Source organism: Eubacteriaceae bacterium ES3, assembly GCA_030586155.1.
Classification (GTDB): Bacteria; Bacillota; Clostridia; order Eubacteriales; family Eubacteriaceae; genus Acetobacterium.
Genome location: CP130741.1, coordinates 634,388 through 692,058, shown reverse-complemented (window position 1 = coordinate 692,058; position 57,671 = coordinate 634,388). Strand labels below are relative to the sequence as shown.

The 57,671-nt window shown below is 38.4% G+C and carries 46 protein-coding genes, 1 tRNA gene, 5 pseudogenes and 1 riboswitch (2 of these 53 running past the window's edge); of the genes and pseudogenes, 7 read left to right on the top strand and 45 right to left on the bottom strand.

What is annotated here, in order from left to right; all coding sequences use genetic code 11:
- The 11 genes and pseudogenes from Q5O24_03090 to Q5O24_03040 form a co-directional block, all read right to left on the bottom strand.
- Positions 1 to 1,694: the 5' portion of a hypothetical protein gene (locus tag Q5O24_03090; protein WKY48326.1), read on the bottom strand. The gene continues 517 nt to the left of window position 1, outside the view; 1,694 of the gene's 2,211 nt are visible here — the first part of the coding sequence; it begins with the start codon at positions 1,692 to 1,694; the stop codon falls past the left edge of the window.
- Between the two features lie 136 nt (positions 1,695 to 1,830).
- Positions 1,831 to 3,255 carry a HAMP domain-containing sensor histidine kinase gene (locus Q5O24_03085; GenBank protein ID WKY48325.1) on the bottom strand — a complete coding sequence of 475 codons (1,425 nt, stop codon included), beginning with the start codon at positions 3,253 to 3,255 and terminating at the stop codon, positions 1,831 to 1,833.
- Positions 3,252 to 3,952: pseudogene (locus Q5O24_03080) on the bottom strand (response regulator transcription factor). The gene Q5O24_03085 and the pseudogene Q5O24_03080 overlap by 4 nt, the downstream one beginning before the upstream one ends.
- An 84-nt stretch (positions 3,953 to 4,036) precedes the next feature.
- Positions 4,037 to 5,380, bottom strand: a complete 1,344-nt coding sequence (locus Q5O24_03075; protein ID WKY49202.1) for an MATE family efflux transporter — start codon at positions 5,378 to 5,380, stop codon at positions 4,037 to 4,039.
- 310 nt (positions 5,381 to 5,690) lie between these two features.
- Positions 5,691 to 7,121 (bottom strand): trimethylamine methyltransferase family protein, encoded by a 1,431-nt coding sequence (locus Q5O24_03070; protein WKY48324.1) that lies wholly within the window; start codon positions 7,119 to 7,121, stop codon positions 5,691 to 5,693.
- Between the two features lie 176 nt (positions 7,122 to 7,297).
- Complete coding sequence (locus tag Q5O24_03065; protein WKY48323.1) at positions 7,298 to 8,845, bottom strand: ASKHA domain-containing protein; 1,548 nt, start codon at positions 8,843 to 8,845, stop codon at positions 7,298 to 7,300.
- A gap of 48 nt (positions 8,846 to 8,893) precedes the next feature.
- Positions 8,894 to 12,028: an SMC family ATPase gene (locus Q5O24_03060; GenBank protein WKY48322.1), complete on the bottom strand. Its 3,135-nt coding sequence runs from the start codon at positions 12,026 to 12,028 to the stop codon at positions 8,894 to 8,896.
- Positions 12,025 to 13,176, bottom strand: coding sequence for an exonuclease SbcCD subunit D (locus tag Q5O24_03055; GenBank protein WKY48321.1), 1,152 nt, complete (start codon positions 13,174 to 13,176; stop codon positions 12,025 to 12,027). The genes Q5O24_03060 and Q5O24_03055 overlap by 4 nt, the downstream gene beginning before the upstream one ends.
- Before the next feature lie 267 nt (positions 13,177 to 13,443).
- Positions 13,444 to 13,770, bottom strand: coding sequence for a thioredoxin family protein (locus Q5O24_03050; GenBank protein ID WKY48320.1), 327 nt, complete (start codon positions 13,768 to 13,770; stop codon positions 13,444 to 13,446).
- A 444-nt stretch (positions 13,771 to 14,214) separates the two neighbouring features.
- Positions 14,215 to 14,430: a hypothetical protein gene (locus Q5O24_03045; protein WKY48319.1), complete on the bottom strand. Its 216-nt coding sequence runs from the start codon at positions 14,428 to 14,430 to the stop codon at positions 14,215 to 14,217.
- A gap of 3 nt (positions 14,431 to 14,433) precedes the next feature.
- Positions 14,434 to 14,514 (bottom strand): annotated as a pseudogene (locus tag Q5O24_03040) (hypothetical protein).
- A gap of 117 nt (positions 14,515 to 14,631) precedes the next feature.
- Between Q5O24_03040 and Q5O24_03035 the strand changes: the two are divergent.
- Positions 14,632 to 15,129 (top strand): transposase, encoded by a 498-nt coding sequence (locus tag Q5O24_03035; protein WKY48318.1) that lies wholly within the window; start codon positions 14,632 to 14,634, stop codon positions 15,127 to 15,129.
- Between the two features lie 107 nt (positions 15,130 to 15,236).
- On the opposite strand, the pseudogene Q5O24_03030 reads toward Q5O24_03035, so the two are convergent.
- From Q5O24_03030 to Q5O24_03000, 7 genes and pseudogenes are all read right to left on the bottom strand, one after another.
- Positions 15,237 to 15,455 (bottom strand): annotated as a pseudogene (locus Q5O24_03030) (transposase domain-containing protein).
- Between the two features lie 116 nt (positions 15,456 to 15,571).
- On the bottom strand, positions 15,572 to 16,582 hold the full coding sequence (locus Q5O24_03025; protein WKY48317.1) for a tyrosine-type recombinase/integrase: 1,011 nt from the start codon (positions 16,580 to 16,582) through the stop codon (positions 15,572 to 15,574).
- Positions 16,569 to 17,531, bottom strand: coding sequence for a tyrosine-type recombinase/integrase (locus Q5O24_03020; GenBank protein ID WKY48316.1), 963 nt, complete (start codon positions 17,529 to 17,531; stop codon positions 16,569 to 16,571). The genes Q5O24_03025 and Q5O24_03020 overlap by 14 nt, the downstream gene beginning before the upstream one ends.
- Entirely contained in the window at positions 17,528 to 18,739 is a 1,212-nt protein-coding gene (locus Q5O24_03015; GenBank protein WKY48315.1) for a site-specific integrase, read from the bottom strand. The genes Q5O24_03020 and Q5O24_03015 overlap by 4 nt, the downstream gene beginning before the upstream one ends.
- 112 nt (positions 18,740 to 18,851) lie before the next feature.
- On the bottom strand, positions 18,852 to 20,243 hold the full coding sequence (locus tag Q5O24_03010; protein ID WKY48314.1) for an IS66 family transposase: 1,392 nt from the start codon (positions 20,241 to 20,243) through the stop codon (positions 18,852 to 18,854).
- A gap of 108 nt (positions 20,244 to 20,351) precedes the next feature.
- Positions 20,352 to 20,708: an IS66 family insertion sequence element accessory protein TnpB gene (tnpB, locus tag Q5O24_03005; GenBank protein WKY48313.1), complete on the bottom strand. Its 357-nt coding sequence runs from the start codon at positions 20,706 to 20,708 to the stop codon at positions 20,352 to 20,354.
- Positions 20,702 to 21,064: a hypothetical protein gene (locus Q5O24_03000; protein ID WKY48312.1), complete on the bottom strand. Its 363-nt coding sequence runs from the start codon at positions 21,062 to 21,064 to the stop codon at positions 20,702 to 20,704. The genes tnpB and Q5O24_03000 overlap by 7 nt, the downstream gene beginning before the upstream one ends.
- Before the next feature lie 114 nt (positions 21,065 to 21,178).
- Here Q5O24_03000 and Q5O24_02995 point away from each other — a divergent pair, with 114 nt between their 5' ends.
- A complete protein-coding gene (locus Q5O24_02995; protein WKY48311.1) occupies positions 21,179 to 21,898 on the top strand; it encodes a DDE-type integrase/transposase/recombinase in 720 nt (239 codons plus the stop codon).
- Between the two features lie 96 nt (positions 21,899 to 21,994).
- Here Q5O24_02995 and istB read toward each other — a convergent pair whose 3' ends face one another.
- Positions 21,995 to 22,756, bottom strand: coding sequence for an IS21-like element helper ATPase IstB (gene istB / locus Q5O24_02990; GenBank protein WKY48310.1), 762 nt, complete (start codon positions 22,754 to 22,756; stop codon positions 21,995 to 21,997).
- On the bottom strand, positions 22,749 to 24,272 hold the full coding sequence (gene istA, locus Q5O24_02985; GenBank protein WKY48309.1) for an IS21 family transposase: 1,524 nt from the start codon (positions 24,270 to 24,272) through the stop codon (positions 22,749 to 22,751). The genes istB and istA overlap by 8 nt, the downstream gene beginning before the upstream one ends.
- A gap of 160 nt (positions 24,273 to 24,432) precedes the next feature.
- Between istA and Q5O24_02980 the strand changes: the two genes are divergently transcribed.
- Positions 24,433 to 24,810, top strand: a complete 378-nt coding sequence (locus Q5O24_02980) for an integrase core domain-containing protein (GenBank protein ID WKY49201.1) — start codon at positions 24,433 to 24,435, stop codon at positions 24,808 to 24,810.
- 115 nt (positions 24,811 to 24,925) lie between these two features.
- On the opposite strand, the gene Q5O24_02975 is transcribed toward Q5O24_02980, so the two are convergent.
- The 15 genes and pseudogenes from Q5O24_02975 to Q5O24_02905 all read right to left on the bottom strand — a co-directional run bounded on the left by Q5O24_02975 (position 24,926) and on the right by Q5O24_02905 (position 45,013).
- The gene (locus tag Q5O24_02975) at positions 24,926 to 26,446 is read right to left on the bottom strand and encodes a hypothetical protein (GenBank protein ID WKY48308.1); all 1,521 of its coding nucleotides are present in this window, start codon (positions 26,444 to 26,446) and stop codon (positions 24,926 to 24,928) included.
- 19 nt (positions 26,447 to 26,465) lie between these two features.
- On the bottom strand, positions 26,466 to 27,506 hold the full coding sequence (locus tag Q5O24_02970) for a hypothetical protein (GenBank protein ID WKY48307.1): 1,041 nt from the start codon (positions 27,504 to 27,506) through the stop codon (positions 26,466 to 26,468).
- Positions 27,507 to 27,652: 146 nt separating this feature from the next.
- On the bottom strand, positions 27,653 to 28,678 hold the full coding sequence (galE, locus tag Q5O24_02965; GenBank protein WKY48306.1) for a UDP-glucose 4-epimerase GalE: 1,026 nt from the start codon (positions 28,676 to 28,678) through the stop codon (positions 27,653 to 27,655).
- An 83-nt stretch (positions 28,679 to 28,761) separates the two neighbouring features.
- Positions 28,762 to 30,273 (bottom strand): DUF6273 domain-containing protein, encoded by a 1,512-nt coding sequence (locus Q5O24_02960; protein WKY48305.1) that lies wholly within the window; start codon positions 30,271 to 30,273, stop codon positions 28,762 to 28,764.
- 21 nt (positions 30,274 to 30,294) lie between these two features.
- Positions 30,295 to 31,362, bottom strand: coding sequence for a glycosyltransferase family 2 protein (locus Q5O24_02955; protein WKY48304.1), 1,068 nt, complete (start codon positions 31,360 to 31,362; stop codon positions 30,295 to 30,297).
- Between the two features lie 37 nt (positions 31,363 to 31,399).
- Positions 31,400 to 32,467, bottom strand: a complete 1,068-nt coding sequence (locus Q5O24_02950; protein WKY48303.1) for a glycosyltransferase family 2 protein — start codon at positions 32,465 to 32,467, stop codon at positions 31,400 to 31,402.
- Positions 32,457 to 33,938, bottom strand: coding sequence for an exopolysaccharide Pel transporter PelG (gene pelG / locus Q5O24_02945; protein ID WKY48302.1), 1,482 nt, complete (start codon positions 33,936 to 33,938; stop codon positions 32,457 to 32,459). The genes Q5O24_02950 and pelG overlap by 11 nt, the downstream gene beginning before the upstream one ends.
- Positions 33,919 to 35,355, bottom strand: a complete 1,437-nt coding sequence (gene pelF, locus Q5O24_02940) for a GT4 family glycosyltransferase PelF (protein WKY48301.1) — start codon at positions 35,353 to 35,355, stop codon at positions 33,919 to 33,921. Before pelF ends, pelG begins: the two co-directional genes overlap by 20 nt.
- Before the next feature lie 32 nt (positions 35,356 to 35,387).
- Complete coding sequence (locus Q5O24_02935; protein ID WKY48300.1) at positions 35,388 to 37,061, bottom strand: DUF2194 domain-containing protein; 1,674 nt, start codon at positions 37,059 to 37,061, stop codon at positions 35,388 to 35,390.
- Between the two features lie 57 nt (positions 37,062 to 37,118).
- Positions 37,119 to 37,859 carry a glycosyltransferase family 2 protein gene (locus Q5O24_02930; protein WKY48299.1) on the bottom strand — a complete coding sequence of 247 codons (741 nt, stop codon included), beginning with the start codon at positions 37,857 to 37,859 and terminating at the stop codon, positions 37,119 to 37,121.
- Positions 37,852 to 39,993, bottom strand: coding sequence for a hypothetical protein (locus tag Q5O24_02925; protein WKY48298.1), 2,142 nt, complete (start codon positions 39,991 to 39,993; stop codon positions 37,852 to 37,854). The genes Q5O24_02930 and Q5O24_02925 overlap by 8 nt, the downstream gene beginning before the upstream one ends.
- A gap of 59 nt (positions 39,994 to 40,052) precedes the next feature.
- On the bottom strand, positions 40,053 to 40,970 hold the full coding sequence (locus tag Q5O24_02920; GenBank protein ID WKY48297.1) for a hypothetical protein: 918 nt from the start codon (positions 40,968 to 40,970) through the stop codon (positions 40,053 to 40,055).
- Between the two features lie 18 nt (positions 40,971 to 40,988).
- A complete protein-coding gene (locus Q5O24_02915; protein WKY49200.1) occupies positions 40,989 to 43,235 on the bottom strand; it encodes an NAD(P)-dependent oxidoreductase in 2,247 nt (748 codons plus the stop codon).
- 43 nt (positions 43,236 to 43,278) lie between these two features.
- The gene (locus tag Q5O24_02910) at positions 43,279 to 43,665 is read right to left on the bottom strand and encodes a DUF2304 domain-containing protein (GenBank protein WKY48296.1); all 387 of its coding nucleotides are present in this window, start codon (positions 43,663 to 43,665) and stop codon (positions 43,279 to 43,281) included.
- Between the two features lie 98 nt (positions 43,666 to 43,763).
- Positions 43,764 to 43,861: riboswitch (cyclic di-GMP riboswitch) on the bottom strand.
- A 495-nt stretch (positions 43,862 to 44,356) separates the two neighbouring features.
- Positions 44,357 to 45,013, bottom strand: a pseudogene (locus Q5O24_02905) (transposase).
- A 107-nt stretch (positions 45,014 to 45,120) separates the two neighbouring features.
- Between Q5O24_02905 and Q5O24_02900 the strand changes: the two are divergent.
- Positions 45,121 to 46,502 (top strand): annotated as a pseudogene (locus Q5O24_02900) (IS1182 family transposase).
- Positions 46,503 to 46,737: 235 nt separating this feature from the next.
- Here the strand turns inward: Q5O24_02900 and Q5O24_02895 are convergent.
- The 7 genes from Q5O24_02895 to Q5O24_02865 all read right to left on the bottom strand — a co-directional run bounded on the left by Q5O24_02895 (position 46,738) and on the right by Q5O24_02865 (position 50,682).
- Positions 46,738 to 46,995, bottom strand: a complete 258-nt coding sequence (locus Q5O24_02895; protein ID WKY48295.1) for an integrase core domain-containing protein — start codon at positions 46,993 to 46,995, stop codon at positions 46,738 to 46,740.
- 24 nt (positions 46,996 to 47,019) lie between these two features.
- Complete coding sequence (locus Q5O24_02890) at positions 47,020 to 47,634, bottom strand: IS3 family transposase (GenBank protein ID WKY49199.1); 615 nt, start codon at positions 47,632 to 47,634, stop codon at positions 47,020 to 47,022.
- A 14-nt stretch (positions 47,635 to 47,648) separates the two neighbouring features.
- Positions 47,649 to 47,933, bottom strand: a complete 285-nt coding sequence (locus Q5O24_02885; GenBank protein ID WKY48294.1) for a transposase — start codon at positions 47,931 to 47,933, stop codon at positions 47,649 to 47,651.
- 243 nt (positions 47,934 to 48,176) lie between these two features.
- Positions 48,177 to 48,788 carry a hypothetical protein gene (locus Q5O24_02880; GenBank protein WKY48293.1) on the bottom strand — a complete coding sequence of 204 codons (612 nt, stop codon included), beginning with the start codon at positions 48,786 to 48,788 and terminating at the stop codon, positions 48,177 to 48,179.
- A gap of 419 nt (positions 48,789 to 49,207) precedes the next feature.
- Positions 49,208 to 49,283: transfer RNA gene (locus tag Q5O24_02875), tRNA-Val, on the bottom strand.
- A 53-nt stretch (positions 49,284 to 49,336) separates the two neighbouring features.
- Positions 49,337 to 50,041 (bottom strand): GntR family transcriptional regulator, encoded by a 705-nt coding sequence (locus tag Q5O24_02870; GenBank protein WKY48292.1) that lies wholly within the window; start codon positions 50,039 to 50,041, stop codon positions 49,337 to 49,339.
- Between the two features lie 8 nt (positions 50,042 to 50,049).
- Positions 50,050 to 50,682 carry a cobalamin-dependent protein gene (locus Q5O24_02865; protein ID WKY48291.1) on the bottom strand — a complete coding sequence of 211 codons (633 nt, stop codon included), beginning with the start codon at positions 50,680 to 50,682 and terminating at the stop codon, positions 50,050 to 50,052.
- 292 nt (positions 50,683 to 50,974) lie between these two features.
- On the opposite strand from Q5O24_02865, the gene Q5O24_02860 reads away from it, so the two are divergent.
- Positions 50,975 to 52,969, top strand: coding sequence for a fructose-1,6-bisphosphatase (locus Q5O24_02860; protein WKY48290.1), 1,995 nt, complete (start codon positions 50,975 to 50,977; stop codon positions 52,967 to 52,969).
- Between the two features lie 75 nt (positions 52,970 to 53,044).
- On the opposite strand, the gene Q5O24_02855 is transcribed toward Q5O24_02860, so the two are convergent.
- From Q5O24_02855 to Q5O24_02845, 3 genes are all read right to left on the bottom strand, one after another.
- Complete coding sequence (locus tag Q5O24_02855; GenBank protein ID WKY48289.1) at positions 53,045 to 53,773, bottom strand: thioesterase; 729 nt, start codon at positions 53,771 to 53,773, stop codon at positions 53,045 to 53,047.
- Positions 53,774 to 53,780: 7 nt separating this feature from the next.
- The gene (locus Q5O24_02850; GenBank protein WKY48288.1) at positions 53,781 to 54,728 is read right to left on the bottom strand and encodes an HD domain-containing protein; all 948 of its coding nucleotides are present in this window, start codon (positions 54,726 to 54,728) and stop codon (positions 53,781 to 53,783) included.
- A 141-nt stretch (positions 54,729 to 54,869) separates the two neighbouring features.
- Positions 54,870 to 56,078 (bottom strand): pyridoxal phosphate-dependent aminotransferase, encoded by a 1,209-nt coding sequence (locus Q5O24_02845; protein ID WKY48287.1) that lies wholly within the window; start codon positions 56,076 to 56,078, stop codon positions 54,870 to 54,872.
- Between the two features lie 167 nt (positions 56,079 to 56,245).
- Between Q5O24_02845 and Q5O24_02840 the strand changes: the two genes are divergently transcribed.
- Together Q5O24_02840 and Q5O24_02835 are read left to right on the top strand one after the other, a co-directional pair.
- Positions 56,246 to 56,890: a pentapeptide repeat-containing protein gene (locus Q5O24_02840; GenBank protein ID WKY48286.1), complete on the top strand. Its 645-nt coding sequence runs from the start codon at positions 56,246 to 56,248 to the stop codon at positions 56,888 to 56,890.
- A 57-nt stretch (positions 56,891 to 56,947) separates the two neighbouring features.
- Positions 56,948 to 57,671: the 5' portion of a radical SAM protein gene (locus tag Q5O24_02835; protein WKY48285.1), read on the top strand. Its footprint extends 167 nt past the window's final position; the window shows 724 of its 891 coding nt (coding positions 1–724); the start codon lies at positions 56,948 to 56,950; the stop codon falls past the right edge of the window.

Here is a 57,671-nt window from a genome sequence, read left to right as displayed (position 1 = left end):
GGATTTTCAGTATCATCAACACCAATATAGTTCAGCGGATTATACAAGGATATAATATTATTCCCATATTCATCACCTGCTTCAATGGATGCGATATCCTCTTCATAGGCAACAACCATTTCCTCGTAGGTCCCATAATTAGCTGAATCAGTCTGTGAATCTGCCGACTGGGTGGTTCCGGTATCCGGTGTTCCAACTTCCATCTGGTTAGCGGTGTTGTCATTGGCTCCGTTTGTGGTATCAGTTGTCGTTTCGGTTACAGTACTGGTATCATCAGGCATGGTTCCAGTAAAATCACCCATTTCACCACTTGCATCGTCCAGCATTCCTGTCATATCACTAGGAGCATCGCCACCTGGACCGCCCATTCCGCCGGTTTCTGCACTCTTGGCATATCGACCCTCAATAAAGGCCTGAGCTTTATCGGCTGAAGTCATGGCCGCTACCGCTTCATCGCTAAGCGCCGTTCCACTTTCATCAAACCAGGTCCAGCCCTCAGCATAATCCAGATTATCCAGATACCACTGTAGGTTTTCAGTAAACTCCTGCAGATACAAATCCAAATAAGTGCCGTAATAGCCGTTTGTTTCTGGGTAAGTCTCGGGATCATACTCAATGGTTAAGGCAAGAGTATCCTCTAAATCTCCGTCTCCATTCAGATCTTTTTCAATGGCTGCTTCATCAACCGACAGATTCTGGTCATTGATATAATCCATATACTCTGTTGATAAATATTCTGCCATCTGGGCCTGGAAAGATGTATTAAAATCATAGGTTGAATCCATATAATATTCAAAGGCCATGGCGATATCCCCTTCATAAAGCGAAGTGATCGCACTGTAGGCTACACAGCCCCAGGCTCCATCAGAAATTTCATAATCAGTATCATCGATCGATACGGTTGTTGAATATGTTCCATCCTCATTGCGATAGACCCCAACCGCACCGGCTTCAATCTCATAATCATAATAATCCGGATTATTGGATGTCGCTGCAAACATGGTTGCATGAGCTCCACCACCAGAACCGCCAGTTGATACAAAGTAATCAACCGACCCCGGCAGATTACCTAACAGAATATTATATTTAACATATCGGGCTGCTGCCTTCTGATCAACCAGGCAAGAGGGCGCATCTCCAGTGTAAGTCGTATTGCCATCTTCATCTGTTACCGTATCCTGCTTACCACGGTTTCCGCAGGAAACATTGATGTAGCCTTCACTGGCATAGCTTGTTGCTGCGTTGGAATTATTTGATGAAGCATACCCCGCTGCTCCGGTGTTTAAGATAACTGGCGCTGTTTTGGCTGTATAAACCTGCCCATTGCTGTTGGTTACCTGGCTGTCATAATTAATGATCAATGAACCATTCACAGTTTCAGTATAGGATTCATAACTCACATTGGCTTGGCCATCACTGTCGGTATCAATCCCAACTACATAGGCACCTGGCACACAAACCGATACTCCCTGCTGATCAGGCAGCTCAGGATAAGCAACCGCCGAAACACTGGTTAATACCCAGGCATCAGAATCAGCTGAGTAAGTCCATTCCTGAACAGTGTTATTGGCCAGATTTAAAGTGGTCTCAATGTACTCCTGATCTGACGCTTGCAAATCAGTATCCGATGCACAAGCTATTACTAGAAAAGCCATTCCCGTAATCATCAGCAATAGCAAAAGTCTTTTCTTCATTTCGTATTCTCCTTAAAATTATTGGCAGCTCCTGCCCGCCATCATAATCCAACTCTCTTTAAATCTATTATAGCCAGCAAGATTTTTTTCTTCTCCGAAATTCAAAGGTATTTTATACGAAATTTTTCCGTAACAGTTATTTCTGCATGTTCATCTTATTTAATGTTTTTTGCGGCAAGACTATTCTAAAACAGTTTTTGGGATTTCCCAAAACATTTATTTCGCCGCCGTATAATTCAACTACCGATTTAACAATAGACAGACCAATTCCAGTCTTTCCGCCTTTTCCTTTATAGAATCGCTCAAATATGTGTGACAGATCATGTTCTGCTATTCCTGGTCCATCATCTTTTATCGCTATCTCAATTCCATTATCCGTCTTATGACAGCTAATCACAATCGTTTGGCAAGCATACCGGACTGCATTGGATAAAAGATTATTAACTGCCCGATAAAAATGATTTTCATTATAGGTATATAAAACCGGATCATTATCAAAATCAAAATCCAGTTTGAGCCCCTTTTTCTCGGCCAGAGCCTGAATGCTTCCAGCACAGATTGACAAGGTTTCCCGCAAATCAGATTCCTGCATTTTCACAGGCTTTTCTGAATTTTCAAGACGTGATAAGTATAAAAGATCTTCAACCAGATCGCTCAATCTGTCGGTTTCAGCAATCATAATCTGGCCAGACTTTTCTGGTTTCATTACTCCGTAAGCCACCCCTTCAGCGTAACAGCGCAGGGACATAATCGGTGTTCTGAGTTCATGCGAGACATTTTGAAAAAATGTCCGCTGTTCCCTCTCATTTTCAGAAAGCTGCCGGGCAGACAGGTTCATGACCTCCATCAGTTCATTAAATTCGTGATCACGAAATTGCTCATCATGTTGGTTGAAAATTCCCTTTCCCATCTCTCCAGCAAAAGCGGACAATTTTTTTACCGGTTTTGTCACCGTGTTGGCAATGGCGTTGGCAACCAGTAGACAGATCAACATGGCAATGCTGACGATCATCCCCAACACAATATTGATGGTTCGTAATAAGTTTTTAATATCGGTGACATCAGAGTAAATAACCATATAGGTGTCACTTAAAATTGGATCGATAATGGATGTAACATAATATTCCCTAGTCTCTGTTTTGATATGAATATGCTGAGAATCAGCAAGTGAGTCTCCCCTTTGCATAAGAGCTGTAGCAATCATTTCAAGCTCAGGATAATCTTCACCGATATTATAATCAGTAATTTGATAACTGTTGTCCAGATTAAAGATTTTTGCTTCTGTGTAAATTGACTGATTGAGAAAGCTCGTCAGATCAGGTCCCTTCTCCTCCTCTGGCTCCACTCCTAATTCCTCGGGTGGCTTTTCTAACCCTGAAAATTTTAATGAGCTGATGCTTTTTGCCGTTGCATCCAGATCATCGAAGATATTTGAGCGTAAAAAGTTTTCAAAGAAAAGATTAAAAGCCAAAAAAATGCTTAAAAAGACTGCAAGCATCAATATCAGTAATTGACTGAAAATCCGCTGTCTGATCGGCCATTTTCCTCTTTTCAGATTCATTCCGGCTCCTTCAACTTCAGGCGAAAACCAAATCCCCAAACGGCTTCAAAGCCCAGACGACTGCTTTTAAGTTTTTTTCGTAGTCTTCTGACTGTATCATCAGTAGCTCTGGTTTCTACATCGGTCTCGTACCCCCAGATTGCCTCTAATAATTCATCTCTTGAAACCGCTCGTTCCTGATTTTCTATCATAAACTGAAGGACTTGATATTCATTAGGCGTCAGATCTAATACTTGTTCACCGATTTTCACAATTTTCTCCTGGGGATCGAGACTAATATCTTCAAAATGCAATAAAACACTTTCTTTCTGACTTCCCTTTTGCTGCTCATATTCAATTCGTCTAAAAATTGCTTTGACCCGCATCACCAGTGCCATCGGTGAAAAAGGCTTGGTAAAATAATCATCACTGCCCAAACTTAATCCTTTGGCATAATCAAAATCCGAATCCATAGCAGTAAGCATAATAATCGGCACAGTAGAAATCTCTCGTATCTTCTTACAGACTGAAAAACCATCGATCTCCGGCATCATTATATCCAGAATCATTAAATCGCAGGGAATTTTGAGAAAGTTTTCAGCAGCTCTTTACCCCCGGAAAAATCCTCGACTTCATAACCGTCATTTATAAGAAATATTTTAATAGCCTCCCGGATATTATCATCGTCATCAGCAATATATATCAGCTTTTTATCCATGATTGCTCCTAAACATTATTTTGATCATTATAACATTCCTGAAAAATTATTTTCGGAAAACTCTGCGCATTTTATACGAATTTTTTAATAACTCCCCTCCTGGGTTTGTAAAGAACTCAGCGGAGATCGTAGTTCTTTAAAGACAAATATCATCATAACCGTAACTCCCACCATTGATAGAAGATCGGCTATTGGAGCAGAATACAAGACACCTTCCAGGCCAAAAAAGCGTGGTAAAATAATAATCAGCGGAACACTTAGAATAAAATCACGAAGCAGAGAAAGGCCCGTTGACATAATCGGTTTTCCCAATGACTGAAGAAAGATACTTGTTGATTTTTGAATACAGCATAAAATAATCGTGGACAGATATATTCTGAATGCCATCACTGCAAATTCATTGTAGAGTCCGCTTTCACTCCCAAAGGCGCTGATGATCTGGAGTGGGAACAATTCAAACGCAATGGTTGCTACTAATCCAATAACAATTTCAGCCAGCATCATTGTTTTATAAATTTTAATCACCCGTTCATTATTTCCAGCTCCGTAGTTATATCCGACAATCGGCTGCGATCCAGCTGCGACCCCGACGACAAAAGCAATGACGATCTGGAAAACTTTCATGACAATCCCAATTACCGTCAGAGGAATATCTGCACCGAAACGAGAAAGCGCACCATACTGGACAATGATATTATTCATAACTCCCATTACAATTACAATCGACATCTGTGTCAGAAAACTGCTGAGTCCTAATGGCAGTATTTGTTTTAATATTTTTATATCAGGAATAAAGCTTGATTTTTTAAATTTAAAAGACCTTGTCCGAAACAGATAAGATGCACCAATTAAAGCCGAAATGATTTGCCCGGCAATGGTTGCCAGAGCTGCCCCTTTCATTCCCATTCCTAACACAAAAATAGCGATTGGATCCAAAATTACATTGATGATACAACCAGCAAAGATTGAAATCATTGCAAATTGAGGACTTCCATCTGCCCGAATCAAAGAGTTTAGACCGTTACCAAAAATGAAAAAAGGAATTCCGATTACCAGATAATCAAAGTATTCCATTGCATATGCAATATTATTTTCTGTCGCACCAAACCCCCACAAAATCTGTTCTTTTAAAACGACAAACAAAACGGTCAGTAAGACCCCACTGCCAACAAATAAAACCAAAGCGTTTCCGACACTTTTATGAGCCGATTCCTTATCATTTTTTCCCTGGCAAATACTTAGAAAGGCAGCGCCGCCATCGCCTATCAACAAGGCAATGGCAAGAGCAATAATAGTAATTGGAAAAACCACATTAGTTGCCCCATTACCCAAATAGCCCACTCCATGACCAATAAAAATCTGATCGACAATATTATATAATGCCGAAACCAGCAGAGATACAATACAGGGAATCGAAAATTTCAGCATCAATGTACCAATAGGCGCTTCCCCTAAATAATGATTTGCTTTTTCTTTCACAACTTGACTCCTTCAAAAGAAATTTTAATGTGCGTGGTCAAAAAAAAATAGAGACCGCAAACTCTCGTTGCAGTCTCTATGACTTCACTACCATTAATTAACCATATCATACCAGATTTTTTTCATATGTCAAGTATCTTTTGTCCAAAAAGAAACTTTATATCTATTAGCTCAATTTACATGAGATCAATGCAAACGCATTCAGTCTCTACCTCTATTATCTTACATCAATATAATAAGCTTTATGCTGATCTTGCTATTATCTAATGGTATCCTTCACCGCTAAGTACTTCATCTCATATTTCTGCAACTGCTTAAGTGTTTCAGCGTCTAAGAGCATTTCGTTCTCCATATTCAGCAACATCTCGATCATCAATTTTAATCGCGCAAAAATCTCTGATTCATCAGAGGCCTCCTGTTCACGCTTAAATATTTTCGGATACCATAACTCTTTAAAGTGCATTAATGTATGCATTTCATGCAGAAAGTGCCCACTTGCACCAACTTTCTCAATCACTTCCACCGCCATGGTTTCATCATTTACCTCAATTTCAGACCCAAAAGCTCCCAGTTGGTCAATCATTTCGTTGGCCAGAACAAGCATGGCTGGAGATACAGAATTACAGTGATCCATAATTCCTAAATCATGAACCAGATTCGCTTTACTCGATATCGCGGCAAAGAGCTCCATCTGGGATTCAGCAACAGCCTGTAGGTCCAGAGTTTTGGCGTCAGAGCAACCAGCCGTGCCATAAAATGGCAGCTGATAATAATCCGCTATTTCAGATGCTGCTGCAATGGCTTTGTGAAACTCCGGAGCTCCATAAGAACCGATGGTTGAAACCATATCAAAGATCGTCGGCATGGCGCCATAAATAAAAGGCGCCCCTTCATTGACTGCCTGGGTCATCACCAGTCCGGCAAGAATTTCGGCGTTATTCTGAACCAGGGCCCCGGCAATCGTGACCGCTGAAGTAGCCCCCATCATGGTATAGGGAACATAGGCAACTGGTATCTTATTTTTAGCGCAAATCATCAGACTTCCGGTACTCTCTTTTGAATGGGCAAGTGGCGATACCGGCTCACAGAAGTTAAAGATAAATGGCTTTTGTGCCAGCTTCTCGTAACCGCCAGCCACAATTGCTGCCATATCGATAATCTCCTGCATTGATTCGACGCTGTTAGCAGAAAAGTTGATGGTCTTTGAAAAATGCTTCACCGTTTCCAAAAAAGCAACCTGTGAAGCAATTTGAGGGGCAACATCAGTGCATAGGCCGACAGTAAAAATAAAGTGAAGATTGTCTAGTTGATTCGCTAATTGACACATCGTTTTAATATCAGTCTTTAAAAAAGGCCGAGTTCGATTATTCTTATAATCCAGAATTTCTGCCTGATCGGCATGAGTTCCAAAATATACATTGTTCTTAGCGTCAAGCACAATATTCTCCTGGCCATCACGATTATATAGAATTATTTCTTTAGGCGCTGAAGCAAGCGCCTTTTCAACCACATGTTTGGGAAATAAAACCATCGCATCCTTCTGAATACAGCCATAAGCTTTCAGATACTCAATTATTTCTTCACCTTCAACCTTCATACCATAATTTTCCAACAGTTCCAAGGTTTTATCATGAATCATATTTATTTTTTCAGGCGTTAACAATCTTAATTCCAAATCTCTTTTTTTCATCATTGCTCCTTTATAAAACATGTCCACTTATTTATCTTTTGATAACAATAGCTCCTATACCTTTTACAGCTAGCAATTTGTAAATTTTGCCTCTACAAAATCGTTGCTCTCTAAATTAATATTTGAACTTTTAGTTTCCAGCCATTCATCTGGTTATTTCTTGCAGTTTTAAATTATCAAGAGCGTAGGATTCCTCTTTTAATTAGGGAGGCTTTAACCGATGGATAATCGTCAAGATTGGTATGCGGCAAAAATCTTGCTGAATACATTCGCGATATAAAATCGATGGCTGCACCAAATTCCAGATATTCAATTCTTTTCTGCAATTTAACAACCTCATCTATTTTGTTTGCATCTGTCAGAAGATTTACAGCACCCAGAAGCGAACTGTTCCCCTGAAAAACAAAACGATCCCGCGGCAAATCCGGATATAATCCAATTGTGATTGCAGACTCTAAATTAATGTAGGTGCCAAAAGCACCTGAAACATAAACCCGCTCTATTTCAAGCGCTTTAACACCTAATCGTTCCAGAAGATAGGAAACCATTGTACTGGCTGCAGCTTTAGTATCAATAAACTGTTTCAGATCTTCTTCGCTAAATAGAAGGTCTAATCCGCTTTCTGATTCAGAAGACCATGCATAGCATACCCCCAATTTACCGTCTCGCATAACAATTCGTTCTGAACGGTCAGTATTGAATCGTCCGGAAAAATCAATCCATTCATTTAGCAGCATCTGAGCAATCAGGTCTACGATCCCTGAGCCACAGATTCCCAGCGGTTTGCTGCCAGTTATCGTGGTGCATTTTAACTGATTATTTTCAATTATAACTGAATCAACAGCCCCTGCAGTTGCTTTCATCCCAGTCTGACTGATACCGCCTTCCAGTGCTGGACCCGCCGCTCCTGCTCCGGCCACCAAAAAATCTTTGTTGCCTAGAACCATCTCCCCATTTGTGCCGATATCGATAAACAAACCCAATTCTTCTTTACGATGAAGTCCTGCTACCAGTAATCCACTAACGGTATCACCACCCAGATAATTGGCTACAGAAGGCAGACAATAGACTGCACCACTACAGAACAACCCCATCTCAGCAGTTGAAACAAGCCCAGGATAGTTAAAAACTGGGGTAAACGGATATTCAAATATCGGCCAGGGATCAACACCCATCAGAAAATGGATCATCGTCGTGTTACCTGCAACCACTGTCATCGTCACATCTTCAAGCCTGACATTTACTTCTGCTGCCAGTTTAGTCATTAGGGCATTCAGCGTATTAATCGTTACCTTTTGAATTCTAAGCAGCTGGTCATCTCGATTTTTAACATGAAATATCCGTGTCAAGATATCGTCACCAAACTGAATCTGATCGTTTAAAAGGCTATCCTCTGCCATAACTGATCCGCTATTTAAATCAACCAAACGCATTGCGACTGATGTACTGCCTAAATCAGCTGCAAAACCGAAATGACGATGCGTCTGATCTCCTGCCTCAATATGAATAATCTGCCAACATTCATCCAAGTTGATTAATGTCACTGTAATTTGCCAGTTGGCATCACGACACAGCGGATATATTTTTTTTAACAACCGCTCAGGTAAACGTACTTGTCCAAATTCCTGACTCAAGGCATCGAGAATCCTCTCCCGATCTCCACGGATATCTCCATCTCCCGGTGGTGAGATGCATTTGAATATTTTTTTAGTAAGTCCATTCATCATCGGCTCCTTATAAATTCATCTCTAAATTAGGATTTAACTCGACATCTAGGCTTGAACCTGTATGCTGCTGCCTTGAGGATTTCTAGTTATAACAATCTTTTTATCAATTCTGCTTTTAAGTTCTTCGAGGTGTGAAATAATACCGACTAATCGGTTTCCTTCAGTCAAATCAGCCAGGATACCCATAGCTGTTTCTAGAGATTCACTATCTAAGGTTCCAAAACCCTCGTCAATAAACATGGTCTCAACCTGTACACCACCAGAAAAATTCTGAACGACATCTGAAAGTCCCAATGCTAGCGATAGAGAAGCCTTAAACGACTCTCCTCCGGACAAAGATTTCACACTTCTGTTTTTAGCTGTATGCCGGTCCTTAACATCTATTTCCAGGCCGGATTTACTTTTTTTATCGGCACTCCCTTCTTTCCTGACTAATGCATAACGGTTGCCACTCATAAAGCCGAAACGCTTATTAGCTTCTTTTAAGATCATATCGAAATAAACGCCCTGAACGTATTGCTCAAATGCCAGTTTCTGTTTGCCGCTTAAATCGCCATTTGCTGTATCGGAAAGTACTTTTATTTCGCTGTAATTTTTTTCAATACTATCTCTTTCCCGGGATTTTACCTGCAGTTCTTGTAAAATCTTCTGATTGGTTTGAATAATATGTTCAACGTTTGCCTGCTCACCCTGAAGCTTAATCTGTTTTTCTTTTAAGTCTTGCTGATTATTCTTAAGTTTCTGGATATCAGCTTTTTCCTGACCGGCAATCTGTTTTTTCAGTTGATTGATCCTTGTCTGGATTTCATTAGTCTCCTGATTATAGAGATTAATTTCTACTTCTCTTTCCTTCAAGGCCTGTTCTGACATGACCGCCGATTCATAAGCTTTTAGTTCGTTAAAACCATACTCCATAAGTTTTTTTTCAAGTAGCTTTTGTGCCAACTCTTTTTCTTCAAGTGTTTTTTCAAGCTGGTCAGAGTTAGCATTCATTAAAGTCTCTTCATGATTGAGCCGATCACAAATCGCCTGATAAGTCTTTTGTGCCGCTAAAAATTCCGCTTTTCTTTGGCTCAGGTCTTTCTGTTTTTCTTTTAAAACCTTTTGAGCCTCTAGCTGTTCAGAAAATTCCAACCGTTTCTTAAAACCCTGAATTTCAGTTTTTATGGCGGTAGCGTTGACTTCTAATTGAGCAATTGCCGCTTTAATTTTTTCGATTTCCTGTTCACTCAAATTGACTTTATTCTGACGAATTTCTGTTTCTTTTTCAAGCTTCTGTTTTAATAAAACTGCTTGTTGAGCCGCTACCAGTTCCTCCTGGAGTTTTTTAATAGCCGCGTTTACGCTAGTTTCTCGTTCGCTGCTTGCTTCAAGAATTTCCGGCCCCTTTAAAGATACGTCGAAATTTAGTTTCCCGGCATCTGTTCTTATTTGTTCACGCCTGGTCTCATATTTAGTTTTAAGTCCATTACAGATTTCGCTTAATTTTGTCCAGGCAGTGCGAATTTTCTCCAGTTCTTTTTTCTCATTGTTCAGCTTTTCCTGACTAGGGGCGTTAGCTGCCTTCTTCGCCTTATTCGGATGGCTAATTGATCCGCAAACCGGGCAGGGCACATCTGCTGTTAGCGTTTCTGCCAGTATCCCTGCCTGTTCCCGATAAAAAAGGCGTTCCTGTTCGTCATACTGCTGTTTAAATAAATTATAGTCTTGTTCTTTGTCTTGACATTCTTTTTGTTTTGACTTGTATTCTTGCTTAATATCCTGGCCGCTTTTAATATTTTTGATTATTTCTTGCAGATCGGCGCGCTCTTTTTGTTTAATTTCCAGATTTTGTTCCAGTCTTATTTTTCTGGTTTCAACATCTTTTAAGGGATTTAATTCTAATTGGATATTTTCAATTCGATCTTTTTGCTCACTTAAAAATTTACCACCTTCAAATAACCGTTCATTTTGCTTTTTTCTTTCCCCTTCAAGTTCATGCAGTCTACTGTTGACTTCCGCCAGTTTTTCATATTCCGGCAAACTGGCCTCAAGATTTTTTATTTCGGTAGCTAAGACCTCACGTTGCGGCTCCTGGTCTTTTAGCTTATCGAGTTCTATTTTCCCTCTTTCTTTGAGCGGTAGACTTTGGGTGATAACCTGTCGGTTTTTCTCAATATTTGCTTCGATTTCTTTTTGCTGTTTTTCCAGGCGCCCATAGTCATCAAAGGCAGGCTTAACCTGATAAAGCGCCAGTTTCCCCAACTCCAGCTCCTGCTTTTTAATTTGGATCGCATCAGCTTTCTCAGAAAGTCTAATCGACCTACTGGTCTCAATCTCCAGCTCTTCAAACAAGCTGTTAATTTGCTCCCCTTTACTAATCTGCTCCACCAACTTATTGATTTCGCGCTGAAGCATTATATTTTCTTCTGACAATCCTTTTCTCTGTCTGCTGCTCTCTTCAATCAGCTCGTTAAGCAGTAGCAGCATTTGCGGCAATCCGTAAACACTATCTTTTAGATTTAGATAGGCTTCTTCTTTTTCGCCTTCACAGATAATGCCGTCATTATACTGAAGAATAGATTGATCAATGTCAGCCAGGTCTTTTTTAAGGCTAATCATTTTATTTTTCAGTTCTTTTTGAGTTCTTTCATAAATTTCAGTGCCAAAAACTTTCCGAAAAATCTTGCCGCGTTCGTCACTATCAGCAAAGAGCAGCTTTAAAAATTCACCTTGGGCAACCATCGAAATCTGCTTAAACTGCTGATGATTAATCCCCAGCAGCTCAACAACATGGTCTGTTACTTCACGAGCGCCAGAAATCACCCCATTGTCTGGTAAAATCAAACTGGCATTGGCATTTTGCAAAGTCATTTCACCCGAGTCTCCGCGTTTTTTGGGGCGATAGTACTTTGGATTTCGCTCAATCTCATAAGTATGCCCCTTATCTTCAAAGACCAGTTTAACAAATGTCGGTGTTTCCGGCTTGGCAAAATCACTACGAAGCATATCATTGCCACGGTTTTCACCACTGGCTTCTCCAAATAGGGCAAAGGATATCCCATCAAATATTGTTGTTTTTCCGGCACCGGTTTCACCGGTAATCAGAAAAAGACCACTGCCGTCAAAAAGATCAAAATCAATTTCAACCGTATCTGCATAGGGGCAAAAGCCGCTCATCGTAAGTTTTATCGGTTTCACAGGCTTCTCTCCTTGAGCTTTTCAATAATTTCCGTAAAGATATTTATTTGTGATTCTGTCATTTTCAGATTATTCTGATTCATGTAAAAGTCTGAAAAAAGCTCAAGATGAGATTTTTCTTTTAAATCTTCACTGGTCAGATTATTGAGACTTTCGTTTTCTCTACTTCTGCAATTATCAAAATCCAGAATCATTACGTGGGGATAGATTTGACGAACCTTTCCAATAGCATCAATAATTTCCTCTTCATCGGTTAAGATTATATGCACATAACAATCAGCAGATACTTCTTCCAGGGCTTTCCCAGCTTCTAAGTCACTTAAAGAGCAGCGAATTTCCCTTAAATCTCTGCGCGGATGAAGTTCTATCTGTTTTTGCTTTAAGTTGCTTTTTTCCTGAAAGTCTAGCAGGGTCACCGACTTCTGATGCTTAGATTCAGAAAAAGAATACTTTAAAGGTGATCCACAGTAACGGACCGTTTCTCTCCCCATTTGCTGGGGGCGGTGAATATGACCAAGGGCTACATAATCAAAGGCATCAAATGCTGACACATCCACATTATCGACTCCCCCTAAAGACTTAACCTCTGAATCGGATCGCTCAGGATTCTTCTCACCTGAGGTAACAAACTGATGGGCAACCAGAATATTTCTTTCCGTTTGATTAATTTTTACTGTATTAAGTGTTTCTCTGATACTTTCATCATAAGTCTTTGTTTCCAGCGATAATTTCCGGTTGACGACCACCGGCTTTAAAAAAGGCATCAGATAAACATTTATTTTACCATAATCATCTTTAAACGTAACTTTTTCAAGTTGGCCATTAAACTGCCCGGCAATATATACCTGATGCTTTCCCATAATCCGACTGCCAAAATTAAGCCGCTCAGGACTATCATGATTGCCGCTGATTATCATAACCGGAATCTCGAGAGTTGCCAGGTCAGTCAGAAAGTCATCAAACAAATCTACGGCTTCAGCCGAGGGAACTGGTCTGTCGTAAATATCACCGGCAATAATAAGCCCCTCCACCTTTTCATTTTTAACAATATTTAATATTTCATTTAAGATGTACTTCTGATCTTCAATCATCGAAAATTCATGGACTTTTTTTCCGATATGCAGATCTGACAGATGGATTAATTTCATTGTTTACGTTTCCTTTCTGGCATTTTAATACATTTTATCATAGGCTTTTAAAAAAAGTTGATTCTACCTTTAAATATTTTATTTTTATGGTGATTTATAATCTCTGTTTGATGACAAAGTTCCTTGTCAGAAAAAAATAAAAAAAAGCGGTCAGAAACCGCAATTTAGACTAATATAGACATATTTGATAATGCGTCAGTCAAATTCAAGATTTCTCAACGCATCTCAGTTCTTGTTTATTATACAGCCATTACAAATTATTTATCTCTACTCATTAAGAAGTCTATAATATCTAGCTATTTTTTCTTCAAGCGCTGTCATACTAAAAACACCTGCCTGACGTATCGTTTCTTTACCTTCAATAAAAAATATGACGGCCGGAACAGTAAATATCTGAAAACTTGCAGCAATCGCGGCTGCTTTTTTAATATCAACCTGGGCCACGTCAATACCAGAGTAATTCATCAGCATTTCTTCAACCTTGGGCTTTAAATCATGACACACACTACACATTTCCCCTGAAAAATATAACAAAAACATCTGATTTTCTGCATTTAATCTGTTGATTTCTTCATTTGATGTGATCTGTTTCATTTCTTCTTACAATCATTAAGCCAAGTAATCTCGCTATTTTGACGCTTCAGATTTCTTGCTTAAAGTCCTTTCATTTTATTAACTAGTTTAGCTCGATAGCTAACAAAGTTTATATACAATATTAAAAAAATTTTACACCTAACTACTTATACCTGCAATGTGAAAATCAAAAAATAAAAAAACGCCCTAAACGGCGTTATGATTCATAAATGGTGATCCCGACTGGACTTGAACCAGCGACCCCTACCAAATGAAAAGTAGTGTTTTTAAAGTGAGTATATTGGCTATTTAAAGCCATTTTAGAATTTATAAAACTATCAAAATTAATCAAATTTGCGGGAAATCCGCGGGAAAAATCATGCTTTATTGATAAAATTTTCAATATTTATTTTCAAAAAAAGACCTGCATACTTAAATATACAAGTCTTTATTTTTATTTTCAAATTAATCAGCCTGAGCAAAAGGAACACTACTAGCTGCATCAGCATTAGAAGGTGCAGGATCCCCCTTAGGAACTAACTGAATCTGAATACCCTCTAAACGCCATCCATACCCCGCAGAACCAGAGTCAGCACCATTAGAAGCCCAAGCCATCCAACCAATATTCTGAACATGAGTACGATAATAAACATCATACTGATTCGCTGCGTTTCCAGTCAATTTTATTCGGACTCCCTCAAGTCTCAAACCCCGACCAGAAGTACCCGCCATAACACCATTAGATACATAATCCTGCCAACCAATATTCTCAACATGAGTAGTATAAGTAATACCACCATCAATTCACTATGTGTTAGGATAGTTGTCAGGTGATTGAATATACTATATTATAGTAAATATAGAAAAGGATAGGAGTATCACATGACACAATATAGCGATGAATTCAAAGAACATATTATCCAGCAGATGTTGCCGCCGATCAGCAAATCAGTTCGCCAGCTGCATAATGAAACCGGTGTTTCAGAGCAGACACTTTTCAAGTGGAAGAAGCAGGCAAAAGCGTCCGGAATGGCAGCACCCTCGGGAACAGGAACTTCAGAAGACTGGTCCAGTGAGGATAAATTTCTGATCGTCCTGGAAACAGCCCGTATGAATCAGGCTGAGCTGGCTGAATATAGCCGTGAAAAAGGCCTTTATGTTGAACAAATCGAAGCCTGGCGGGATGCCTGCATCAATGCCAATGGGAGTGTTGCCAATGAATCAAAGAGACTTAAAAAAGATCTAAGCGAATCAAAAAAACAGGTGACCCAACTCAATCGCGAACTGAAGCGAAAGGAAGCAGCATTGGCTGAAACAGCAGCATTACTGGTGCTTAGAAAAAAGGCACAAGCGATCTGGGGGGAGCCCGAGGACGAATGATCCCAACCTCAGATCGCAAAATCGCTGTTGCTTTGTAAGCGTCCAATAAAAGCATGTACAAAAAATAAGTATGGCGGCCTAAAAGCCGCCATTTTCTATTTACACTATTAAACTTTACACATAGTCTGAACATCAGCATTCCAGGGAAGCAGCTGATCCAGCAGAGTTTTGTCTTCATGGAATGGAATCGCTGGAAGCTTTTTCAATAAAAATTCCAGATATTTATAGGGATTCAATTGATTCGCTTTGGCAGTTTCAACAATCGAGTAAACAATCGCACTGGCACTCGCGCCGTCAGGACTGCCTGCGAAAAGCCAGTTCTTTCTTTTATGTGCTTAAGCACATAAAAGAAATTATGTACTCAACTAGGTTATGTGCTGAAACTGGGCAAAAATTGATTCGTCAGACGTTTTTTCTATCGGTCCAGCACATAACCTAATTATCATAATGAGTTTAAGAATTGCAAAATATCATCGGTAGCATGATATCGATTGTTTGACTGATTCACGTTGGGTTCATTAAGTTTGTCTAGCGCTTTTTCTTTTAACGTTATATCAGCAACCATATATTTGTGAGTCGTCTCTATACTTTCATGTCCAAGCCATATTGCAATTGTGGAAAGGTCAACGCCTGCCTGGAGCAGACTCATTGCTGTTGAATGGCGAAATACATGTGGCGTTATGTTTTTGGTTTTTAATTTCGAATTTTTTTCTGATGCGACTTTAACAATACAGTCAATTCGATAACGAACGCCCGAACGGGTCAAATGATTAACATTTCTGCCAGACAGCAGATAGTCATGATCCGAAATTTTATTGAACTGCAAATATTCAATGAGGTATTTTGTAGTTGATTGCCACAAAGGAACGATTCGTTCTTTTCTACCTTTTCCCATAATCCTTAAATGACTGCGGTCATTATCAGAAATAATAATGTCTTTCCCCTGGATAGTGATCATTTCAGATACTCTTATCCCGGAATTATAAAGTAGTAACACCATCAGATAGTCACGTTTACCCTCTGAATTTTTGATATTACAGGCATTGAGCAAACAATCTATTTCATCTTTTGTAAGATAAGAAATATCTTTTTTATCGATGTTGCGAAAAGGAATGGCTTTGATTCTACGAACTAATTCCAAAGATTCTGGAAATTGATAGGAAACATAATCCATAAATGCTTTTATAGCTGCAAGACGGTTATTAATAGTTTTTCCCTGATTTTTTCTGACTTTTTCCAGATAATTCAGGAATTCAACAACAGTATCAGCATTGAGATCTTCCATTTGTATTTTATCTGATTTTATATGCTGCACATCATGCATATACTTCAAGAATATTCGAAATGTATCACGATAGGATTCGATGGTACAAGGGGAAACCCTTTGCTGATTAATCAGTCTTTCCACGAAATAGCGTTGGAGCAGGCTCTGAAAATCTTTACTTTTCATCATGCTTACCGACGTTTCCATAAAAGAAACATTCAAAAGAATAAGAAGCAAAGTCCATCAACTCTGGGGTACCCGTCAAATACCAGTAAGTATCGGCTACCTTAACATGACCAAGATAAGTGCTAAGATAAAGTATTTTGGCATTTACATCAATTCCGCTTTTTAACCATTTTAACAAAGTATGGCATGCAAATGAATGGCGGATATCATAAAGTCTGGGTGGTCGATGCACCCAATTCTGGGTTTCTGATAAAAGCACTGTTCTGATCAGTTGCATTGCATACTCAAGATTACGTAACTTCAATTGCTGACCACCAGTCATAATCAGAAAATGTTCATCCGAAAAATATTTTCGAAGTTGATCTCTGTTTGTTACATATGTTTTAAGTGCAGCAATGGTTGTTTCATCTAAAGGAAGAAGCCGTTTTTTAAAAAACTTTGTTTCCCTTATAAGAATTTGACCATTTACCAAATCAACATCGCTATTTATTAGCTGACAGATTTCATTCGGCCGCATCCCAGTAACCCATAAAAGACCAATTGCGGTTGCTATGGTTAGTCGTCTCAGCCCATCAGGGGAATATAACTTTGTTGCTTCTTTCATCAAGGTGCAAATTTCTTCGGTAGAAAAAATATAAGGAGTTGTTCTGCCATGACATTTCCCGAACATACCTTTGGGAATCATTTGTGCATCTGGATCAAAAACACAAATATATTTTGCAAATGTCCGGACTGTCTCCATCCTTCTTGCCATGTACCAGCGTGAATATTCGGGTTTAAGCATCGCCCACTGAAAAGCAAGTTCAACAGTTAATGAACCTTCGTAGCCAATGGATTGAGTGTACGCAGCAAAGCGTCTTAATTCACCCGATTCTACTTTGATCTGATAGCCCAGACCTTTTTTGTAAGCAATATAGTCTTCTACTTGCCTGGTAATGAGATGAGCGTTCATTTTATTACCTCAGGCCATATACCAGCCACTTCCTGTAACTGAACAATGTCGACTTTTGTATAAATGCTGGTCGTTTCAATGGATTCATGCCCAAGAATATCTGCAATTGTCTTCAAACTGGTACCATTATTAATCATTTTTTTCGCTGTTGTGTGTCTTAACATATGAGTACCCGTAAAATTTTCAAGCCCAGCTTTGGTTGCTGCTTTTCTTACAGTTTGACGGATCTGCGATACTCCCATTGGAAAACCAGTTTCATTTTTAAACCTTACAAATAGAGTTCGCTCTTCGGTTACGGGGCGAACCTTTAACAAATATGCTTCAAGTGCCTGACCAGTCATTGCCGGTAATGGAAGCAATCTTTCAGAATGAGATTTGGTGTTTTTTATTCGCATTGTTCCCTGAGGCCAGTTAATATCATCTAACGTTAACCCTGCAACTTCTGAACAACGCAAACCCAAATCTTTTAAACTGCGAAGAATTGCATAATTGCGGATATCTGTCGGCTCTGTTTGATCATAGACACTATAAAGACGGTTCAACTCGTCATCGGTTAAAATTTTGGGCAACCCTGAACGACGCCAGACTGGAGATGTCATCGGCAATTTTAATATTTCATCTGCTCTGAATCCGTCGCTAAATTCAAGAAAACGTATGTAACTCCTTATTCTGGTAATGATTGTTTTCTTCGATGATGGCAAAACATGGCCAAGCGTATGGGTGAAATGAATACGAACAAGATCAGCCGTTATTTTCTCAGGTGAAAATTCTGTTTTCTGAAAATTGCTATAAAGAAATATTTTGATGGTGTTACATTGAGAAATGATTGTATTGTTACTGAGACCGGCAACTTCTTTTAAGTACCTTTGAAATCGTTCAATTTCAGTTTCAATCAACGGATTAAAATTAAAATCCTTACTATTGAGGCGTCTGTTAAACTGTTCACCACTAATAAAATAGTAGAAAAGATGAAGCGCAGCCTGAATCATAGATTTTTGACTATTCAATGGCTGATTTTTCAGATAATCTGAAAAATTAGATTTAAGTTCAACAGTATCTTTTGATGAAGACCAGAATAGTTCATTGGTTTTTAAAAATGTCCGAACTGTTCGTATATACATCGGAATAACATTTTTAGAATAACCATTTTCCTTTAAATAGACCTCAAAGTTTATTAACGAATCATTACATTTCATTTCACAGTCCATAAGCATTGTCTCCTTTTTGCTTATAATAGCAAGATATGCTTATGTTGTTATGTGCTGATGTTTCGAAAAATTTAATTTCCAGAAATATTTTATTTCATATTCAGCACATAACCTAGTTGAGTACATAATTTCTTCCTACCGTGAAGGGGCGGATGCTGTTTTCAGCAAGATTATTAGAAATCTCGCAATCCCCGTCGTCCAGATATGTCATCAGTAAAGTTTTCTGATTTTTTACATACTGCAAAGCTTTACCAATTTTAGACCGTAATAACACCACTTCAAGATTGGTATCAACCCACGCCCAAAAGGCCTCCAAAACAGGGATTTCCTGTTTTAGACGCTGAACTCGCCGTTCTTCAGACGTTAAATTTTTCAGGGTTTCTTCAATTTCAAAAAGTTTGTTGCAGTAGGCAATACCCTGTTGCGGCAGGATAGCGTCTGTGCTTTTAGTCGTTTTAGGCATGGCATCGACAAAGTAACGTCGTGCATGACTCCAGCAAAGGCACCTTTTAACATTTTTAACAACGCCATATCCTGAGTAAGCATCGGTATGCAGATATCCTTGATAGCCACTTAAAAATTCTGTGGCATTCTTTCCGGCCCGTCCGGTCCGATACTTAAAAATTCGAATCGACTGATCAGTCCGTGAACCGGAGGTGAATACCCACATATAAGATTTAGCGCTATTGGGGCGCCCTTCCTCCTTCATGACCTGGATCGGTGTTTCGTCGGCATGCAGATGCGTTTGCAGCAGAAGCTTTTCGTGAAACCGGGATACCATGGCGCCAAGCCATTCATCGGATATTTTTACAATCCAGTTGGACAGGGTGCTTCGTGAAAGTTCCATCCCCAGATTTTTAAAGTCTTTTTCCTGCCGGTATAGCGGCACATGGTTGACATATTTCTGATACATGATCCAGGCGACACTGGATGGACTGGCCATGGAATGCTGGAGCAACGGTTCGTTCGCTGGCGCCTGAATGTGGTAAGGCCGACCTTCTTTACGGCAGGTCCGACACTCCCAGGTCTCCTGATAGATGTGAACCAGTTTTAACGTTGACGGAAGATGTTCGATCTCTGTCCGCAAATATTTTTTCCCGGCATAATTGAGTTCAGCTCCGTCGGCAGGACATATTTGACGGTCTTCCGGTAGTGAATAAATCCGGTCTTCTTCAGGCAGATTGGCCAGCGCTTTTTCACGGGAGTAACCGGCACGGGTTTTCTTTTGTGTAATGACAGGTTCAGGCTCATCTGCGCAGGCTTCGATTTCTGCTTCATCAAACTGACCAAAAGCCAACTCTTCCATAACAATCTGTCCCGATATCACCGATGTTTTTTCACTCTTTTTCCCAAACAGCTTGCGGGTTAAAAAATCCAGCTGTTCCCGAAGTGCTTTTGAGTCGGCATTCATCTGTTCAATGGTATTATTCAGCGCTGCAATTGTTTCATTCTGCTGCCTGATCACATCAAGCAGGACTGTATTGTCAGTTGTTTTTTCAACCATTGAACCTGAACCCTTTCATCGATTTTTTATGATCTTATTATACCATAAACTGGTCTGATTCACCATGAAAAAACCTCTGAAACAGCCTAAATATAAGGGCTTCAGAGGTTATAGCAAACGCTTGTTATTAACATTGACGATGGCTTTCTTCTGATCAATGGAGAGTCCTTCCAATAACCATCGATACTGCTGTGGGGTAATTTCTCTAACTTCATCTGTTGATTTTGGCCACTGAAACATACCACTTTCAAGCCGCTTGTAGAGCAACAGGAATCCGTCGCCTTCCCAAAACAGTGCCTTCATTCGGTCCCGTTTTTTACCGCAGAACAAGAAAAGGGCGTTTTGAAATGGATCCAGCTGAAAGTTCATTTGAACGATGGCCGCCAGTCCGTCGATTTGCCGTCGCATATCAGTATAGCCACAGGCTATAAAAATCCGAATATCTTCAGAGAAACGAATCAGCATGATTGTCTGATGAGCTGAATCACCGTTTCCAGTGTCTCATAATCAGCGCCATTATAAATGTCGAGCTCAATCTCCTGAAAATGGATAACTGCGCAGACTCCATCTGATTTCCTTTTACTTTCCGTAGCTTTCCTAGAAAGTTCTGCAAACTCTGTGCCACCGGTAACCGCAAGCGTACCTGCCCTCAACAATGAATCTTCTCTGATTGTTTTGAGCCAGTAATAATAACTGCCTTCTGAAACCTGGTTTTTAGCACACCATGCTTTTATCGACAATCCACTTTCTATGCGCTCCTGGATCATTGTCTGCCATTTTTCCTTTTGAATGGCGTGATTGGTAACTTTCATCAGTGCCACTATTAACTCTCCAATCTTACTTTTAGTGTTTTCAGAGTCACTCTGAACACACTAAAAGTTATTTTTTGAGTCTATTTTCTCATGTTTTTGGCAATTTTTAAATCCATGTGTTTATTGGACGCTTACGTTGCTTTAATCGAAGTAGCCATTCAAAACGGAGCCCGCCAATTTATGGCATGCCGTGAGCTGAACATCAGCGAACGTACTTTTTCACGCTGGAAAAATCCGGCAACACCGCTGGAAGATCAGCGTCCCGTTGGGATTCGGCCAACTCCCTCCAATAAACTGACACCAGCAGAACGGAAAGAGATAATAAAAGTCGTGAATTCGAAAAAATATCAGAGTCTGCCGCCCAGTCAGATTGTTCCCCGTCTGGCAGATGAGGAGGGGCGCTATATTGCATCCGAATCTTCCATATACCGTGTGATGAAAGAAGCCGGCATGAATAATCATCGGGGTCGTTCATCAAAACCTCAGAAGCGCACTATCACAAGCCACAAAGCAACAGGGCCGAATCAGGTCTGGATGTGGGATATCACGTGGCTGCTGGGTCCGGTAAAGGGGTTTCACTATTATCTTTATCTGATTCTGGATCTTTACAGTCGAAAGATCGTTGGCTGGGAAATCTGGCCGGAAGAATCCGCACAAAATGCCAGCATACTTGTTCGAAAAGCAGCGCTTTCAGAAACGATTTCAACCGCTAAACAGCCGCTGGTTCTGCATTCCGATAACGGGAGTCCGATGAAAGGAGCTTCGTTGATGGAAACCCTTCAAAAACTGGGAATTGTTTCATCCTGTTTTTTGCAAGTTCTTTTTGCAGAAAGTTGCAAGTGAAAAATACAGAATGTTGCATTCTGGAAAATCCATAGTTTTGCAAACTGAAATACAAAGCAATTTCAGCAGAAATTACCGCATTGCAGGCAATGTTTGTCAGTTTTTCGGCTGATTCTCCGAAATCGATCGATATAAGTCATTAATGCTGGATTCTCGCATCCGGTTACTGGGACCCGGGAATAAAATCAGATGACAGTGATGCAGCAACCGATCCAGCATGGCAGCCGTCATCTGTTCATCATAAAGGACATTGACCCATCGGGAAAATTCCAGATTGGTATTAAGAATAATACTTCTGTTCTGATAACAGTCGGAGATAATCTCAAACAGCAGCTGGGAGCCCGTCCGATCCAGCGGCACATAGCCATATTCATCGAGAATAAGCAACTCAGCTTTATTCAGTTTTTTAAGAAAAGCAGTCAATGTTCCGGCTGCTTTTGCTTCAGAAAGCTTATTGACCAGTGCCGCTGTTCGAAAAAATTTAACTGGTATACCCTGAAGGCAGGCTGCCACACCAAGGGCGGTTGACAACATGGTTTTACCGGTTCCGGTACCGCCGTACATGATGATATTTTTGTGGTCATTAATAAAAGCAAGTGATTTCAGGCTTTCAGGGGTCAGATCCGCAGGCAGCGTGATTTCGTCAAAGCGGTAGCCTTCAAAAGTCTGACGGCTGTAGAATCCGGCACTGTTGACCAGCTTTTCAGTCCGGGAGATCTCCCGATACTGGAGTTCCTCGCTGAGAATCCGGTACAGATATTCCTGATGACTGTCACCTTCGGCAGTCTGAGCCAATTCGGCCAGGTTCCGGCTGAGACGCAGTTTCCGGCAGCATTCAGAGATTTCATTGTCAAGCATGGGGGCTAACCTCCTTCTGATTAAGTAGCCGGTCATAAGCATCCAGATTCGGCATCAGCGGCTGCATTTGAGGAATTCCGGGCTGCAGATTCATGGCCGGAAGTTCAGGAACATCGGCATACAGCCTCCGGTAGAGACTTGCAAGACTGTCAGCATCCTTTACCTGACAGGCAATGGCATGATCGACTGTATTCAGAGCGCTCTCAAAACCGGATCGATTGGTCAGTTCTGAAAGCAGTCTGATGACCTGAGCGGTTTCACTGTCTGAGCAGGAGGCCAAAAAAGACCGCATGGTTTCGGGCATCATTTCATAAATTCCCGAATATTTGACCGCTCGTGGTCGCTGAGATAACTGCTTCAGATAGGGCAGCCAGTCCATCTGTTCCTGTTTGCTGTCACCGTATAATCGTCGATGGCGGACGATTTCTCTAAAGTTTTCATCCTGAATGATAACAGCAGCTGACGTCAGTACCAGATGAACCGAACACTGGGCATATTTAGGGGCCACTGAATAGGCATGCCTGCCTTTATTCAGATAAACCTTTGCCCATTTGTCGGCTTTCAGGGTCTTATGCCCATTAAGATTAAAAGGAACAGACGGCAATTCGCGCGATGCCTTCAGATCAGCCTGAAAACGCGATTCAATCGTCTCATCGTACCGGTAATGATCCCGCTGTGCATCCTCCTCGCATTGATTAAACAAACCACGATTATAATCCGGCAGTGACAGAAAGTGCGGAACCGGCACCAGAAAGTTACGGCGCTGATAGCCGACCTTGTTCTCAACATTGCCTTTTTCATGGCCTTCGTTTGGATTCATGAAGACTGCCTTGAAACCGTAATGTTCCCGGAAACGCTCGAATTTTTCGGTGAGTTTACGCCCACCGCCACGGATAATGTCCGTAACAATAACTTTTGTGTTGTCAAACCAGAGTTCAGCCGGAACACACCCGATATGCCGAAAGATGGCATCAAGTCCTTCCAGCAGGCATTCCATGTTTTCGCCGTAGAACAGCTGAAGATAACCTTTGTTGCTGTACGGAAAAGAGACCTCCAGGTATTTTCCGGTCAGCTTGCGGCCATTTTCATAAAATTCAGCAGTGCCAAAATCGACCTGCGCTTCGCCTGGTTGATGTACCAGTGGCAGAAATGCTTTTGGGTTCTGTTTAAAAATTTCTTTGTGTTTTTCTGCATAATAACTGGCAACGGTCCGATAGGAACAGTCAAAACCGGGTGTTTCTTTCTGCAGACGTTCAAACACCCGTTTGGCGGTATGACGCTGTTTTCTGGGAGCAGATTTGTCATTGAGCAGCCATTCATCGATGATCGCTTTATAAGGTTCTAACTTGGGACAGAATTTTTTTTCAACTGCCGGCCTGGGTGCCGGTTCGTTGAAATCCGTCTGATCAATATATTTGCGGACAGTCCGCCAGTCCATGTGCAGTGCTTCAGCGATTTGTGAAATATTTTCCCCTTTCTCATAAAACCGAAATCTGATATCATGTATTTGATCCATTGTGAGCATTCTCCATTTCCTCCTTGTTCTTTGGTCAGATACAAGGATATTTGATTTGAGTTTTGCCCGCAATGGATTTTTGCATTATTCTGGATTTTGCAGCTTGCAATACTCTGGATTTTGCTTTTGCAACTTTCTGTATTTATAGCTTACACTAAACATTTCATCCAAAAGCAGACCGAGAGTCAGTAATGACAATCCCTATGCCGAATCCATCTTTAAAACCTGTAAGTATCGTCCTGATTACCCTTACAAGGGCTTTAAAACAATCATGGAAGCAAGACAATGGGTTCTCGAATTTACGCATTACTATAATTTTGAACACTGCCACAGTGGGCTTAATTTCCTGACCCCAAATCAGCGGCATACCGGCATGGATAAAGAGATTTTTTCAAACCGTACAGCTGTTTATGAGGCCGCACGGCAGAATAATCCCAACCGCTGGACTAAAAATATTCGCAAGTGGTCTCTGGAAAACGAAGTATGGTTAAATCCCGAAAAAGATGAAACGAATACAACCAATAAGTCAGTCGGTTAATTCAAGAAAAACCGCCAACTATCTTGACAACTACCGATAACTTAAAAACATCGCTTGCAGAATTTGCTTGGCATTCGATTCCGAAAAAAACTATTTGCAACTGTTGAAAAATATCTCAACTGCATTTAAAAGTCTTGAAAATTATCTTAACTAAATATTTCACTGCTTTTGTTCTGAATAATATTGCAAAATATATTGAATTACAAATCACAAAGCATAAAACCATTTTTATAACAAAACCTGTAACGCCATTGAATTCAAATAACTTAAGTACATTGTTTGTAATGATAAAATTTGCAATTATCAGTACGATACTTATAATCTGCAGCAGAAAATACTCCCAATTTTTTTTTGAGTTCATTGCTTTATATATTATTCCCGCTTCATACCAGTAAAATGTAAGAATCGCTGAAATTGCCGTTGCTGCAAGTATTCCTGTTATACCAAAGTTATACCCCAGAAAAACAGAAAAAACAATATTTAGTACCGCCGTTGCTAACGTCATATATTTAACTTTAGAAAACAATCCAAGCGCTTCTATAAACATTTTCATAGAATCCCTAACACATGCTAGATAGAAATTCACGATAATAATTATTACCGTTCCTCCAGCACACAAATAATCCGCCCCTATCCAAACAATAATAAAATCGTTGAATAATATAAGTAAACACACCGATATCGTCCCTGATAGCCAGATTGAAACAACCTGCACCATTCTGAACATTTCTGCCAATGACTCATTATTTTTTTCTGCGGCCAGATTACCTATGCTGGCAGAAACAGCAGAATATATTACTTCAACAAGAGCGTCAAGTCCCATTATCACCATTATATAGTTCGAATAAACCCCCACCATATTTGTGCTGACAAAAACTGAAATGAGAATATTGTCGGTACCATTCAACATTACCATTGAAAATCGATATATAAAAAGATCTTTTATATTCATAATTGCTCTTTTTTTATCTACTTCAGTGACGTAAAAATTTTCTTTAACAAATGGATAATGTTTTTTTAACAAAATGTGTATTATCACAGAAAATATCAGCGTTTTTATGGTAATCAACAGCAGATACAAAAGATAATTTTCAAATAAGATAATTGCCACTATCAACACGGTAAAACAAACAACATCTACCACAATTCGTACCATTGAGATTATATACCTGCGTTGATCAGCTATCATTAAATATGTATTTATTATGAAATAATTATAGATTACTATATTTATCAAAAATATAATGTAATATAATATTATTTCTTTTGTAGCAATATTTGAATTTATCATATATGGAAGAAGCGGAATAATACAGACACCAACTATTCCAATTATTATTACAGCTTTTTTGTATAATGTTTTGTAATAATTAAATATTCCACCTATCTTTTCAATATTATTGTCAACAATTGGTCTGTACATACTGTAACTGAGTGCAACACCAAAGACCAGTTCAGTAAATGTAAGAATCGTAAAGATATTCGTTAAAAGTCCGTTTACACCAAGGTAATCTACCCCTAATACCTTAATAAATACTGTTCTTGCCAAAAAATTCATCAGCAACGATATTATCTGAAATATTAATCCTGCATATATATTTCTTATAGAATTCTTTACTCTTGGTTCATTATTCATTCTTACCTTCTTACTATAGCTAACAGGGGAGTCCCACTATTTTTTTGATCTTGATAATCAAACACGAAATGATAAAACGAATTTTCTTTTTCAAAAGCAACATATTACCCGATTTTATTCCACCAACACTATCTCCAAACTCAAAAAAAAGCGAAAATACTTCTTTCGTTTCTTCCAGAGAATCCGTTGTATGAAGTGTTCTTTTCTTTTGCCCCATTTTCATTCTGACTATTTCTTTAAATTCAGAAGATGTTCCAATGTCCATTCCCCAGACAAGAATTCCAATAATATTTCCATGTGTTTCAAACGAAGAAAGAGCTTTTTTTGTCACACCTATGTAATTGTCTTTTTCGCTACCAATCCATTCCTCATCTGCATAAATTTTATGTATAAACTCTTCATATGTTTCAAAATTTGTCGTAAACTGATTCTTATAGACTATCATTCCATGTCTCTGTTCTAATTCATCAAGAACAATTTTCTTATTTGAATATCCTTTTGGCCAAATAAGTGTCAAAAAAACATCTGATTTATATCTACAAAATATTCTGATCATTTGAAGAATATATTTTTCTTCAAGCAATTGTTTTCTGAAAAATTGAAAATCATAATTTCTTTTCACATGCGGAAATATTATTATTTTTATTTTCTTTTTAAAATATATAGCGCATGCAATTCTGTGAGCGCCATTAAATGCCACATTTGCGGCACCTACAGGGATAATAGAAACATCTTCTTTAAAGCCGTCGTTTTTAATTGATTCTATCGTATTAATGAAAGATTCTTTAAATTTTTCATAAGAATTTTTTTCTTTGCTTCCGTATTCATAAAAATTGCCATTGGTAAATGCTTCGATATGTTTTTTATATAACTCTTCCGCTTCAGAAATTCCTATTCCAGTCTCATATGCTTCTATAAAGGCTAACTTTGCAGCAATATCAATTCTACCAGGAAGAAAAAGATTTTCGGGATCGACATACGCTATCTCGAAAGATGAGTTCTCATTTATATTATGTTGTCTAATTTCATAGTCCGTTAATAAATTCATTTCTTTATGCATAATTTACACCACTCTAATAAATATTCATTTAGATTCTTTGAGTTTGAGATACAGGATCACAATCAAGCTTCAACACAAAATAATTGCGTAGTACATTTTAAATTTAAACTGTTATTAGAATATTTCTAAACAACGTAACAAAGTGATTATTGATTTCCTAATTCAGTTTCATTTAAACTAAAATGTTTTGCTATTTCAAAATTCCATGCGTCCTGAACCATATCCAAAAGTGTCAGTTCGGCTTCCCATCCCAATTCAATTTTTGCCTTTTCGGTATCGGCATAGCAAACAGCAATATCACCAGCCCGTCTTTCGACAAACACATAGGGCACATCTATGTCATTTATTCTGATAAAAGTACTTACAAGCTCCAGTACCGATGTCCCTTTGCCAGTTCCTAAATTAAAAATATTTGCGCCATATGATGTGTTTTCTATTGCTGCCACATGACCTTTGGCCAAGTCGACAACATGAATGTAATCTCTTACACCGGTTCCGTCGATGGTATCATAGTCATTGCCAAAGATATTCAGGTTAGGCAGGATACCTTTCGCTACCTTTGTTACAAAAGGCATCAGATTATTGGGAATTCCGTTTGGGTCTTCTCCAATCAAGCCGCTTTTATGAGCACCAACAGGATTAAAATAGCGCAATAATGTCACTGAAAAATCGCTTTTAGCTACAGCTATATCCTGAAGAATCCGTTCGCTCATTGCTTTGGTCTCACCATAGGGGTTTGTGGTTTTCATCAATGTCATATCTTCTTTTAGGGGTGACGGCTGTTCACCGTAGACAGTTGCTGATGAACTAAATACAAATCTGGCAACTTTATATTTTAAACAGAGGCCGCTCAGCACCATCGTGGAAACTAAATTATTGCGATAATATGCTAACGGTTTGGAAACTGACTCTATTACCGATTTTAGACCTGCAAAATGAATAACTCCGTCTAAATGATTATTTTCAAATATCGCTTTTGTTTTTACCTCATCCGTCACGTCAATCCGATAAAAAAGCGAACGAACGCCAGTAATTTGATATATGCGGTCTAATACTTCTAATTTACTATTAAGCAAATTGTCGGCAATAATAACTTCATGTTGATTTTTTATTAATTCAACAACAGTATGACTGCCAATAAAACCTAAACCACCAGTTACTAATATTCTCATAGATTATCTCCCCGTCTAGCTCGACACTATCCTAGCTCGTTTAAAGCCACTTATCTCAAACTCTGGCCAGTCGTTTATATTTATTATAATCTTTTTATTTTCGCTTTTCTCCTCTTTTTTATCCACCATAAAAACATAGCTACCAAAACAGCGCAGATCACCACAGTAACCATTAAAAATCGAGTAATTAACCGCTTATCCCAAGCAGTCAGACTATTTTCTTCCGTCGAACGTTCGCTTTGCTCAAAATTATCAAGGCTTATGATATTTTCATTTGTTTCCACAGAAACCGGTATTGTCACAAATTCGCTGGCAAAATCCACCCTGTTTTTTTCATTGCAAGTTTCCAGAAATAATCGTAATACATATCCGCCCTTTTCCAGTTCTTCTGGCAAGGTAAGGGTCACCTGTCCGGTTAAATCTTCTTTTTGGGCGATGCTTTTCAATTTTGCATAATATAATGTATGATGTGTATTTCCATCTTCAATAACTGCCGAAATATATGTATTATCAATATTAGATTCTATCACTGCATCATAATTGTAAGTATAGCTTCTTTCAGGTTCCGAAACATGAGAATTCAAAAATATTGCGTCTGTTTTATCTATTGTCAATAGCATCTGTTCGTTCCAGATCGTTGGAACATAAGCCACTGTCTCATTTTCATTCTGATTATTTTCTGAATTAATAATCTCAAATAGCTGTGATCCCACTGCATCCGATTGACTTATTTTTGAATTGCGTAACATCATAATATTAGCTGTATCAAAATTACATGCCGGACGTAAACCAATGCCTACAAAATCGACATTATAGCCATAATTAGTTGTAAAACCATCAAAATATACAACCAGTGCATCTCTGTTGCTTCTGCCGGGAGACCGAAGCCACCAGAATCCATCCCCCAATTCTTTACCAGTTGCTCCCCGACTGCCCGTATAATGCGTATTAATCACCATTCTTGATGCGCTATCAGAAAATCCATAATCTTGATTGTAGACATCCGCTATTGATAAAAGGAAGAAATAATCCTCTGTATCAAGTCCACCAGTGGTCCCGTAAGCAGTATTTGAATCATTGGGCAATTTTGTCAGCTTGACTAAGGTTCGTTCGGCTTTACTAAAGGCATTCTCATAAAAATCACTGTTTAGCCATTCTCTAAGGGAAGACTCAGCCCAAGTAATATTTTCATATTTTTGATGATACTGAATTGTATCAATATTTCGATCTGCCAACAAGAAAAGTATCCCTTCATCATTTTCAAGCACCTGCCACAAAATGCCTTCAATTGAATCCGGGTTATTATCCTGTTCATATTGCCCAAGATAAAGACTACTTGTCCGTTTTCCTGTCAGATAATCATCTAAAGAAATAACTGCATCCGGTATTATCAATCCATTGTTAGAAGTCGCATCTGTAGCCAGTGTAGAAATTACATCCCCATTAACATTCTGTCTTGATTCAACTTCTGCATCTGCACAAAAAACTGACTGTGCCAGCAAAATAAAACCATTAAACATGCAAATCGTTAAGAGTAGTATTATCTTTTTAAAATACGTTCTGTCAGCGTTATTCGCCCTTTTATTTTTTTTCAACGATTCACCTCATCTTCTAAACTAAGCTCTGGTCTTTTTACTTTTATACCGCTTCATGATCGGATCAATTGCTACAAACATCATCGTTAATGCTTTAAAATACTTATATTTTAACAAAAACATGCAAACGCTGTAAAAAAATACATCCGCTTTATTATCCATTTTTTTTAAATACTTTAACACATTTTTTTTAGACAGAATCTTAACAACTGCTTGATCATTACCAAATTCCTCAATGACTGCCTTTGTTTCCAAAAATTTGTTTTTTGCCACTGCAGTTGTATCAGAAACCGACCAGCAAAAATACCTTGCCAACTGTTGAATGATCAAATCCATGTTATCCTCTACCCATCCCCTTTCCTGCAGATAAGTACAGTAAGAGCGATTTAAATTTAATAGTTGGGTTGACAAATTTTTACGTCGACTGTTCATTATCGAACCTTGACGAACTAGGTAATAATAGACAGGATAGCAAAGTACATAATATTCAGGTTGATGAGAAAATGCTTTTAGATTGAACAGCATATCCTCTAAAAAAATGACTTTATTTTCGTCAAATTGCAGATAATTTTCTATCAAAAATGTTCTTTTATACAGTGCCGCCCATGCAGAGCCAAAGGTGCTCTTAGTTTTTATTTTCTGGTAGCGTTCAGTTTCTTCTTTATTTCCATTTCGTTTCACAACACCAGAAGAATATGAATAGACAGTTAATGTTGTTTTATCCTTTTTCACTAAATAATGCAGCCCTTTTATGATATCATAGGGATAAGTTTTAACCACCGCGACCAGTTTTTCGATACTGTCATCGGGAATCCAATCATCTGCATCTAAAAAGAAAATATATTCTCCTCTTGCCTTTTTCACTCCGCTGTTTCTGGCAAAGCCCAATCCCCCATTGACCTTATGAATCACTTCAATTCGGTTGTCATTTTTTTTATATTCATCACACATTATCGGAGAGCTATCCTTTGAACCATCATCAACCAAAATAATCTGTAGTTCCTTATATGTTTGATTTGACACACTTTGCATACATTTATTTAAATATAACGCCATGTTATAAACTGGTATTATAATTGTAACTAACATCCTTTTTTTACCTCAATAACTTTTACTAATCAAAAACCTAAACTTTCAGATGGGTTTTAATATATTGATTGAGAAAAGGCCTCAATACTAAAAATAACATCGCCAGAAATCCCCATGCCTTATGTTTTAAAAAGAAAAGACAAAAGGCGTAGAATAACATCTCTGCTTTACTGGATATCATTTTCAAGTATCTGATGGCACCTTTTTGTGCCAACAAACTGCTGACAACACTATTTTCTCCAAACGTAATAATTACTTCTTTAACTGTTTTAAAACTACTATTCTCAAAAGTCAAACTTTTAGCCACACAAAAACAGAAATGTCTTGCAAGCAATGGTACGATTAAATCTAAATTCTCTTTTTCAGCACCTATATTTTTGAGATATTCTGTATATGTTTTTAGAAGCAAAAGCAACCTTTCATCATCGCCTTGCTTAGAATTACTTGATAAAGATACTTCTTGAATCAAGTAGTAGTAAACAGGTTTACAAATCACATAATACTTGGGCTTGTTAGCAAATAATTTTAAATTAAATAAAGTATCTTCTAAAAAAATCTTTCGATTGTCATCAAAGTCCAATTTATACTTCAACAAAAACGAACGTTTGAACAAAGCACCCCAGGCATAACCAAATGTACTGCTGGTTTTAATCTGCCGATAGCGCTCCTTTTCAGCTATACTCCCATTCCGATTGACAACACCCTCTGAAAAAGTAAACTTTGCCAACTGTGAACTTGTCCCCTTTTGAATATAATGCACACCTCTGATTACATCAAATGTCGCATTATACGAACTATGCACCAATAATTCAATAGCATCTTTCGGCAGCCAATCATCTGCATCAAGAAAAAAAACGTACACACCTTTCGCCATTTTCAGCCCTGTGTTTCGCGCATACCCTAAACCGGCATTTTGTTTGTGAATCGTATTAATATGACAATCCATTCCCGCATATTCATCACACATTGCTGGCGAATCGTCAGTTGAGCCATCATCAACCAAAATAATCTGTAGTTCCTGATGGGTTTGTGCGAGCGCACTTTTTACACAGCGTTCTAAATATTTTTCCATATTATAAACAGGAATTATGATACTAACCAACATTTGAAGTCTTCCTCTGTTTATATGAATCTTTTTTATGAACCAGCAGACCATCTGTCACATTTGTCTTTTTACGCTTTTTATCAAATATTTTGCTGTTGCACATAATATGATAGTCAAAATTCTTCTCAAGATAGCGGATTCTGAAAAAACTATATGTCCACCCCAAAAGGGCACCAGCAAAAGCTCCCAGACCATAAAACTGTGGCTCCAGATTTTTGGTAATCAGGCTTCCGACCAGTACACCTGATAAAAAGATAAGGCCCGTCATAAAGGTTCCGGTATTGTCATTAAAATAATATAAAAAAATGATGTTACAGTACATTATAAAAATACCGAAAAAAGCCGCCGAAAGTGCTGGATACATTGTCATCTCGAGGCCGGTAAAACCGTAATCGGGTAAAAATACAATCGCCAATAAAAAAATAACAATTGAAATGACCGCCTGAACCCTTACAACATACCCTATTTGCTGAACCAGCAATCGAAACATTTTCCTTTTATTAAGCTCAATATTTTCCAGCGTATCCCCAATGACCGATTCTATGTACTTCTGATATATTTCATGAAAATTTGTTTCTGCCATAACGGTAAAGATAACCATTGCTGAGATACTGGTAAACATACCCAAACAAGCCGCCATATCATAAGCCTGATAGGTTACAAAACTATCGGCAATAACTAAATGCTCTGGTGTAGTCCAGAATACGAAATTATGTACATAAATACCAAGAGTATAAAACAGTGTTCCAAAAAATAATCGTTTGAAATTTTTAAAGTAACCTAGACATTCCATGTAATTTTTATTTCTGAACACAAAATAATGTCTAATATAAGCCATCTGCAGTGTTGCAATAATGCTAAAGCCGATTAGTAGTCCAGCAAGCATTGCAAAGCGCACCGTAAGCCCAAATCCAAGTCTCAAAAACTGTACACTAACAAAGGCTAAAATCATACCAATCAGGAAATCCATAGCAATAATTTTATAGTCCTTGGTTGCCGATAAATATGTCAGTGAATAAAACACCGTAATCAATGCCATAAACATCAGATAAGCAATTGCCACATAAACGATTTCTAATTCTCCCACTGTTATCAGACGATAGCAAAAAATCCCACCGGAAATAGCCCCAATAACCATGCAAATCAAAAGTCCCATATAATAAGAAGGTAAAATATCTTCATATTTTTCTTCATAAAACTTATCGGCTATATATCGCGACATAACGGCATTAATAGGCCCAGTGATAATGAGTCCAAAGACAAATATATATAAAATTGTCGACGAAAGCAGTTCTCTTTCTGTATAGGATATCTTTAAATATCCAACCGTCGCGTATAAAATCAAAAGTGTCAGCATAACCATTATTGTCGGACCAATAACCACCAGGGTACTGTATGCGGCACCTGCCAAGATACTGCTAAGACCTTCCTGTTTAAAAATTCTCTTCAGTTCAAAGCCGATACCCGCCATTTTTTTGCCCCCCTTTACTATTTTTTATTAATTCTTTATACAGTAACCGATAGCTGTTAAAGCATTCACTTTTTCCATAATTCAAGGCTCTCTGATAGCCCGCTTCGCCCATTTTTAAGCGCATCTCCTTTTTTTCCGCCAGCAATAGCATGGCCTCTGCCATTTTTGCAATATTCATTACCGGAACGATCACACCAGCATCTCCCAAGCCATCCTGATATCCTTCAATAAGACCCTTGCAGTCGCCGACATTGGTAGCAATAAATGGTTTTTTTGCTGCATAACCTTCCAGAATAACAAGCGGTTGGCCTTCACTTAAACTGCTCAACACTAAAAAATCCATCTTGCCAATATATTCTTTAATATTAATCTGCCCGGTAAACACAACATCTCTGATTTCCATATAGGAAACCATATCCTGACATTCTCTAACATATTCCGGCTGTTCATCTAGAGGCCCCATAATCCATAACTTAAGTCGATTATTCCGCTTTTTTGCCGCAGCAAAGGCATTAAGCATCGTTTTTACATCTTTGATTGGTGCCACCCTCAAAATTGCTCCAATATTAATATATGGATCATCGGAATTTTTTCCAGGTATACCTTCAAAATCTTTAACGTCTATGCCATTGGGAATAATTCTGACTTTATCAGGCGGACAGCCAAATTCCACCTGCAAATCTCGGTTTCCTGGATAAAGGGCCGTAATAGTATCAGCCTGCTGATAAGATATATCAGAAAATTTTTTAAATTGGTTAATCCATAGATCCTTGTAAATCCCTCTTACCCAATCCGCCTTAATAATTTCTTCCTCACGCTCTCTTGTATAGATGCCATGCTCGGAAATTAGCAAGGGTTTATTGTAAAAATACTTGCACATACACCCTAATACCCCGGCATAACCGGTTGACAGACAATGATAAAGATCGGCCTCTGGCACCTTAGATGTCAGTATCGAAAATAAGGGCAAATAGATGGAACGCATGGTCCATAAAAAGTCAGAAAAGACCACCCTTTTGAAATTGGATCGATAATAGGACATGACCATCTTTAAAAACTCTTTACCCATCAGCATGGCATCTAGCGAAGTTGGATGCACTTTAAAATACTGCATTACGGTTTCCCAGTCTGCACCATCACCGAAAAAAAGACTTTCAAAAGCCTCATATTCACGCTTTTTAAATCGCACCTGCTTATTTCCCGTAACCTCAACCTCATCCTGTAAAAAAAACTCATATGCCCCAATTACATTTTGAGGAATTCGATATTTAATTTTTCTTTCTTCTTTTCGGCTGGCACCCAACGTAATGAGCACAAATTCGTGTTCAGACATTTCTGTAATCGCCTGATGCACCCAACTCGAGACACCCCCAGTAACGTAAGGATAAGCCCCTTCAACAATCATACATATTTTCATTTTTTATCCGTTTCCTGACTAACTTATTAGTTTCACTTCTGCACACTTAAAAAATTCCCCTGAAAGATATCGTTTTCCGGATTTTTTAATTGAATTGAGAATTCTTCATTCGTTGTTTCAATTAAATAAGCATTTTCATCTATCTCATAATACTGACCGCCATCCACCTCTTCAATCTCTTTATCCGTACGAAGCACAAAACTTGCCTGGTCCGTCATATTATCAATTTTAGCTAAAATTTTATTTTCTTCATATGTAATTGTCGGCATCATATAACGATATTCCATAAAGCGTATCGACGCATCTGATGCTGTTAATTCCTCAAGAGGCGCAAAATCATCTAGATATAAGGCGATATACTTAGAAAACTCTTTTTCAACATTTACCCAATTGTCGGCTTCAGTTTCGGGAACAATCACTTCGGCTGTATCGACGCGATGGATAATTGCACCAAAAGTTGAACTGATCGAATATAGCCGTAAAATATCGGCATCGCTTTTCTCGAATCCAGTTATAATAACCGGTATATCAGGATACTGGTCCCATATTTTTCCTTCGGGAATCGAGATATCCCTGGCACTGACCTGGGCAGATTCTGAAAAGATCAACTCCCCGTGCAAATCAAGGATTGATCTGCGAAAATAATCCATTTGTCTTAACGTTTCATCTGATGAGGTATAAAATGTCGGAATAATATCCAACCGTCGACAAGTACTGATTAAACTGGGCAGCAGAATATCTGTTTGAAACTGCAAAGAATCCCGGCTGTATAATTCTTGCAGCAATTCTTCATTGGCCAAGCCATCATAAGGAATGGAGTCAAATATCATAACCGACATATTTGCCACCGGATACATATAGTTATCGCCATGGAGTGAAACAAGCATGGCCGTCAATAAGCCATAGCCCATATTCGATGTAAAGTAGTCTCCATTTACCACAAACACTTTGCTGTCACCATAGGTATTCCTCCACAACAGTGGCGGCAACTGTTCATTTCGCTCGACAACCTCTTCATCTTTAACCTTTAAACCGTAAGCATATTCCTTGCAGGACGCCATTAACTCAACATCCTCCAGCTGATATTTAATATCTTTTACTTCCAGAAGCCCGCCAAGAAAAACATCATCGGTAAAACGCATACCCACCTGTTCAATAATCCCATTTAAAGCCTTAATGCCCATAAGCCCATAAAGATTATTTTTTTCTATCCCCGCAGCTTTCGGCATTGAAGTATAAATAAAATTAATACCCTTCTGATTTAGCCATTCAATTTGACTTTGTGAAAGTGTATCCCCTTCGGTATCACCCGAAATAATCACAGTTTCTATCGAATTCGGTATCTGCAAAGAATTCTGACTTTGAACTTCAGCTCGTGTTAAACACATATATTTGACTTTCATACAATCCAGAGTTTCAAGAATCGCCGATACTTCCATATTACTTTGTGCATATTCCTCGTTAATCACAAGAATCTCTGGATCAACACTTGAAGTAAAGCCACCAAGAGACTTTACTTCTAGCGCCATTTCATCCAGGTAAGCATTTTCCATCTCTTCCAGTAAGATTTCTTCCGGATCGTGATAGCGAATAAAAGAAAAATTGCCGGTCACCTGAAAAATAATAAGTAACAGAAAAAGAATTACCGTAATAACTGTAAAAATTCTTTTTCGCAGACGTTGTCCTATAAAAATTGGTTCTTTCATGCTGTTACCACTTTCATTTTGTCTTCTTTATCTGCTTTTCATAATTTTACAACACCATTAGTTGTTTCTGGCAATGGCATTGATTGTACTGAGAAACATCAGCACTATATACTTGCATGGCTTCCAAATTCCTACATGCATAGAAACACCCGCCTTTCGGGGATGCATAATCGCTTCACATTCTGCAATTTTAAAGCCCTGCAGTAACATTTGCATAATCATATTGACATCCGGATACTTGTAGTCAAATTGACCAAATTTTGCATAGTATTCAAATGCTGTTTTGCCAAGTCCCTGTAAACCGCTGGTTGGATCCGAAATATCGGCCTTTCCCACCCATTTGATCACAGTTCGAAAAAACAAAATACTCATTTTGCGCAATGGATCAATAGGATAAGATACACTTTTTTCCAGAAATCTTGAACCAATAACTATATCATAGGGATTTTCTTCATCCGTTAATCGTTTGTACACCAGATCTAGATTCCTGATATCATGCTGTCCATCGGCATCCAGTTGCAAAACATACTCATAACCCTGTTCAACGGCATATTTATATCCCAGCTGAAGGGCTGCCCCATAGCCCATGTTATAAACCTGACTGATCACTTTTACGTCATATTTACCAGCAATTACTGCAGTTTGATCTGTTGAAGCATCATTAACAATCAGCCAATCTGCCTGCATTGCAATCTGTGATAATGATCTGGTCTCAAGAAACGGACCGATACTTTCTTCTTCATTGTAGGCAGGAACAATAATCAGAACACCACTTCTCGTCAAACTTACTTTACTCATTTTCACTTTCCTCTCTGGCCAAATTTTTATAATCAATTGATAAATTATTAAGGGCATAGGCATTTTGTCTTAGGCGATAAACGATGATCTCTTTATCTTCATAATAAACCGTCATTTCGTCCGGAAACAAGACCTGATAAACTTGTGCCCAATAATAGATTCGTGACATCAGTTTTGCCCTTTGCTCGTGATAATAGTCATCAAGTTTAGCTTCACCGGTGATGTCTTCCATCATCAAATCAAAGGAAACAGGCTCTCTGTCAAGCTCCCTGATCTCATCAGCAGTAAAGCCATAACCATAACGGTCGATCGGTAATTTTTCGATAATAAAAAAAACATTGGGTGTGGGAATAAATATTTCTGTATCTTCGTCATAATCTTCCTGTTCAAACAAAAACTCGACTAATTCATAATGATAGCCATTATTATAAACAATGCTTGTTTCATTAACTGGCGATACTACCGTCCACATATACTGGTCATAATTATGAATAATATCCTCCATCACAGCCATAGCACCTTTTGTCTGAAAATAATAGATATATCCGTGGTCTTTAACAAATTCAAACTGTATAATCAGAAAAACTAAAAGAACAGGAGAAAGGCCCATGATTATATTTACACTACGTGAAAGCCACCTTACTTCACTAAAGCACTGATAGATACTGTCTGTTGATAGTGCGAGCAGTACCGGACTGAGATAAGCCAAAAAAATCGCGTTCCTCTGAGCATCTAAAATAACTGGCAAATCGAAAATAATTGCAAATTCATGAGCAAAAAGCAAGAGTGCAAATACAAGAATTGAAATTGATCTAAGCGAATCAAAGTCACTTCTTTTATTAAAAGCATTTATCACTAATCTAATCGTACCGCTGATAAATATGACAGCCATAGGAATCAGATAAAAAAGGAAGTATTGCTTTGTCGTAACGAGGTAAGATAACAGGATTTGCTTTACTTTCTCCCCAATCTCATTTATTTTATATGGTTTTTCTAGTGTAAGATCATTTTTTTCTTCCTCTTCACCGCCGTATAGACCCATATCATTGGTAACCACAGCTGCGCCATACTGAAAGGACTGTTCAAGCTCATAACCGACAAGCAACCCAACTCCAAGTGGTAAAATGGCAATAAATGTACTGAGAATCCCGGTAATTAACAGAGACAGTAACAGTTTGTTTTTTATAATATGGATAATAAATACCATGCCGACCGCCAGACATAAAAACAGGGCAATCGCAGTCACATAAAAATGAATGGACAGCGTTAAGGAAAATGCCATCCCGAAATAAAACAGATCAGCTCTTCTTTTCTTTTTCAGGTATCGATACAAAAAAATTGCCATCGGATACAAAAACAGCATGGCATATTCCTGCGTAATCATATACTGAAAACGGGAATAGGTTGAAAAGGTACCGTAATTTCCTAGAAGATAAAAAATCATGGCTACTGCCGCAACATATCTCAGCTTGCAAATCTCGCTGATAAAGATGTAACAATTTAGCATAATAAAAGTCGATGCCACAACGCCAAGCATTCTAGCAATTATTACCGCTGGAATATCATATATAAGGCTAAGGGCAGCTCCGATGCAATGCATACCAAAAGGATATACTCCTGCAGGAAACAATTTGCCCCCGACCAGTGATTGAATCCAGTATAAATGGACTTCAACATCAGGGGCTCCGTAAGAAATAAAATTTAAAGTCTGATAACTTGCATAATAAATTTGGATCCCAAGTACACCGGCAACAAATATGCCCTCAATCAAATTTTTAATCGTGATATTTTTTAACTTAGCTCTTATATTTAAGTCAAATGTTCTTCTTGTATTTCGAACTACCAATCGAACACCATACTCTCTGGCAAAAATTTGAGTCAACACTCTAAACTTTTCAAGCCAGTAGGCATTAATCCGTTTGGGTTCAATCATATATCGGATAAGAATTGCTACCAGCAGTAAAGCAATTATTACAGCTGACCGCGAAATCAAATTTATGTATCCCAACAAAAACATCATGTTGACGATGTAAACATGCCCAACAATCAAATCGATCAAATAGCGAATCACTAACCGTTTACTTCTTGTAAATGGTCTGGCAACAATCTCTGCCAGACCAAAAATTGTTATCATATAAACGGCGAACACAACTACTAATTCCAACACACTTTTTATATACAAATTACCCCTACCTAATCAATGAACTGAAAATATCTGACAATCTCCAATGTCTCAGCATCTAAAAATACAGAAGAATTTTTGATATCTCTGATTGTCTTCTCAAACAAGACATAGTCTTGCTGTCCATAATAAAACTTGATCTTAGCTCTCCAGGTAGCCAAATGAACGGGATGAGCTATATTAAGCAGAGACAACCATTTGTTAGCCTGCTCTGGTCGACCACTTTTTGCCAACAAAAGAATCCACTCCTCATATTCTTCCGCTGCCAGTCCTTCTTTGAAGTCCTGATGACGCTTTCGCATCAATTTCTCATATAAATCCAGATACTGGTTCTGTTCCATATCCGAAAGAATCCCAAAAGACAAGTATTTAAGCACCAACTGAGTATAGTCCTTCAAAAGCTCCTGATCGAATTCATTTTGCCAATAAAGCTCATCATATTTTTTCTGACTGCGTTTGAATTTTGCCAAAACGTCCGATAATGCCGATGAAGCGTAATGTGAAACTTCACTATCCTCACTGTTTACCGCATCTACCAGAATTGGAACGGCCCCTTCAATATCAGTTTTTAAAACATCCAGAAGAACTCGTCGCATATTCTCATTGCTTGACTCCAGCAACGCTTCTTCCACCGGCACCTTATTGAGGCCACGCTGCAGATCATCGCCTAACTGAACTTTGACCTTCTCTCTATTAAAACTTAATTCCTCCCGACTAAGAAAAGCGACATTTGTTCGTTTAAATATCTGCATTAATAAATATGACACCGCAAAAATGAAGGGCCCTAAAATTGGGCAAATTATCATCATTCCACCCACAAGCATCGCCCGTTTAACCTGTTTTTTTAAGCACATGGCAATTACATAACCTAATGTAATAACGGCACTCAATATTACTGCTATCCTTAATATAATTGTCGCTGTTTCCATTTTTTACCGCCTTTAAATTTATATTAAGACTTTGGTAAAGACTTCATCCACCGTTTTACCCGTTTCACGCTTCACTGAAGCAACATCTATCCCATTTTCAGCAAACCGCCCAATCACATTTTTTGTTTCAAGCTCATTAGAATTTGTCAGTAAAACGTAAACTTTCCCATCTGTTCCAAGTCCCAAATAATCTGTTTCCCGTGTCACATGATCAAGCTTTTTAAAAAGCTGTTCTTCTGAAAATTCGGAAAATAATACAATCAGTAAAGAGTACTCTAAAATCCCTTCATATTCCCCCTGACAGTAAATCTCCAGCATATTTCGGAATGCTTTCGTTTCCAATATGTTGGTTCCGGCAATATAGGCATCCTGCTTAACCGAGTTCATATAAGTTACGGCTCGAGACATTGACCGCTCTATTGACTTGCTGGCCATACTTAACATATTGCTGACATGCAGATTAATTTTATCAATTTCCATTGACCAAACCATAATGATAACTTCAAGCTTTTCCTCATTATAGGTCCCAGATGCCAGCATTGGATAGCCAGCCTTCAACGTCCGGTTCATAAAAACGCCCTTGGTTTTTATTGTTTCCGACAAACCAGAAAAGTTTTGCAGTTTGAAACTTTTGCCCTTTTTTCGTACGGTTTCAGTAGTTGCTGCGATTAAACGACAGTAATCATATTTTGACTCATAGATATAGATTGCAACATCTGGACTATTGATAATTTTTGCAATAACGGGTGCTGCTTTAAACATAACCGCAATTGCTTCCAGTTCATCTAATTCAGACAACATCTCGGATACTTTAGCATAGCTGTCCCGATAATTGACTAGTCTTTCTTCAAACACATTTTTCACTTCGACATTGCTGGTATTAATTTCTTTAACACTCTCCAGCTCATGTTTTAAATAAATGTTTTCCTCCTTCATATTTGACATCATCCGCTTGTAGTAATCTTTAATGTAGCCTGTCAAAATTGAAATCAGGAATAGCTGAATCATCCATAGATACAATTCATAATTCGTAATACTCTCAATTAAATTTCCGTCCGTAAAAATCAGACCAAGCTTCCCTATTACACTTAAAAAAAACGCTATGACCGCGGGCATCGAACCAAGCGTAACAGCAATCACAATGACATACAATAGATAAACATCAACAACCTGATGGAAAACCGCTCTTTGAGTCAGAATTATAAACATCTGGACAATAATAAATGCAAGTACCGTTTCAATTAACGGCATAAAGATTTTTTTTATTTTTTTTATTTTCTCCGTTTGATTGGTTATTCTTTTATTTTTATTGCCGTTTCGGTCACCGGCTAATTTACTGAATTTTTTATAAAAATCGCAAATGCCCGCCTCTAGGGGATACTTGGGTGAAAATCCGTAAAATTTTTGAGTTAAAGATTCAAATTTGGGATAGTTTTTTTTCTGAAAAACCGTATCCTGTTGTTCATCTCCCTCAATACTTTCAATAGTAATCTCACTGCATTTTTCAAAGACTTCCTTAATTTCTCTTTGAGTATTCAATTCATCGGTTGTAAAATGAATAATTGGTTCCTGCATACTGACACTGTTTAATTTATAACTACTATCTGTATGTACAACTTCCGGTAATTCTAAATGAACATCACTTTTCGAAATGATAACTTTGTAAATGCCATCCACCGCATCGTCAAGATGCATCAGATTATATTTTTTGGAGTGATCCATTTCTATTATCAGCCGATTTAAACTAACATTTGCCATCTCAGCACAGATGCCAGGTGTGTAGTAGCTTCCTTCGATACCATATATCTCCGGCAAACGAACAATTATAGTTTCGAAATTCTTATCCCCACCCAGATTAGTTCGGCAAACCTGCTCGCCTTGAAGGATTCTCTTTGATCGCTCGCTTACTGCTATCGGGATTGTCATTTCGTTAACTACCTCTTCGACATTTCCATCGAAAACATTGCAGGTTGATAAATAAATAAACTTTTTAACCATTATTGCATTTGCACACAAAAGAATGTTCATCAAACCAGAAATATACTGAACAAAATATACTGTTGAGTTTTCCCAATCATAACTCTCATCCTGAGCACCACAAAAAATAACAATTTCCGGCGTCACACTCTTCATAATACTTGTTATACTTTCGCTGTTAAATGCAAACCTATAATCTTGAAAAACATGAACTGATTTAATATCCCCTGTATCCTCACCTGTCAGGACAAATACATCATGTTTCTCCTTTTTCAATCGAGCACACAACTTTTGTTGAAAGGCACTCTTATATGAACCACATACTAATACTTTAATGACAATCAACCTCTTCCGTTTTTATTTCGCTTAACTGCATTTTCAATTCCTTATTTTCATCCTTCAACAAAGCGATCTGAATTGCCAGCTCATGCAGTTCATCTGAATGAATTGAAGCCACGATTGAATTTCTAAAAACAATCAATAATAATCCAATTGAAACAACTAGTAACAGCACTGCCGGAGGATACCATATTCCCAGTTTTGCAGCGATCATTGGAATTACACTGGGAAAAACTCCAAGGACAATTGCAATCAATCCAATTGCAATCCATAATACTGATTGCGATTCGGACATTTTTTTCTCAATCATCAGACGGAAAACAATAATAATTACTATAATTCCGACTAATACAGTTCCAATATTAACGAATATACTCAAGCTTTCCCTCCTCTGTAGATCGCAAAACGGATCGATTATTCATAAATAGACTATTACTTATTAAAGTACTAGCAAAATAAACAAAAAAAGCTACCATTTTTGGTAGCTTGACAATCATAATTTGCAAAAATCAACCACAAACCTTAGACTCAGAGCTTTGCGTCTCCAATTTTCATTGAATTTGCCTTTTTCGTGTGTTTACTATTCATTTATTCGGATTATATCAAACATAAACGCGTCGTGTCAATGATTCATTAATTACATTTTTTCCTATATATTTTTAAAAATCAACATCTTCGAGATTAATATTTTCATTTATATCATTTTAATTTCCTATTAATATATATTATAACAATATAAATCATTATTTATGATTTATAAGATGTTTCTAACACAGAAATTTTATAATCGATATAAATAATTATAATTAGTTATTTTGATTAATTATCAACATTATAAGCGCTTACTAAAGTTCATGTTAGCAAATCAAAACGCTTCTATCCCATAATTTTATAAATAATACAATTTAGCCTGAATTATTCATCCAGCTATGAGCAATCTTAAAATCGAGAAACAACATCTTTTTCAAGGATTAAATACACAGACGGTTGAATTTCAACCAAAAAAGGGTAGACGAATCCCGTAGATGTTATTTTCAAGATTATAAGTTGCCAAAGATCATCAGTTACTGTTATTCCAGCTGCGGAAGTTGTCTGATATTTTCTAAAGTTTTATAAAATTCATCTTTGTAGGAACAACTGCTGCATAGCTTGAAATAAATATAGCTTGCTGCTTTTACGATTTTCGAAGCACTTTTTAGCAGCTTTAAACGAATGGTATCGATCTGCATCTTTTTCATGCTCTTCGGCAGAACCAATCGTCTGAAACAATTAAACAGATTATAAGCCAACACATGCAGTTGCAGTCGGTTGGCATTGACTACTTTGGATTTACTTCCGGTAGAAGCGAAGCCAAATCCGGACTTGCTTTCTTTGATGAAATTCTCCATAGTGCCTCGGTTACGATAGTATCTTAGGATTTCTTCAGGTTTCAGGTCCATATTGGTTACAATGAAGGAATGCTGAATGGTGAACTGATTGCAAGGTTTCTCCACTTTAACAACTACCCTGCGCGGGTACTCCCACTTGCCTGCTTTGTAATAAAACTCATCATAGCGGACAATATACTGGGACATATCTTCTTTCATCGCTTCAAATATTTCATGATCAAGATGTTTCGCTTTGTCATTTAAAACACTGTTCGCTTTTAAACGGATCGCATAAGACACACCATTGGTTTCGCATTGCTTGTACAAATCAGGCGTTGCAAAGTAAGCGTTCAATAAAAGCATGTACAAAAAATAATTTTGGCGGCTATATGCCGCCACAGACTGTCAAAAAAGTCAGCTAAAGCTGGCTTTTTTTGATATAATCAAATCAAAAAGGTGATAAAGCGATGCTGAAACGAGAAAAGCTAGAAAGAAACGTAATCGAGATGGTAAATACCGATCTGCTGGTACCATCAGATCACTTATTAAGAAAAGTCGATTCTGCAGTGGATTTTACCCATTTGTATGATTTTGTGGAGGAGCTGTATTGTTCGGATAACGGACGACCCGGTGTCGATCCGGTCGTACTGATCAAAATGGTATTGATCCAGCATTTATACGGAATTCGATCTTTAAGGCAAACCGTCAAAGAAATCGAAATGAATATCGCCTATCGATGGTTTCTGGGCTATACCCTCAATGAAAGCATCCCCCATTTCGCAACCGTCAATTACAATTTCAAACATCGTTTCAAAGAATCAGTTGTTGAGGAAATTTTCACCTGGATTCTTTATGAAGTGGAAAGCCAGGGCTATCTCAAACCGGAAGTGATATTTGTCGATGCAACTCACATAAAAGCGAATGCCAATCAGAACAAACGGATTAAAAAGGCCATACCGGGAGCAGCCCGGACATATGAAGAACAGCTGTTTGAGGAAATAAACGAAGATCGCAGGGATCACGGAAAAGGACCATTTAAAGGTACAAAACTACCGGAAGATCGAATGCGGACAGAGTCAACCACCGATCCGGATTCTGGCATGTTTATCAAAGGCGAACACAAGAAATGCTTTGCCTACGGAGCCCATACGGCATGTGATAAAAACAATTTTATCCTGGATGTCGTTGTGACCGCAGGAAATATTCATGACAGTCAGGTGTTTGATGAACTCATAAAAAAGTAATCGAACGATATCCTCAGGTTCAAACGGTTACCGCCGATGCCGGATATAAAACACCCTGGATTTGTAAAAAGATTTTTGATGATAAACGAGTCCCTTCCCTCCCTTATAAACGACCAATGCCAAAGAAGGGCCATTACAAAAGTTACGAATATGTTTATGACGAGTACAATGATTGGATAATCTGTCCCCAAAACCAGACTCTGTATTATACAACAACGAATCGAAACGGCTATCGGGAATATAAGAGTATCCCTTTTAATTGTGAACGATGTACAGCCAGACATTTATGTACCGAAAATAAAGGTTTTGAAAAAACAGTTATCCGCCATATCTGGCAGGATTATATCAATCAGGCTGAAGATATCCGTCATTCACCCCTAGGCAAAGAGTCGTATTCACTCCGTAGTCAGACGATTGAACGCGTTTTCGCTGATGCCAAGGAGAAACACGCAATGCGCTATACGCTTTATCGGGGATTGAGTTCAGTTGCAAACTGGGTTCGATTTAAATATGCTGCCATGAATCTGAAAAAACTGGCACTCCGGAAAGCTAAAGACTCTCTATATTTTTTTCTCTTTATGCAAAGAACCCGATTTTCATTTTGAAAACCGGGTTCTTTGACAGTCTGGCGGCACAATGTGCCGTTAATTGTATCTGGATGAATAATTCAGGTTTAGCATCACATAATATCTTGCCATCTTTTCTTCAATCGCGATTAGATAAAAACACCGGCATCATCTACGGTTTCCTTGCTAGTACACATTTGACTCTTTTCCGAATATTCATCTTGGTCTTCTGTCAAGATTTAGTACAAATTAAAATGAGAAGTTTATCCTCATCTTAACCAGCTAATTGCAAATCTGATTTGTTCAATTTTGCAAATAGTTTTTCAAAATCATCGGGCGACATAAAATCGCAATGACTGTGAATCCGTCTTGTATTATAAAAGGATTCAATATATTCAAATACAAGCCGATAGGCATGCTTGAAATCACTGATTTTAAAGCGCTTTATCCATTCCCGTTTAAGCAGGGAATGAAAAGATTCAATACATGCATTGTCCCAGGGAAATGCCTTTTTAGAGTAGCTTCGCTGCATTTTAGCTGTTGCTTTTCGGTACTCTTATGAAACAAATTGGCTGCCTCGATCTGTATGAAGAATCAGTGGCAGTTCTCTACTGCGCCGTGCCTTTGCTTTATTAATAGTATCAATAACACAAGATACTTCCATCGTTTTTGAAAGCGTCCAAGCGATGATTTTTCGGGAGTAAAGATCCATAATGCTTGTCAGATAGACAAAACCATTGGTTGTCCAAATATACGTTATGTCGCTGCACCAGACCGCGTTTGGGCGTTCGGGATTGAAGCGTTCATCCAGAATATTCTGAAGTTCATGACTAAAATCTGAATCTCTGGTTGTCGTTGTCCATGGTTTGATCCATTGAGCTCTGATGCCCATTTCTTTCATATATTTACCGACTGTACGTTCTGAAATGATTTCACCGCTCTTTTGCAGTTCTTTCCTGATCTTAGGCGCTCCATAATTCTGATGGGAGTCATGATAGATTTCTTTGATTTTGAATTTTACGGCTTCCTTGCGTTTCTGTAAATCAGAAGGCACATGGTTAAGCCAGGCCCGGTATCCGGACCGGGAAACGCCTAAAATTTTCAGCACTCCGGAGACAGAAACTCGGCGGTCTTCCTGATGGGTAATTTCTGCCTTTTCAGAAACCTCCAGATAGATGGCTTCTGTTATTCTCCCAGAATGCCGATGGCTTTTTTTAATACATCAAGCGCATCCTGGGTATCACGTAATTCACGCTTTAATCGGGCAATTTCTTTTTCTTCATCAGAAGCATAATTACCAGATCCCCGACATTCAATGTCGCCAGTATCTTTCAGCTCTTTCTTCCATCTGGAAAGCGTCTGCTGACTGATACCAAGATTCGATGCACATCCCTGCAATCCAAGATCCTTGTGATCCTGATAGTATTGAACTGCATCGAGCTTAAACTGTTTTTCAAAGTGTTTTGCCATAATGAGATCCTCCGTTTACTGATAGTTTATTTTATCTTGTTTTTCTATTTTGAACTTTCTCATTTTGACTTGTACTATTTATATTCTAACAGCAGGGATTTTGATCTCAAATTAAATTTCTCGTTAGAATTAAATACGCCCATCCTTCCTTCATCGTTATTTAAAAGCCGTATCACATAGGGACGGTAGAATAGAAAGTCGGTAGATAAAACAGTTATCTACCGACACCCCAGTCCATATTAACTATAACGAAATAATCAGGTCAACGGTACTACTTCCTTCAGTTCCCATGAATTCCAGAACCAGTCCAGAAATGATACCATCTTTCATCCAGATTCGGCTCACAGTCACGCCACCGCCATAAGCACCGCTCATGGATTGTTCGATCCCGTCACTGCCAAGGATAGTTTTGACTTCATCATAGGTCATCCCTTCGGTAATCTGGGCCGCCTGTTCATCAGTAATCTCGTTTTCTTTGCCAACCGAACTGATATATTCAGCTGTCTTTGTACCATATATCATTTTGGTAAGTACTTCATTGGTGTCGGTATCTGATAAAATGGTGCTGAAACTAACCGAAACACTGTATCCATCTTTGTCAGTATAGATGTAGATATCAGAAGCCAGTTCTTCCGGTGTAATCCCAAGATTTTCATCAACTTCTTCCTTGGTCTGTCCTATTTCCACTTTATTATATAAAGCATAAGGATCACCCTGGGACTCCGCCGTGGAGTTACTGTCCGAACTGCCGGTGCTGCTGCTGTCGCTTTGACCGCAGCCAGTAAACAGAAATAGCAGGCTAACTAAAGAAATTAATAGAAAAAACAAACCAGGTCCTTTTAACTTAAATCTCATCATTTTGTTCACTCACTTTCTGTTTTAATTTTTCTATTCTTATTATTCCCTGAAAATCATTTTTCTATCATTAATAGGTCGAAAATATTAGTATGTGGGATTTACAATAACGATGGTTCTGATTACCTCAATGCCATAATAGACTTAACAGATAACCAAGATATTTATTTCTGTACGGGAACTGATATAACCCCTAAAATAAATACGATAACTAACCATATTTTACTTTTATTCATGATTGGGCAGATAAACTTTTCGTCCTTCCATTAATAAACACCCTAATATAAACCCTTGAATAGCATAGAACGATATCCGAACAAATCGGTCCCAGTCAGATAATTTCTATAAGGGGTAAAACAGGGGTAAATTTTAATCCAAAAAATAAAAAAAGCGGCTGAACCGCTATCTTATGCTTTAAATGGTGATCCCGACTGGACTTGAACCAGCGACCCCTACCATGTCAAGGTAGTGCTCTACCAGCTGAGCCACGGGATCACTTAAAGTGCTTTTCTATTATAATTGTTATCATTCAAAAAGTAAAGCACTTTTTAAAAAGTTGTTTCGGCATTTAATGTGAAAAAGTTTTTCTTGATATAAAACTCATTATAAGAGATGGGCATATTATCTTCCATTGAAATAATATTCTGGGCGACCAAAAAGCAATCCTCGTCCCGATCGATATCCAAAATCTCTCGTACTTCCAAAGGAGGTGTTACAATATCAAGATTAATGAGTTTTTTCAATTGAAACTGGAGTTTTCCCTTTTCCAGCACACCATGAAAATTTGCAAAGTTAATGACATCTTCAACGATCGGATTCCCCTTCTGATAAGGAAGAAAGATAGCCGCATACTGAACTGCCTCATTTTTAACGTGAACCGATTTTTGAACCTTAATCACTTTTTCAAAGGAACCGATTTTCAGCTCCCGCATCAATTTACGTCCTGGAGTGATAACGCCCACACTAAGCATTTTCACTTCTTCAACTTCGCCCTTTAAACTGTCGATTTCATCAAAATAAAATTGATAGAGATTAGCTGAAGGCTCGCAAACATAATTTCCTTTTCCGGGGATAGTATAGATATACTTTTCATTAACCAGCAGTGCCAGACTTTTTCTAAGAGTCGTTCGACTGACATCATACTGCTCAGACATTTCATTTTCTGAAGCCAACAAATCACCTGGCCGTAGAATTCCTTTTTCAATTTTCCCTTTTATATCATTAACGATATCTAGATAAAGAATTTTTTTCATGACCTCACCTAATCATTGATCATCCAATGTTTGCAGATATTAACGCCTTCGATGGCATCGCTTGAAAATGCATCCGCACCTACATACTTTGAATAATCTTCCCCGGCCAGAGCGCCACCCAAAATAATTTTTAATGGCGTACGCAACCCTTCCGCAGTTATTGCATCGATTACTTCTTTGATATTGTCAACAACCGAGGTAAGAATCCCGCTAATTCCCAAAATATCGGGTTCTTCCTGTCTAATAATCCGGACAAACTTATCTATCGATACATCGGTTCCCAAATCTATCACTTCAAACCCTTCGGCCCGAAGCATACTCACAAAAATTTTTTTGCCAACATCGTGAATGTCATCGAATACGGTTCCAACCACAACTTTTCCCATCCGTTTCCCCGCTGACGGATTCTCAGCATCAATTCCTAATATTTTTAAAATATTAGCCACCAGCTCACCCGCCATAATCAGGTCGGCAATATAATATTCCCCATCCTCATATCTTGCCGCAACACGCTGCAGGGCAAAATTCAGCTGATTAGATAACTCCCGTTTATCTTTTCCAGCTTCAATTTCCGAGCGCAGAACTGCCAGCGCTTTTTTTTCATCGATGGCTTCCACTGCTGAAATTAAATTCGATTCCATAAATTCCACCTGTAACCCCAATTCATCCTCAATTATTCCCAATCCACTTTACCTGTCACAGTTTATTATTCTATCATGTAAACCTTTTTTTGTCTTGTCCTTATCAATTCTTTATCCTTATGTTTTTGTGGTCTTTTGACTGAAATCGTTGTATAATGAATTTACTGTAGAAAATTTACTTTTTAAAAATAATTTTTTCCAACTAACATTTTCCGAAATAACAAAAATTTAATCAGCTTATGTTTTATCACAATTGTTGGATTCATCAAATACTAATTTATCGAGGTCAAAAATGAATGGTTATACTAAAACTCAGTTACAGGAAAACAAAAAATATCTAGAACTTCTTTCGCAGAATTTTCCTAATATCACCAGTGCTGTGGGAGAAGTTGTCAATCTAAAAGCAATTCTTAACCTACCTAAAGGCACCGAACATTTTCTGACGGATATCCACGGCGAACATGAGGCATTCAATCATGTCATGCAAAACGCTTCTGGTGCTATTAAAAGAAAAGTCCATCAGGAGCTGGGCAACACCGTTTCCATTGAAGAACTTAATGAGCTCTCTACCCTGATCTATTATCCAGAAGAAAAAATTGATCTGATTCAAAAGGATAAGACCAATGAAGCCCTTGACAACTGGTATAAACTTACGATCTACCGATTGGTCAAGGTGTGCAGGGCTTCAGCTTCCAAATATACCCGTTCCAAAGTCAGAAAAGCACTACCTAAAGACTTTGCATATATCATGGAAGAACTTCTGCAGGAAGATGAACATCGATTTAATAAAAAGGATTACTACAATGAAATCATTGAAAGTCTGGTTAAACTTGAGCGGGCTAAACATTTTATCGTAGAAATATCTGGTGTTATCAAGCGTCTAACCATCGACCACCTGCACATTATCGGAGACGTCTACGACCGGGGAGCTGGACCCGATGTCGTAATGGATACCCTAATGCGGCATCATTCCCTTGATATGCAATGGGGAAACCATGATATTTTATGGATGGGTGCCGCTGCAGGTAATGCCGCCTGTATCGCAAATGCAGTCCGAATTGCCTTACGTTATGCCAATATGGACGTTCTGGAAAACGGCTACGGAATTAATCTTCTTCCGCTGGCTACCTTTGCTGACCGAGTTTATGCCAACGATCCTTGTGAGCGCTTCCAGCCTAAAATATCTGCCGATGATGCGATATCAGAAGCTGAAGTTGCTCTGATGTCAAAGATGCACAAGGCTATTGCTATCATTCAATTTAAATTGGAAGAAAATCTGATCTCCAATCGTCCGGAATATAATATGGAAAAGCGTCAGCTACTTAAAAACATTGATTTTGAAAATCATACTGTAACTGTCGAAGGGGTTTCCTATGAACTGAACGACACTTTATTTCCAACCCTTGATGCAGCAAGTCCCGCTGAATTGACCGAAGAAGAAAAAAAAGTTGTAGAGCGGTTGATTTATGCCTTTTTACACAGTGAAAAACTGCAACGCCACATCCGCTTTATGTATGCAAAAGGCAGTATGTATAAAGTCTTTAATGATAATCTGCTTTTTCATGCCTGTGTGCTAGTCGATGAAGACGGCAATTTCAAAAAAAAGAAAATCAATGACAGTCTTTATTCCGGCAAATCTCTGATGGATAAATACGACCAGATGGCCAGAGAAGCCTTTTTCAATCAATCTGATCGTTATGAAGAGAATTGTAAAACGGATTTTCTCTGGTATCTGTGGTGCCATGAGGACTCGCCGCTTTTCGGAAAAGATAAAATGGCAACCTTTGAACGCTATTTCATCACTGATAAAACCCCTCATAAAGAATATTACTCAGCCTTTTATCATCTGATTGACAATGATGATGTCCTGGCTAAAAAAATCCTTGTTGAATTTGGAGTTGATCCTGAAGAAGGCCACATGATTAATGGTCATATCCCAGTTAAAACTACTTCTGGTGAAAGCCCAATTCGGGCGAATGGCAAACAACTTGTCATTGATGGCGGTTTTGCCAGAGCTTATCAGAAAACGACCGGAATCGCCGGTTACACACTGACCTATAACTCTTACGGCCTAACCCTTATCAGTCATGCCCCCTTCGAATCCGTCGAAAAAGCCATCGCTGATGGCTTGGATATTCAATCTTCCATTGTAGTTGTTGAAAAAGCGCTTGATCGAAAACGCGTTCGAGATACCGATACCGGAAAAGATTTAAAGTTGCAGATCGAAGACCTGGAAATGCTCATTACGGCTTATCGAAAAGGCCTGATTAAGGAAAAACTATATTGAATTTTTACTTTTAAAAATGCCGATACCGCAGGGATTTCAACTTTTATCAGTCGTCATCCAGTCAGTATCGGCATTTTATTTAAGAGTCAGTTCAAGCTGGCAAAGAAGTTTCTGTTGCTGATTAAGAATCTCTATCCGATAAATATCTTCTTCAACCGCTTCAGAAAGCACCTCCACCTGATCTCCATAAAAGCACTGTTCTTTAAAAACAATTTTAGCCCGCTTCAATTCTTTTGTTTTAACAATTTCAAGGGGTAGGGCTTCAATCCCCCACGCTATATATTTAACATGGTTAACATGATTGTTGAAATCAATATCTAAAAAGCGTACTTCAAATTTTTTGCCAGTTAATGGATTTTTAAGTCGTGGCAGTTTTTTAAAGATTGGTTCCTTTTTCTCAAAACAATTATAAACCATAAACTCCGGATGAGCATCTACCGATTCCATTTTCTGGGTTTCTCTGTTAATAAGCAACCACTGGGTATCAGCGACGATCAGGTCATTATGGTCTAAATCCGTTATTTTAAACTGTCTAACCGCACAATAACGATCCATTCCCGTTGCTTCTGTAGTTACCCGTACCTGGCTTCGATATTCGGGAGTTTTTTCAAATCGAATATCGTATTTAACCAAAAACCAGGCTAATTGTTTTTGGCTCAGATAATCGGCCCCTACGCCCAAGGCAATTCCCTGATTAGTGGACACCTCCTGGAAGTAATTCATCACTGCAGTCGGCAAGATTTTTCCGTAAATATCCGATTCATAACAGGCTATCTGTCTGAATTCTTCTGCAATTACGCCCATCGTTCACCTACTCAAAACTTCGATGATACAAGCTCACACCATCCAAGCTCCAGTTTGGCTGGGTGAACTGTCCCGGCTCTATCCGTGCAAGTTCCGCTTCCATAGTATACATTCGGGCATCGATCATATCAATATGGTGGAGAAGTTCTGCCTCAGGAAACATTGGTCGTTTCGGACTGCCAAATTCCGGTTCGTAGTGGTGGGATAAAATCATATGCTTTAAAAGCATCAGACATTCTTCATCGGTTCCTAACTCTCTGCCCGTCAATTCCAGATCGACAATCTCTTGGGTAATATGTCCTAACAACTTTCCTTCTGGGGTGTAGTCAGAAACTGAACCATTTTCGTCTGATTCCATCTCATTAATTTTGCCAATATCATGAAGAATTACACCGGCATACAAGAGGTCACGATTTATAAAACTGTAAATCTGAGCAAGACCTTTAGCAATCCGAAGCATTGAATATGTATGATATAAAAGGCCCCCTTTAATGGCATGATGGTGTTTTTTGGCAGCAGGGAAATAGGCCAGCTTATCAGTATGACGACTGAAAATCGTTTGGGTGATAGCCTTAATGTCAGGATTGGAAAACCCTTCAATGGTATCAGTAATCGCAGCAAGCATTGCATCAATATCTACCGGAACAGTTTCAACAAAATCATTGATTGATACCCCATCGGCTTCAGTCACCACTCTCATCCGCTCTACAATTAACTGTAACCTTTTATTGTATTCCTGAACTTTCCCCTTGATCTTAACCAGCTTCCCGTTTGTAAATTCTGCTTCTTCATGCTCTTTTACATCCCATTTTTTAGCATCAATTTCATCAAAGCTCTGATCATTTAAAATCATATTAAAATAGCGGCTGCCATTTGTTGCTGTTTTTACCAGCTGTGTTTTAATAAACAAAAATCCGGTGAATTCCTGTCCCTTTTTCATCTTTTTTATTTCCAATTTTTACTCCTTTATGCTCAACGATATTCCATATCATGTTCTATTTTTTTTTGAAAACTCCAAACAATTTAATTTTTAACTGCTGAACTTTATGAAACTATTTTAGTTTTATATAATCATTTTATAATTTCTATATTCGCCTTATTTAAATTCCTCTGGAAATATCATTTTATAAGCCTCCAACCCTTTTTCCAGAATCAGCATCCCCTTTTTCATATCCTCCGCATTTAAAACATAGGCTAGCCGCACTTCGTCTTCACCATCTTTAGGATTCAGATAAAAATCATTAGCCGGGGATAAAAGAATAGTTTCATTTTTATAGGAAAAATCTCGAATCATCCATTCAATGAAATGGGCCGTCCTTTTAAGCGGCAATTTTACCATGAAATAAAAAGCGCCTTTTGGCATTTTACAGATCACACCAGGAATTTTTTTAAGTCCTTCAAATACTATTTCACGACGACTACTGTATTCTTTTAAAATACTGCTGAAGAAATCTTCTTGAAGCTCCATCAAATTAACTGCTCCAACCTGATCAATCTCCGAAACCGACAAACGCATCTGACAGAGTTTTTTGATACTCTGCTTAAGTTCCATATTTTTAGTGATCACAAAGCCGATCCGCGCCCCGCAGGCACTATATCGTTTTGAGATACTATCAACCAGAACCACCTGACCCAATACATCAGCCTTTTGAGCCGGACTTTGGTAAGTCAGGTTTTCATATAAAAATTCTCTATAGACTTCATCGCTAACAAAATAAAGACCATATTTTTTTGACAGTGCGCTCAAAGTGTTGATTTCATCTTTTGTAAATACTTTCCCCGTCGGATTTCCCGGATTGGTAATGAGAATTGCCCGGGTTTTTGCGCTAATCAATGGCTCAATCATTTCCATATCCGGCAATGAAAAACCATCCTCCGCAAATGTTTTTATTCCCACCAATTTTACATTTGCGGCCGCTGCGATCTCTTTATAAATACTATACAGGGGCTCCGGTGTCAGAATTTCATCACCGGGATCACAAATGCTCAAAAATGTAAAAAGAAGCGCTTCGCTCCCCCCATTAGTAATGAAAATATCATTTTCAGTATAGGCTAAACCCAATCGTTGATAGTAGCTTCCAGCAGCTCTTCGCAGCTCTAAAAGCCCTTCTGGAGCCTGATAAGAAACCACCATCGGCTGATAGTTACAAACAGTTTCTATGAAAGCACTCGGAGTTTTTATGTCTGGCTGTCCGATATTTAAAAAATATACTTTTCTACCCTTTTGTTTTGCTTCTTCCACTAAAGGATAATATTTTAATAATGCCGGCTCACCCATTTTTAGTGTTCTTTTTGAAATTTGCATATCCGTCTCCATTTTATGGTTTTCTTATGAAAATTATAAACGCTGCCGTAACAAAAAGCAAATTAGGCATAAATTTAATTCCCCTCATAAATAATCAATGTTAAACTAAACAAAACAGCTATTTATTACTTATAACTCAACTGTCTGAAAAATTTGAAGGAGTCCTTATGAAACCCGAAAAACCTCGATTATCCCAGAACCATCATGAAACAGATGATTTAATTAAACTGATTGCCACTGCTCTTGAAGAAGAATCATCTATTGAAACAAAACTGTTTAAAAATATTGATCTCTTTGAGAATAATTTTTCCAATACTACTTTTTCAGATTGCATTTTTGAATCATGTGAGTTTTCTGATGGCAATTTTTCCCGCACTGACTTTCGAGACTTGCGTTTTACCAATTGCAGCTTTTCAAACGGCAATTTCACGGACGCTTTTTTCAACCGATGCGAGTTTATAAACTGCAAACTGGTTGGGGCAGATTTTTCTGACAGTATACTGCAAAACATTCTTTTTAGAGGGTGTAAGCAAAATTTCTCTAATATTTCTAAAGCCCGACTTACTACCGTCTCTTTTTCAGATTGCGACTGCAGTGAAAGCTATTTTACTGAATCGCAATTAAAAATGGTGACTTTAGAGTCTGTCAACCTGGATAATTCAAATTTCTTTAAAACCTTATTAAAAGGAATAGATTTTTCAAATGCGTCTATCAATAACCTGGTTGTCTCAATTTCCGATCTGGCTGGTTGTTATGTTTCTTATGATCAAGCCGCTAAATTATCCCGACTTCTAGGCGTCAAAATAAAATAGAAAAGTTACAAATAATATATTGGTTTATTATAGTATCATCTAGTTTAAGAGGTTTATATGAAAACTATTCCTGCAAAAAATATCCTAATAAAAACCAAAAATAGCTATTGGTTCGGAACCGATTATACCATGAACCTTTATCGCGGTTGTTCTCATGGCTGTATTTATTGTGACAGCCGCAGTGAATGCTATGGCATCGAAGATTTTCCCACTATTTGTGCTAAAGAACAGGCCTTAACAATTCTGGAAGACAACCTTAAACGTAAACGCCAAAGGGGCGTTATCGGTCTGGGTTCTATGAGTGATCCCTATAATCCTCTGGAAGAAAAATATCAGTTGACCAGACAAGCCATTTCACTTATCAACCAGTATCAGTTTGGTCTGTCCCTGGCTACTAAAAGCCCGCTGGTTACCCGAGATCTTGATTTATTTGAGGCGATTAACATCCATTCTCCACTACTTATAAAAATGACTATTACTACATCTGATGATAATCTTTCTAAACAAATAGAACCTGGTGTTGCCCCTTCGAGTCAGAGATTCAAAGCCATTAGGCAGCTATCTGACAATGGTATTTTCTGTGGAATCCTACTTATGCCAGTCCTGCCCTTTATCACCGACACCCCGGAAAACATCAAATCAATTGTCCGTCTTGCCAAAGAAAATGGTGCTTCTTTTATTTACCCTGGTTTTGGTGTGACTTTAAGAGATCGCCAGCGTCTCTATTATTTTAAGCAGCTCGACAGACTGTTTCCAGGCCTTAAAGAAAAATATCTTTTTC

Coding starts and splice junctions, on each gene's coding strand:
- tnpB (WKY48313.1), bottom strand. CDS start 20,708: ATGCTGATTCGTTTCTCTGAAGATATTCGGATTTTTATAGCCTGTGGC.
- Q5O24_03085 (WKY48325.1), bottom strand. CDS start 3,255: ATGAATCTGAAAAGAGGAAAATGGCCGATCAGACAGCGGATTTTCAGT.
- Q5O24_02935 (WKY48300.1), bottom strand. CDS start 37,061: ATGAAAGAACCAATTTTTATAGGACAACGTCTGCGAAAAAGAATTTTT.
- Q5O24_03015 (WKY48315.1), bottom strand. CDS start 18,739: ATGGACTGTGAAATGAAATGTAATGATTCGTTAATAAACTTTGAGGTC.
- Q5O24_03055 (WKY48321.1), bottom strand. CDS start 13,176: ATGAAATTAATCCATCTGTCAGATCTGCATATCGGAAAAAAAGTCCAT.
- Q5O24_02950 (WKY48303.1), bottom strand. CDS start 32,467: ATGTTGGTTAGTATCATAATTCCTGTTTATAATATGGAAAAATATTTA.
- Q5O24_02885 (WKY48294.1), bottom strand. CDS start 47,933: ATGGCAAAACACTTTGAAAAACAGTTTAAGCTCGATGCAGTTCAATAC.
- Q5O24_03010 (WKY48314.1), bottom strand. CDS start 20,243: ATGGTTGAAAAAACAACTGACAATACAGTCCTGCTTGATGTGATCAGG.
- Q5O24_03035 (WKY48318.1), top strand. CDS start 14,632: ATGACACAATATAGCGATGAATTCAAAGAACATATTATCCAGCAGATG.
- istA (WKY48309.1), bottom strand. CDS start 24,272: ATGGATCAAATACATGATATCAGATTTCGGTTTTATGAGAAAGGGGAA.
- Q5O24_03070 (WKY48324.1), bottom strand. CDS start 7,121: ATGAAAAAAAGAGATTTGGAATTAAGATTGTTAACGCCTGAAAAAATA.
- istB (WKY48310.1), bottom strand. CDS start 22,756: ATGCTTGACAATGAAATCTCTGAATGCTGCCGGAAACTGCGTCTCAGC.
- Q5O24_02925 (WKY48298.1), bottom strand. CDS start 39,993: ATGATAACAATTTTTGGTCTGGCAGAGATTGTTGCCAGACCATTTACA.
- Q5O24_02845 (WKY48287.1), bottom strand. CDS start 56,078: ATGCAAATTTCAAAAAGAACACTAAAAATGGGTGAGCCGGCATTATTA.
- Q5O24_03075 (WKY49202.1), bottom strand. CDS start 5,380: ATGCTGAAATTTTCGATTCCCTGTATTGTATCTCTGCTGGTTTCGGCA.
- Q5O24_02930 (WKY48299.1), bottom strand. CDS start 37,859: ATGAGTAAAGTAAGTTTGACGAGAAGTGGTGTTCTGATTATTGTTCCT.
- Q5O24_02920 (WKY48297.1), bottom strand. CDS start 40,970: ATGGAAACAGCGACAATTATATTAAGGATAGCAGTAATATTGAGTGCC.
- Q5O24_02860 (WKY48290.1), top strand. CDS start 50,975: ATGAATGGTTATACTAAAACTCAGTTACAGGAAAACAAAAAATATCTA.
- Q5O24_02955 (WKY48304.1), bottom strand. CDS start 31,362: ATGTTAGTTACAATTATAATACCAGTTTATAACATGGCGTTATATTTA.
- Q5O24_03020 (WKY48316.1), bottom strand. CDS start 17,531: ATGAACGCTCATCTCATTACCAGGCAAGTAGAAGACTATATTGCTTAC.
- Q5O24_03065 (WKY48323.1), bottom strand. CDS start 8,845: ATGAATGGACTTACTAAAAAAATATTCAAATGCATCTCACCACCGGGA.
- Q5O24_03025 (WKY48317.1), bottom strand. CDS start 16,582: ATGATGAAAAGTAAAGATTTTCAGAGCCTGCTCCAACGCTATTTCGTG.
- Q5O24_03050 (WKY48320.1), bottom strand. CDS start 13,770: ATGAAACAGATCACATCAAATGAAGAAATCAACAGATTAAATGCAGAA.
- Q5O24_02970 (WKY48307.1), bottom strand. CDS start 27,506: ATGCATAAAGAAATGAATTTATTAACGGACTATGAAATTAGACAACAT.
- galE (WKY48306.1), bottom strand. CDS start 28,678: ATGAGAATATTAGTAACTGGTGGTTTAGGTTTTATTGGCAGTCATACT.
- pelG (WKY48302.1), bottom strand. CDS start 33,938: ATGGCGGGTATCGGCTTTGAACTGAAGAGAATTTTTAAACAGGAAGGT.
- Q5O24_02855 (WKY48289.1), bottom strand. CDS start 53,773: ATGGGCGTAATTGCAGAAGAATTCAGACAGATAGCCTGTTATGAATCG.
- Q5O24_02895 (WKY48295.1), bottom strand. CDS start 46,995: ATGCAGCGAAGCTACTCTAAAAAGGCATTTCCCTGGGACAATGCATGT.
- Q5O24_02880 (WKY48293.1), bottom strand. CDS start 48,788: ATGAGATTTAAGTTAAAAGGACCTGGTTTGTTTTTTCTATTAATTTCT.
- Q5O24_02975 (WKY48308.1), bottom strand. CDS start 26,446: ATGAATAATGAACCAAGAGTAAAGAATTCTATAAGAAATATATATGCA.
- Q5O24_02870 (WKY48292.1), bottom strand. CDS start 50,041: ATGAAAAAAATTCTTTATCTAGATATCGTTAATGATATAAAAGGGAAA.
- pelF (WKY48301.1), bottom strand. CDS start 35,355: ATGAAAATATGTATGATTGTTGAAGGGGCTTATCCTTACGTTACTGGG.
- Q5O24_02865 (WKY48291.1), bottom strand. CDS start 50,682: ATGGAATCGAATTTAATTTCAGCAGTGGAAGCCATCGATGAAAAAAAA.
- Q5O24_02840 (WKY48286.1), top strand. CDS start 56,246: ATGAAACCCGAAAAACCTCGATTATCCCAGAACCATCATGAAACAGAT.